General features: G+C 46.6%; 68 protein-coding genes. 59 read left to right on the forward strand and 9 right to left on the reverse strand.

Annotation, left to right across the window (positions count from 1 at the left end):
* The 29 genes from BS617_RS16610 to rplQ form a co-directional block, all read left to right on the forward strand.
* The coding region (locus BS617_RS16610) for an EF-Tu C-terminal domain-related protein (protein ID WP_249263639.1) at positions 1-533 on the forward strand (533 nt) is incomplete at its 5' end.
* 174 nt (positions 534-707) lie between these two features.
* Positions 708-1019: a 30S ribosomal protein S10 gene (rpsJ, locus tag BS617_RS16615; RefSeq protein ID WP_075174125.1), complete on the forward strand. Its 312-nt coding sequence runs from the start codon at positions 708-710 to the stop codon at positions 1017-1019.
* Positions 1020-1133: 114 nt separating this feature from the next.
* Positions 1134-1781 carry a 50S ribosomal protein L3 gene (gene rplC / locus BS617_RS16620; protein ID WP_075174126.1) on the forward strand — a complete coding sequence of 216 codons (648 nt, stop codon included), beginning with the start codon at positions 1134-1136 and terminating at the stop codon, positions 1779-1781.
* A 1-nt stretch (position 1782) separates the two neighbouring features.
* Complete coding sequence (rplD, locus tag BS617_RS16625) at positions 1783-2391, forward strand: 50S ribosomal protein L4 (RefSeq protein ID WP_075174127.1); 609 nt, start codon at positions 1783-1785, stop codon at positions 2389-2391.
* A complete protein-coding gene (gene rplW / locus BS617_RS16630) occupies positions 2388-2684 on the forward strand; it encodes a 50S ribosomal protein L23 (RefSeq protein WP_075174128.1) in 297 nt (98 codons plus the stop codon). Before rplD ends, rplW begins: the two co-directional genes overlap by 4 nt.
* A gap of 13 nt (positions 2685-2697) precedes the next feature.
* The gene (gene rplB / locus BS617_RS16635) at positions 2698-3522 is read left to right on the forward strand and encodes a 50S ribosomal protein L2 (protein WP_075174129.1); all 825 of its coding nucleotides are present in this window, start codon (positions 2698-2700) and stop codon (positions 3520-3522) included.
* Positions 3523-3541: 19 nt separating this feature from the next.
* Positions 3542-3820 carry a 30S ribosomal protein S19 gene (gene rpsS / locus BS617_RS16640; protein WP_075174130.1) on the forward strand — a complete coding sequence of 93 codons (279 nt, stop codon included), beginning with the start codon at positions 3542-3544 and terminating at the stop codon, positions 3818-3820.
* An 8-nt stretch (positions 3821-3828) separates the two neighbouring features.
* Positions 3829-4167: a 50S ribosomal protein L22 gene (rplV, locus tag BS617_RS16645; RefSeq protein ID WP_425488321.1), complete on the forward strand. Its 339-nt coding sequence runs from the start codon at positions 3829-3831 to the stop codon at positions 4165-4167.
* 17 nt (positions 4168-4184) lie between these two features.
* Positions 4185-4871, forward strand: a complete 687-nt coding sequence (gene rpsC, locus BS617_RS16650; protein WP_075174132.1) for a 30S ribosomal protein S3 — start codon at positions 4185-4187, stop codon at positions 4869-4871.
* 11 nt (positions 4872-4882) lie between these two features.
* Positions 4883-5296, forward strand: coding sequence for a 50S ribosomal protein L16 (gene rplP, locus BS617_RS16655; RefSeq protein ID WP_075174133.1), 414 nt, complete (start codon positions 4883-4885; stop codon positions 5294-5296).
* Positions 5296-5490, forward strand: a complete 195-nt coding sequence (gene rpmC, locus BS617_RS16660) for a 50S ribosomal protein L29 (RefSeq protein ID WP_075174134.1) — start codon at positions 5296-5298, stop codon at positions 5488-5490. The genes rplP and rpmC overlap by 1 nt, the downstream gene beginning before the upstream one ends.
* Positions 5487-5750: a 30S ribosomal protein S17 gene (gene rpsQ, locus BS617_RS16665; RefSeq protein WP_075174135.1), complete on the forward strand. Its 264-nt coding sequence runs from the start codon at positions 5487-5489 to the stop codon at positions 5748-5750. Before rpmC ends, rpsQ begins: the two co-directional genes overlap by 4 nt.
* Before the next feature lie 76 nt (positions 5751-5826).
* Positions 5827-6195, forward strand: a complete 369-nt coding sequence (gene rplN / locus BS617_RS16670; protein ID WP_075174136.1) for a 50S ribosomal protein L14 — start codon at positions 5827-5829, stop codon at positions 6193-6195.
* A gap of 100 nt (positions 6196-6295) precedes the next feature.
* Positions 6296-6613, forward strand: a complete 318-nt coding sequence (gene rplX / locus BS617_RS16675; RefSeq protein WP_075174137.1) for a 50S ribosomal protein L24 — start codon at positions 6296-6298, stop codon at positions 6611-6613.
* 12 nt (positions 6614-6625) lie between these two features.
* A complete protein-coding gene (gene rplE, locus BS617_RS16680; protein ID WP_075174138.1) occupies positions 6626-7165 on the forward strand; it encodes a 50S ribosomal protein L5 in 540 nt (179 codons plus the stop codon).
* A gap of 15 nt (positions 7166-7180) precedes the next feature.
* Positions 7181-7486 (forward strand): 30S ribosomal protein S14, encoded by a 306-nt coding sequence (rpsN, locus tag BS617_RS16685; protein WP_075174139.1) that lies wholly within the window; start codon positions 7181-7183, stop codon positions 7484-7486.
* A gap of 83 nt (positions 7487-7569) precedes the next feature.
* On the forward strand, positions 7570-7962 hold the full coding sequence (rpsH, locus tag BS617_RS16690; RefSeq protein WP_075174140.1) for a 30S ribosomal protein S8: 393 nt from the start codon (positions 7570-7572) through the stop codon (positions 7960-7962).
* A gap of 9 nt (positions 7963-7971) precedes the next feature.
* Positions 7972-8505 carry a 50S ribosomal protein L6 gene (rplF, locus tag BS617_RS16695; protein ID WP_075174141.1) on the forward strand — a complete coding sequence of 178 codons (534 nt, stop codon included), beginning with the start codon at positions 7972-7974 and terminating at the stop codon, positions 8503-8505.
* Between the two features lie 9 nt (positions 8506-8514).
* The gene (gene rplR, locus BS617_RS16700) at positions 8515-8865 is read left to right on the forward strand and encodes a 50S ribosomal protein L18 (protein WP_075174142.1); all 351 of its coding nucleotides are present in this window, start codon (positions 8515-8517) and stop codon (positions 8863-8865) included.
* 11 nt (positions 8866-8876) lie between these two features.
* Complete coding sequence (gene rpsE / locus BS617_RS16705; protein WP_075174143.1) at positions 8877-9377, forward strand: 30S ribosomal protein S5; 501 nt, start codon at positions 8877-8879, stop codon at positions 9375-9377.
* A gap of 6 nt (positions 9378-9383) precedes the next feature.
* Positions 9384-9566, forward strand: a complete 183-nt coding sequence (rpmD, locus tag BS617_RS16710; RefSeq protein WP_075174144.1) for a 50S ribosomal protein L30 — start codon at positions 9384-9386, stop codon at positions 9564-9566.
* Between the two features lie 14 nt (positions 9567-9580).
* Positions 9581-10015 carry a 50S ribosomal protein L15 gene (rplO, locus tag BS617_RS16715; protein ID WP_075174145.1) on the forward strand — a complete coding sequence of 145 codons (435 nt, stop codon included), beginning with the start codon at positions 9581-9583 and terminating at the stop codon, positions 10013-10015.
* Positions 10016-11344, forward strand: coding sequence for a preprotein translocase subunit SecY (gene secY / locus BS617_RS16720; protein WP_075174146.1), 1329 nt, complete (start codon positions 10016-10018; stop codon positions 11342-11344).
* Positions 11345-11362: 18 nt separating this feature from the next.
* The gene (gene rpmJ, locus BS617_RS16725) at positions 11363-11479 is read left to right on the forward strand and encodes a 50S ribosomal protein L36 (RefSeq protein WP_075174147.1); all 117 of its coding nucleotides are present in this window, start codon (positions 11363-11365) and stop codon (positions 11477-11479) included.
* Positions 11480-11611: 132 nt separating this feature from the next.
* Positions 11612-11968, forward strand: coding sequence for a 30S ribosomal protein S13 (gene rpsM, locus BS617_RS16730; protein WP_075174148.1), 357 nt, complete (start codon positions 11612-11614; stop codon positions 11966-11968).
* Between the two features lie 25 nt (positions 11969-11993).
* Positions 11994-12383 (forward strand): 30S ribosomal protein S11, encoded by a 390-nt coding sequence (rpsK, locus tag BS617_RS16735; protein ID WP_075174149.1) that lies wholly within the window; start codon positions 11994-11996, stop codon positions 12381-12383.
* Between the two features lie 15 nt (positions 12384-12398).
* A complete protein-coding gene (gene rpsD, locus BS617_RS16740; RefSeq protein WP_075174150.1) occupies positions 12399-13019 on the forward strand; it encodes a 30S ribosomal protein S4 in 621 nt (206 codons plus the stop codon).
* Positions 13020-13045: 26 nt separating this feature from the next.
* Positions 13046-14050 (forward strand): DNA-directed RNA polymerase subunit alpha, encoded by a 1005-nt coding sequence (locus BS617_RS16745; protein WP_075174151.1) that lies wholly within the window; start codon positions 13046-13048, stop codon positions 14048-14050.
* Positions 14051-14090: 40 nt separating this feature from the next.
* Positions 14091-14471: a 50S ribosomal protein L17 gene (gene rplQ, locus BS617_RS16750; protein ID WP_075174152.1), complete on the forward strand. Its 381-nt coding sequence runs from the start codon at positions 14091-14093 to the stop codon at positions 14469-14471.
* A gap of 116 nt (positions 14472-14587) precedes the next feature.
* On the opposite strand, the gene uvrA is transcribed toward rplQ, so the two are convergent.
* Positions 14588-17413: an excinuclease ABC subunit UvrA gene (uvrA, locus tag BS617_RS16755; protein ID WP_075174153.1), complete on the reverse strand. Its 2826-nt coding sequence runs from the start codon at positions 17411-17413 to the stop codon at positions 14588-14590.
* A 212-nt stretch (positions 17414-17625) separates the two neighbouring features.
* Between uvrA and ssb the strand changes: the two genes are divergently transcribed.
* Positions 17626-18153, forward strand: coding sequence for a single-stranded DNA-binding protein (gene ssb / locus BS617_RS16760; protein WP_075174154.1), 528 nt, complete (start codon positions 17626-17628; stop codon positions 18151-18153).
* A 214-nt stretch (positions 18154-18367) separates the two neighbouring features.
* Positions 18368-19285: a dTDP-4-dehydrorhamnose reductase gene (rfbD, locus tag BS617_RS16765; RefSeq protein ID WP_075174155.1), complete on the forward strand. Its 918-nt coding sequence runs from the start codon at positions 18368-18370 to the stop codon at positions 19283-19285.
* Positions 19286-19344: 59 nt separating this feature from the next.
* Here rfbD and BS617_RS16770 read toward each other — a convergent pair whose 3' ends face one another.
* Positions 19345-19728 (reverse strand): SirB2 family protein, encoded by a 384-nt coding sequence (locus BS617_RS16770; protein WP_212667479.1) that lies wholly within the window; start codon positions 19726-19728, stop codon positions 19345-19347.
* Positions 19729-19827: 99 nt separating this feature from the next.
* Here BS617_RS16770 and BS617_RS16775 point away from each other — a divergent pair, with 99 nt between their 5' ends.
* The 5 genes from BS617_RS16775 (at position 19828) to BS617_RS16795 (ending at position 23699) form a co-directional block, all read left to right on the forward strand.
* Entirely contained in the window at positions 19828-21036 is a 1209-nt protein-coding gene (locus BS617_RS16775; RefSeq protein WP_075174156.1) for a molybdopterin molybdotransferase MoeA, read from the forward strand.
* Between the two features lie 66 nt (positions 21037-21102).
* Entirely contained in the window at positions 21103-22233 is a 1131-nt protein-coding gene (locus BS617_RS16780; RefSeq protein WP_075174157.1) for a 1-acyl-sn-glycerol-3-phosphate acyltransferase, read from the forward strand.
* Positions 22230-22709, forward strand: coding sequence for a cyclic pyranopterin monophosphate synthase MoaC (gene moaC, locus BS617_RS16785; protein WP_075174158.1), 480 nt, complete (start codon positions 22230-22232; stop codon positions 22707-22709). The genes BS617_RS16780 and moaC overlap by 4 nt, the downstream gene beginning before the upstream one ends.
* Positions 22706-22957 (forward strand): MoaD/ThiS family protein, encoded by a 252-nt coding sequence (locus BS617_RS16790; protein WP_075174159.1) that lies wholly within the window; start codon positions 22706-22708, stop codon positions 22955-22957. The genes moaC and BS617_RS16790 overlap by 4 nt, the downstream gene beginning before the upstream one ends.
* 1 nt (position 22958) lies before the next feature.
* A complete protein-coding gene (locus BS617_RS16795) occupies positions 22959-23699 on the forward strand; it encodes a lysophospholipid acyltransferase family protein (protein WP_075174160.1) in 741 nt (246 codons plus the stop codon).
* Positions 23700-23769: 70 nt separating this feature from the next.
* On the opposite strand, the gene fabB is transcribed toward BS617_RS16795, so the two are convergent.
* From fabB to BS617_RS16810, 3 genes are all read right to left on the reverse strand, one after another.
* Positions 23770-24987, reverse strand: a complete 1218-nt coding sequence (gene fabB, locus BS617_RS16800; RefSeq protein WP_075174161.1) for a beta-ketoacyl-ACP synthase I — start codon at positions 24985-24987, stop codon at positions 23770-23772.
* 101 nt (positions 24988-25088) lie between these two features.
* Positions 25089-25604: a 3-hydroxyacyl-[acyl-carrier-protein] dehydratase FabA gene (gene fabA / locus BS617_RS16805; protein WP_075174162.1), complete on the reverse strand. Its 516-nt coding sequence runs from the start codon at positions 25602-25604 to the stop codon at positions 25089-25091.
* Between the two features lie 153 nt (positions 25605-25757).
* A complete protein-coding gene (locus BS617_RS16810) occupies positions 25758-26726 on the reverse strand; it encodes a polyprenyl synthetase family protein (RefSeq protein WP_075174163.1) in 969 nt (322 codons plus the stop codon).
* A 226-nt stretch (positions 26727-26952) separates the two neighbouring features.
* Here BS617_RS16810 and rplU point away from each other — a divergent pair, with 226 nt between their 5' ends.
* From rplU to proB, 4 genes are all read left to right on the forward strand, one after another.
* The gene (rplU, locus tag BS617_RS16815) at positions 26953-27264 is read left to right on the forward strand and encodes a 50S ribosomal protein L21 (RefSeq protein ID WP_075174164.1); all 312 of its coding nucleotides are present in this window, start codon (positions 26953-26955) and stop codon (positions 27262-27264) included.
* 24 nt (positions 27265-27288) lie between these two features.
* Positions 27289-27540 (forward strand): 50S ribosomal protein L27, encoded by a 252-nt coding sequence (rpmA, locus tag BS617_RS16820; protein ID WP_075174165.1) that lies wholly within the window; start codon positions 27289-27291, stop codon positions 27538-27540.
* Positions 27541-27650: 110 nt separating this feature from the next.
* Positions 27651-28847 carry an Obg family GTPase CgtA gene (cgtA, locus tag BS617_RS16825; protein ID WP_075174166.1) on the forward strand — a complete coding sequence of 399 codons (1197 nt, stop codon included), beginning with the start codon at positions 27651-27653 and terminating at the stop codon, positions 28845-28847.
* A gap of 43 nt (positions 28848-28890) precedes the next feature.
* On the forward strand, positions 28891-30015 hold the full coding sequence (proB, locus tag BS617_RS16830; protein WP_075174167.1) for a glutamate 5-kinase: 1125 nt from the start codon (positions 28891-28893) through the stop codon (positions 30013-30015).
* Positions 30016-30078: 63 nt separating this feature from the next.
* Here the strand turns inward: proB and rpsT are convergent, their stop codons facing one another.
* Positions 30079-30342: a 30S ribosomal protein S20 gene (gene rpsT / locus BS617_RS16835; protein ID WP_075174168.1), complete on the reverse strand. Its 264-nt coding sequence runs from the start codon at positions 30340-30342 to the stop codon at positions 30079-30081.
* Positions 30343-30585: 243 nt separating this feature from the next.
* Here rpsT and murJ point away from each other — a divergent pair, with 243 nt between their 5' ends.
* The 14 genes from murJ (at position 30586) to thiO (ending at position 45333) form a co-directional block, all read left to right on the forward strand.
* A complete protein-coding gene (gene murJ, locus BS617_RS16840; protein WP_170870377.1) occupies positions 30586-32079 on the forward strand; it encodes a murein biosynthesis integral membrane protein MurJ in 1494 nt (497 codons plus the stop codon).
* 73 nt (positions 32080-32152) lie between these two features.
* On the forward strand, positions 32153-33106 hold the full coding sequence (gene ribF / locus BS617_RS16845) for a bifunctional riboflavin kinase/FAD synthetase (RefSeq protein WP_423804080.1): 954 nt from the start codon (positions 32153-32155) through the stop codon (positions 33104-33106).
* Entirely contained in the window at positions 33103-35934 is a 2832-nt protein-coding gene (ileS, locus tag BS617_RS16850; protein ID WP_075174170.1) for an isoleucine--tRNA ligase, read from the forward strand. Before ribF ends, ileS begins: the two co-directional genes overlap by 4 nt.
* A gap of 6 nt (positions 35935-35940) precedes the next feature.
* On the forward strand, positions 35941-36465 hold the full coding sequence (lspA, locus tag BS617_RS16855; protein WP_075174171.1) for a signal peptidase II: 525 nt from the start codon (positions 35941-35943) through the stop codon (positions 36463-36465).
* 13 nt (positions 36466-36478) lie between these two features.
* Complete coding sequence (locus BS617_RS16860) at positions 36479-36910, forward strand: FKBP-type peptidyl-prolyl cis-trans isomerase (protein ID WP_075174172.1); 432 nt, start codon at positions 36479-36481, stop codon at positions 36908-36910.
* A gap of 233 nt (positions 36911-37143) precedes the next feature.
* The gene (locus BS617_RS16865; RefSeq protein WP_075174173.1) at positions 37144-37644 is read left to right on the forward strand and encodes a GspH/FimT family pseudopilin; all 501 of its coding nucleotides are present in this window, start codon (positions 37144-37146) and stop codon (positions 37642-37644) included.
* Between the two features lie 29 nt (positions 37645-37673).
* Positions 37674-38168 (forward strand): type IV pilus modification protein PilV, encoded by a 495-nt coding sequence (pilV, locus tag BS617_RS16870; protein ID WP_075174174.1) that lies wholly within the window; start codon positions 37674-37676, stop codon positions 38166-38168.
* On the forward strand, positions 38168-38872 hold the full coding sequence (locus BS617_RS16875; RefSeq protein WP_075174175.1) for a PilW family protein: 705 nt from the start codon (positions 38168-38170) through the stop codon (positions 38870-38872). The genes pilV and BS617_RS16875 overlap by 1 nt, the downstream gene beginning before the upstream one ends.
* Before the next feature lie 17 nt (positions 38873-38889).
* Positions 38890-39549: a pilus assembly PilX family protein gene (locus BS617_RS18295; protein WP_075174176.1), complete on the forward strand. Its 660-nt coding sequence runs from the start codon at positions 38890-38892 to the stop codon at positions 39547-39549.
* A 9-nt stretch (positions 39550-39558) separates the two neighbouring features.
* On the forward strand, positions 39559-42822 hold the full coding sequence (locus BS617_RS16885; RefSeq protein ID WP_075174177.1) for a pilus assembly protein: 3264 nt from the start codon (positions 39559-39561) through the stop codon (positions 42820-42822).
* Positions 42819-43118 (forward strand): hypothetical protein, encoded by a 300-nt coding sequence (locus BS617_RS16890; protein WP_075174178.1) that lies wholly within the window; start codon positions 42819-42821, stop codon positions 43116-43118. Before BS617_RS16885 ends, BS617_RS16890 begins: the two co-directional genes overlap by 4 nt.
* Complete coding sequence (locus BS617_RS18520; RefSeq protein ID WP_075174179.1) at positions 43118-43516, forward strand: type IV pilin protein; 399 nt, start codon at positions 43118-43120, stop codon at positions 43514-43516. The genes BS617_RS16890 and BS617_RS18520 overlap by 1 nt, the downstream gene beginning before the upstream one ends.
* Before the next feature lie 70 nt (positions 43517-43586).
* Entirely contained in the window at positions 43587-44162 is a 576-nt protein-coding gene (locus BS617_RS16900) for a GspH/FimT family pseudopilin (RefSeq protein WP_075174180.1), read from the forward strand.
* Between the two features lie 70 nt (positions 44163-44232).
* Entirely contained in the window at positions 44233-45333 is a 1101-nt protein-coding gene (gene thiO, locus BS617_RS16905) for a glycine oxidase ThiO (RefSeq protein ID WP_075174181.1), read from the forward strand.
* Positions 45334-45402: 69 nt separating this feature from the next.
* On the opposite strand, the gene nadE is transcribed toward thiO, so the two are convergent.
* Together nadE and BS617_RS16915 are read right to left on the reverse strand one after the other, a co-directional pair.
* Positions 45403-46245 carry an NAD(+) synthase gene (gene nadE / locus BS617_RS16910; protein ID WP_075174182.1) on the reverse strand — a complete coding sequence of 281 codons (843 nt, stop codon included), beginning with the start codon at positions 46243-46245 and terminating at the stop codon, positions 45403-45405.
* Between the two features lie 32 nt (positions 46246-46277).
* Positions 46278-47180, reverse strand: coding sequence for an outer membrane protein assembly factor BamD (locus BS617_RS16915; protein ID WP_075174183.1), 903 nt, complete (start codon positions 47178-47180; stop codon positions 46278-46280).
* A gap of 143 nt (positions 47181-47323) precedes the next feature.
* On the opposite strand from BS617_RS16915, the gene rluD reads away from it, so the two are divergent.
* From rluD to BS617_RS16935, 4 genes are all read left to right on the forward strand, one after another.
* The gene (gene rluD / locus BS617_RS16920; RefSeq protein WP_075174184.1) at positions 47324-48292 is read left to right on the forward strand and encodes a 23S rRNA pseudouridine(1911/1915/1917) synthase RluD; all 969 of its coding nucleotides are present in this window, start codon (positions 47324-47326) and stop codon (positions 48290-48292) included.
* A 47-nt stretch (positions 48293-48339) separates the two neighbouring features.
* Positions 48340-49065 (forward strand): peptidoglycan editing factor PgeF, encoded by a 726-nt coding sequence (gene pgeF, locus BS617_RS16925; protein ID WP_075174185.1) that lies wholly within the window; start codon positions 48340-48342, stop codon positions 49063-49065.
* A 197-nt stretch (positions 49066-49262) separates the two neighbouring features.
* Positions 49263-51845, forward strand: coding sequence for an ATP-dependent chaperone ClpB (clpB, locus tag BS617_RS16930; RefSeq protein WP_075174186.1), 2583 nt, complete (start codon positions 49263-49265; stop codon positions 51843-51845).
* Between the two features lie 169 nt (positions 51846-52014).
* A complete protein-coding gene (locus BS617_RS16935) occupies positions 52015-52797 on the forward strand; it encodes a response regulator (protein ID WP_075174187.1) in 783 nt (260 codons plus the stop codon).
* 20 nt (positions 52798-52817) lie between these two features.
* On the opposite strand, the gene BS617_RS16940 is transcribed toward BS617_RS16935, so the two are convergent.
* Complete coding sequence (locus BS617_RS16940) at positions 52818-53633, reverse strand: phosphatase PAP2 family protein (RefSeq protein WP_075174188.1); 816 nt, start codon at positions 53631-53633, stop codon at positions 52818-52820.
* 186 nt (positions 53634-53819) lie between these two features.
* On the opposite strand from BS617_RS16940, the gene BS617_RS16945 reads away from it, so the two are divergent.
* Complete coding sequence (locus BS617_RS16945) at positions 53820-54659, forward strand: 23S rRNA (adenine(2030)-N(6))-methyltransferase RlmJ (protein WP_075174189.1); 840 nt, start codon at positions 53820-53822, stop codon at positions 54657-54659.
* Positions 54660-54664 lie beyond the last annotated feature (5 nt).

Below are 54664 nucleotides of genomic sequence, written 5' to 3' on the forward strand. Positions count from 1 at the left end.
TATTCTCTATCTCTGGTCGTGGTACAGTAGTAACAGGCCGTGTAGAGCGTGGTATCGTTAAAGTCGGCGAAGAGATTGAAATCGTTGGTATCCGCGAAACTACTAAGACAACATGTACTGGTGTTGAAATGTTCCGTAAGTTGCTTGACGAAGGTCGTGCAGGTGAGAACGTTGGTGCATTGTTGCGTGGTACTAAGCGTGATGACGTTGAGCGTGGTCAAGTATTGGCTAAGCCAGGTACAATCAACCCGCACACGAACTTCGAATGTGAAGTATACGTACTGAGCAAAGATGAAGGTGGTCGTCATACTCCATTCTTCAAAGGCTACCGTCCACAGTTCTACTTCCGTACTACTGACGTGACAGGTAACTGTGAATTGCCAGAAGGCGTAGAAATGGTGATGCCAGGTGACAACGTTAAAATGGTTGTTACTCTGATTGCGCCGATCGCGATGGATGAAGGTCTGCGTTTTGCGATCCGTGAAGGCGGTCGTACAGTAGGTGCAGGCGTTGTATCTAAAATCTTCGCTTAATATTGAGTGAAAGATATTTAAAAGCCCTCCAATGGAGGGCTTTTTTGTGTGTGGTTAAAAAATAGCCGCTTTAGCTTGACTGTTAATACGCGCATGAGTAGAATTTGCGTCCCCTTGATCCTGAGGGGAGGTCGGCTATTGCCGTAATCAAACTTTTGAAAAAGTGTGATCAAAATGCAAAACCAGAAAATCAGAATTCGTCTGAAAGCGTTTGATCATCGCTTGATCGACTCGTCCGCGCAGGAAATCGTAGATACTGCTAAGCGTACGGGTGCTCAAGTGCGTGGTCCGATCCCGCTTCCAACTCGCAAAGAGCGTTACACCGTTCTGATCTCTCCGCACGTCAATAAAGACGCGCGCGATCAGTACGAGATTCGTACGCACAAGCGTGTTCTGGACATCGTTGAGCCAACTGAAAAAACAGTTGACGCATTGATGAAGCTGGATCTAGCTGCAGGTGTAGAAGTGCAAATTAGCTTAGGCTAATAAGCAACGCGCAATATCATTTTTACATAATGAAGCGCTGATTGTGGAATGTCCCTGAAATGGGCAGCCGTAGTGGGTAACAGCCCCGTACACAACTGGCAAGAGGTAATTGAAATGTCTGTAGGTTTAATCGGACGCAAAGCGGGTATGACTCGCATCTTCACTGAAGATGGCGTATCCGTGCCAGTCACGGTCATCGAGGTGGATCCGAACCGTGTGACGCAGGTTAAAACTGCTGATCAGGATGGCTATGCAGCTATCCAAGTGACCACTGGTACAGTTAAGGCTAACCGTCTTAACAAGCCAGAAGCTGGACACTTTGCGAAAGCAAATGTTGAAGCAGGTCGCGGTTTATGGGAGTTCCGTCTGTCGGGTGATGAAGAAATCAACGTTGGCGCATTGCTAACAGTTGAGCGCTTCGAAGCAGGTCAGAAAGTGGATGTTAGCGGTCAGTCTAAAGGTAAAGGCTTCCAAGGCGGTATCAAGCGTTGGAATTTCTCTATGCAAGACGCGACTCACGGTAACTCACTATCTCACCGTGCTCCGGGTTCTATCGGTCAGTGTCAAACTCCTGGTCGTGTATGGAAAGGCAAAAAAATGGCAGGTCACATGGGTGCTGAACGCGTTACTGTTCAGACTCTAGAAGTTGTGCGTGTAGACGCAGAACGTAACTTGTTGTTGATTAAAGGTGCTGTTCCAGGCGCAACCGGCGGTGACGTCATCGTTAAACCAGCTGTTAAAGCTGGCGCCAAGGAGGTTTGAAATGAATCTGAATCTCGCTGGAACCAATAATGGGTCGGTCGAAGTATCCGATCTAGCTTTTGGTAAAGATTTCAACGAAGCACTTGTACACCAAGTAGTTACAGCTTACTTGGCTGGTGCTCGTCAAGGTACTAAAGCACAGAAGTCACGTTCTGATGTTGCTGGCGGTGGTGCTAAGCCATTCCGTCAAAAAGGAACGGGTCGTGCTCGTGCTGGTACTGTAAGTTCGCCAATCTGGCGCAGTGGTGGTGTTACATTCGCAGCTCAGCCGCGTAACCACTCGCAGAAAGTGAACAAGAAAATGTATCGTGCAGCTATGCGTTGCATCTTCTCTGAATTGGTTCGTCAAGAGCGTTTAGTTGTTGTTGAGCAGTTCGCGATGGAAGCACCGAAGACTAAGCAGTTTGTCGCTAAGATGAAAGAGCTTGATTTGTCTAATGTGTTGATCGTTACAGAAGACGTAGAAGCTAACCTGTACCTGGCGGCGCGTAACGTGCCACACGTCGATGTGCGTGATGTTGCAGGTGTTGACCCGGTTAGTCTTGTTGGTTTCGACAAGGTTGTAGTTACAGTCCCTGCTCTTAAGAAAATTGAGGAGGCGCTAGCATGAACCAGGAACGTCTGTACAAAGTTCTCTTAGGTCCTCATATCTCTGAGAAAGCAACTATCGTCGCTGACAGTTCGCAGCAGGTAGTTTTCCGTGTGGCAAAAGATGCTACCAAACAAGAAATCAAGGCAGCGGTTGAAGAATTGTTTAACGTCAAAGTTGATGGCGTAAACGTTCTTAACGCAAAAGGTAAGACCAAACGTACTGCGCGTGGCTTAGGCAAGCGTAGTGACGTTCGTAAGGCGTATGTTCGTCTTAGCGAAGGCTCTGAAATTGATTTCCTTGGTGGCGAATAAGAGGGGTTAAATCATGGCAGTTACTAAAACAAAGCCAACCTCTGCTGGCCGTCGTCATGTCGTTAAGGTTTCTGGTGCTGAACTGCACAAAGGTAAGCCGTTAGCTGCACTAGTTGAGAAGAAAAGCAAAACTGGTGGACGTAACAACAATGGTCGCATTACTACGCGTCACATTGGTGGTGGTCATAAGCAGCATTATCGACTCGTCGATTTCCGTCGTAACAAAGACGGAATTCCTGCAGTTGTAGAGCGTTTGGAATATGATCCAAACCGTTCAGCTCACATCGCATTGCTTAAATATGCTGATGGCGAGCGTACTTACATCATTGCGCCTAAAGGTGTTGTTGCTGGTGATAAACTAGTATCAGGTGCTGATGCAGATATTAAAGTTGGTAACACGCTTCCAATCCGTAATGTACCGGTTGGTAGTGTTATCCACTGTATCGAATTGAAGCCTGGCAAGGGTGCGCAAATTGCTCGTTCTGCTGGTACTTCAGCTCAGCTAGTTGCTCGTGAAGGTGCGTACGCTACATTGCGTTTGCGTTCTGGCGAGATGCGTAAAGTCTTGGTTGACTGTCGCGCAACACTGGGTGAAGTAAGCAACAGCGAACATAGCCTACGTCAGCTCGGTAAAGCCGGTGCTAAACGTTGGAAAGGTGTTCGTCCTACCGTTCGCGGTGTTGCTATGAACCCAGTTGATCACCCGCACGGTGGTGGTGAAGGTCGTACTTCGGGCGGTCGTCATCCTGTTACACCATGGGGTGTTCCAACTAAAGGTTATAAAACTCGTAAGAACAAGCGCACGAACAAACTAATCGTTCGTCGCCGTTCCAAGTAACTAGATTGAGGATACAGCTGTGCCACGTTCACTGAAGAAAGGTCCATTTATCGACCTTCACCTGTTGAAGAAGGTAGAAGCTGCAATTGAAAAGAGCGATCGTAAGCCAATTAAAACTTGGTCACGTCGTTCTACAATCTTCCCGCATTTTGTTGGGATGACGATTGCAGTTCATAACGGCCGCCAGCACGTTCCAGTTTTCATTACTGAAGACATGGTTGGCCACAAATTGGGCGAATTTTCTGCTACGCGTACCTATCGTGGTCACGCAGCGGATAAGAAAGCCAAGAAGCGCTAAGGGGATAAATGATGGAAGTCGCTGCTAAACTTATAGGCGCCCGCATTTCTGCTCAGAAGGCGCGCTTGGTTGCTGATCAAATTCGCGGCAAGTCGGTAGGTGAAGCCCTTGAGATCTTATCATTCAGCCCTAAAAAAGGTGCTGATTTGGTTAAGAAGGTGCTTGAGTCTGCAATTGCAAACGCTGAGCACAATGACGGTGCCGATGTTGATGAGTTACGTGTGTCAACTATCTTCGTAGATGAAGCTATGACCATGAAACGCATTAAGCCTCGTGCGAAGGGTCGCGCTGACCGCATCCTGAAGCGCAACTCCCACATCACCGTTAAGGTGTCCGACAAAGGCTGAGGCTAGGAGAGTTCGTTATGGGTCAGAAAATACATCCGACCGGTATTCGACTGGGTATCGTTAAAGATCACACATCTGTGTGGTATGCGGACAAGTCTGAATACGCTGCAAAATTGTTAAATGACTTGCAAGTACGTAGTTACTTGGAAGGTCAGTTGAAAAGTGCTTCTGTAAGCCGCATCGAAATCGAGCGTCCTGCACAGAATGCTAAAATCACCATTTTTACTGCACGTCCAGGTATTGTGATCGGTAAAAAAGGTGAAGATGTTGAAAAACTGCGTAATGCTGTATCAGAAATGATGGGCGTTCCTGTTCATATCAACATTGAAGAAGTTCGTAAGCCTGAATTAGATGCTCAGCTAGTAGCTCAAAGCGTAGCTAGCCAGTTAGAGCGTCGTGTTATGTTCCGTCGTGCTATGAAGCGTGCGGTACAAAACGCTATGCGTCTTGGTGCTAAAGGTATCAAGATTCAGGTAAGCGGTCGTTTGGGTGGCGCTGAGATCGCGCGCTCTGAGTGGTATCGTGAAGGCCGCGTGCCTCTGCACACTCTGCGTGCTGATATCGATTATGCTGCTTATGAAGCGCACACTACTTATGGTGTGATTGGCGTTAAAGTCTGGATCTTCAAAGGTGAAGTTCTTGGTGGTATCGAACAGGTACGTGCTGAGAAGAAAAACCCACCTAAGAAGAAAGGTTCTAAGTGAGGTAAACGTCAATGTTACAACCTAAACGTACGAAATTTCGTAAAATGATGAAAGGCCGTAACCGCGGTCTTGCGCAGCGCGGTAGCGCAGTTAGCTTTGGCGAGTATGGCCTTAAAGCAACTGGACGTGGCCGTATTACTGCTCGTCAAATCGAAGCTGCACGTCGTACCATGACTCGTCACGTTAAGCGTGGTGGTAAAATCTGGATTCGTATTTTTCCAGACAAGCCGATTACCAATAAGCCGCTTGAAGTGCGTATGGGTAAAGGTAAAGGTAACGTGGAGTATTGGGTAGCGCAGATCCAGCCGGGTCGTGTGTTATTTGAGATGGGCGGTGTGCCTGAAGAGCTGGCGACTGAGGCGTTTAACCTAGCCGCTGCTAAGCTGCCGATCGCTACAACCATTGTCAAACGGACGGTGATGTAATGAAAGCTACTGAACTGCGTGAAAAGTCATCTGAAGAACTGCAACAAGAGTTGTTGGGTCTTCTGAAAGATCAGTTCAATCTGCGTATGCAGAAATCAACTGGTCAGTTGGCGCAGACTCACCTACTGAGCCAAGTTCGCCGCGACATCGCTCGCGTTAAGACTGTACTGAATAACAAGGTAGGTGAAAAATGAGCGCTGAAAAACGTACTCGAACTGTTACTGGTCGTGTAATTAGCGACAAGATGGATAAAACCATCACGGTTCTGGTTGAGCGTAAAGAGAAGCATCCGATTTACGGAAAGTTCATTAAGCGCTCCTCCAAGCTGCATGCTCATGATGAGAAAAACGAGTGTAATACTGGTGACTTGGTAACTGTCCAAGAAACGCGTCCAGTATCCAAGAGTAAAACTTGGGCACTAGTTTCTATTGATGAACGTGCTGCGAAGGTGTAATATACGCGCCTTCGCTCCATTTGACGGTTTGCCCGTCATGGTTTGACGGGCAGCTTAATTAGTTTTGGAGTAGACCATGATTCAAACTGAATCTATGCTTGATGTTGCTGATAACAGCGGCGCTAAGCGTGTACAGTGTATTAAGGTCCTAGGTGGTTCCCACCGTCGTTACGCTTGTATCGGCGACATTATTAAGGTGACTGTGAAGGAAGCAATTCCTCGCGGCCGCGTTAAGAAAGGTCAGGTCTTAAACGCTGTTGTTGTACGTACTCGTAAAGGTGTACGTCGCCCAGACGGTTCTATAATCCGCTTTGATACAAACTCAGCGGTATTATTGAATGCCAACGATGCCCCAATGGGTACTCGTATTTTTGGCCCAGTAACGCGTGAACTTCGCTCAGAGAAGTTCATGAAAATCATTTCCCTGGCGCCTGAAGTGCTGTAAGACCTTATTCTTATTGAATTTTGTCTTCGAAAACGCCACTCCCGAAAGGGTTTGGCGTTTTTCAGCATGAGAAGGTAGTAGGAAGCGATATAGGTATAACATGCGTAAAATTAAACGTGACGACGAAGTAATCGTCATCGCAGGCAAAGATAAAGGTAAGCGCGGTACTGTTCTGCGTGTGCTAAAAGATGATCGTTTGATTGTCTCTGGCATCAATATGGTGAAAAAGCACACCAAACCTAACCCAATGTTAGGTAAGCCGGGTGGTATCGTTGAGAAGGAAGCGGGTATTGCTACTTCTAATATTGCGATCTTCAATCCTGCTACCGGAAAGGGTGATCGTGTTGGCTTCAAAATTCTTGAAGATGGCACAAAAGTTCGCTTCTTCAAATCTAACGGCGAAGTCGTCGGTAAATAAGGAGCGGATACCATGTCAAGATTAAAAGCGTTATACGCAAATGAAGTTAAGCTAAAGCTTAAAGAAGAGTTGAATAGCCCGAACATTATGGCTGTTCCTCGCGTTTCTAAAATCACTCTAAATATGGGTGTTGGTGAAGCGTTAGGCGATAAAAAGCAACTTGAAAACGCAGTAGCTGATTTAACAGCTATCGCTGGTCAAAAACCTGTTGTTACTTTGGCTCGCAAATCTATTGCTGGCTTTAAAGTTCGTGAAGGCTGGCCGATCGGTTGTAAAGTAACATTGCGCGGTGAGCGTATGTGGGAATTCTTAGATCGTTTAGTTGACGTTTCTATCCCACGTATTCGTGACTTCCGTGGTTTGAATCCTAAGTCTTTTGACGGTCGTGGTAACTACAGCATGGGTGTTAAAGAGCAGATTATCTTCCCTGAAATCGAATACGATAAGGTTGATAAGTTGCGTGGTCTTGATATTACTGTCACGACTACCGCTCAAACAAACGACGAGGGTCGTGCCTTGCTGGCTGCCCTGGGTTTCCCGTTCAAGAAATAAGACAGGGGTTGGATAATGGCTAAAACTTCAATGAAAGCGCGTGAAGATAAGCGTGCTAAATTGGTTGCTAAGTTCGCTGCAAAACGCGCTGAACTTAAAGCAAAAATTAAGAACCCTGCGACTTCTGATGAAGATCGTTGGGACGCACAAGTTGCGCTGCAAAAATTGCCGCGTGACGCAAACCCGGTTCGTCAACAACGTCGTTGTCAGATCACAGGTCGTCCACATGCGGTTTACCGTAAGTTCGGTCTGAGCCGTATCAAGCTGCGTGAAGCTGCGATGCGTGGTGATGTTCCAGGTTTGAAGAAGGCAAGCTGGTAATACAGTTTGTTAAACGGTAAGCGTGGGGGTCTGGGCATTTTAATGCTACCGCTCCACGCTGCACATATAGGAAGCTTAATAGCATGAGCATGCAAGATACTCTTGCGGATATGTTTACTCGTATTCGTAACGGTCACATGGCTGGTAAAACAGCTGTATCTATGCCGTCTTCCAAAATGAAAGTTTCAGTTGCTGAAGTATTGAAAAGCGAAGGTTACATTGCAGATGTTTCTGTAGAAGGTGACGCTAAGCCAGTACTTACGATTGCGCTGAAGTATTTCGAAGGTAAGCCGGTTATTGAACAGATTAAACGTGTAAGTCGTCCAGGTCTTCGTATCTACAAAGGCTCTAACGATATTCCTTCGGTTTCTGCTGGTTTAGGTGTAGCAATTGTTTCTACATCTAAAGGCGTGATGACTGATCGAGCTGCACGCGCTGCCGGTATCGGTGGTGAAGTCATCTGTACGGTATTCTAAGGGGGTTATATGTCTCGTATTGCGAAAAGTCCCGTAGTTGTACCGGCAGGTGTTGAGGTTAAGTTAGACGGCAATCTTGTTTCTGTTAAAGGCAAGAATGGCCAGCTATCAATGGATATTCATACATCTGTTGAGATCACTCAAGAAGGTAGCGAAGTAAATTTTGCTGCTCGTGATGGCTCTAAAATCGCACGTGCAATGTCTGGTACAGCACGTTCATTGGTTAACAACATGGTCTTTGGTGTGAGCCAAGGTTTTGAAAAAACATTACAGTTGCAAGGTGTTGGTTATCGTGCAGCAGCTAAAGGTAGTGTTTTGAACCTGACTCTAGGTTTCTCACATCCGATCGACTATGCATTGCCTGAAGGCGTAACAGCTGAAACTCCTAACCAAACCACAGTCGTTATTCGTGGTGCTGATAAGCAGCGTGTTGGTCAGGTAGCAGCAGAGATTCGCGCGTTCCGTCCGCCAGAGCCTTATAAAGGTAAAGGTGTACGTTATGCTGACGAATATGTTCGTCGTAAAGAGGCTAAGAAGAAGTAAGGCAGGGTTATGAACGCTAAGAAACAAGCACGTATTCGTCGCTCACGCCGTGCTCGCCTGAAAATGCGCGAACTAGGTGAAGTGCGTCTGTGCGTTAATCGCACACCTCGTCACATCTACGCTCAGCTAATTTCTGCTGATGGTGGTACGGTTCTGGCTTCTGCATCTACTGTAGAACAAGCGCTTCGCGCTGACGCAACAGGTAACGTAGATGCAGCAGGAAAAGTAGGTGTCCTGATCGCTGAACGTGGCAAAGAAGCAGGAATCACAAAAGTCGCTTTTGACCGCTCTGGTTTTAAATACCATGGCCGAGTTAAAGCACTCGCTGATGCAGCCCGTGAAGGCGGCCTAGAATTCTAAAGGGGTCGATGATGTCAAATCACGAACAAAAAGATGGTGAACTGCAAGAGAAGCTAGTTCAAGTAAATCGTGTCGCTAAAGTTGTTAAAGGCGGCCGTATTTTTGCTTTTACTGCGCTAACTGTTGTTGGTGACGGAAATGGCCGTGTAGGCTTTGGCCGTGGTAAAGCGCGTGAAGTGCCTGTAGCTATTCAAAAAGCTATGGAGCAAGCACGCCGTAATATGATCCGTGTTGAGCTAAATGGTGGTACTTTGCAGTACCCAGTTACTGCTCGTCATGGTGCTTCACGTGTATACATGCAGCCTGCTTCTGAAGGTACAGGTGTAATCGCCGGTGGTGCGATGCGTTCTGTTCTTGAAATCGCAGGTGTACACAACGTACTGGCTAAGTGCTACGGCTCTACAAACCCAGTAAACGTTGTTCGCGCAACAGTTAAAGGTTTGCAGCACATGCGCTCACCTGAAGACGTTGCTGCTAAGCGTGGCAAAACTGTAGAAGAGATCCTGGGGTAGACGATTATGGCTAAGACTCTAAAAGTAACTTTAGTTCGCAGTCCAATCGCTACTCTGCCAAAGCATAAGCTTTGCGTAAAGGGTCTAGGTTTGCGCCGTATAGGCCATACTGTTGAGTTGGAAGATACCCCAGCTGTTCGCGGTATGATCAATAAAGTCCACTACATGGTTAATGTAGTAGGCGAGTAAGGGGAGTTCATCACATGCGTCTGAACACTCTCAGTCCAGCTGCTGGCTCTAAGCAAGCACCGAAACGCGTTGGTCGTGGTATCGGTTCTGGTTTAGGCAAGACTGGCGGTCGTGGTCACAAGGGTCAAAAGTCCCGCTCTGGCGGTTCTGTTAAACCGGGATTTGAAGGCGGTCAGATGCCGCTTCAACGTCGTCTGCCAAAATTTGGCTTCACGTCCCGTAAAGCACGTTATGCTACTGAAATTCGTTTAAACGAGTTGAATAGCATTAATGCTGAAGTAATCGATCTGGCAGCACTAAAAGCAGCGGATATCATTTCTGATGAAATCAAAACTGCAAAAGTTATCCTGTCAGGTGAGCTGAAAAAAGCGGTCAACATCAAAGGTCTTAAAGTGACTAAAGGTGCTTTGGCTGCGATTGAAGCTGCTGGCGGTAAAGTCGAGGCGTAAATGGCTAAGCAAGGATCAGTACCAGCAGGACTGCAAAATGGTTTGGGTGAGCTTTGGTCTCGCCTCCGTTTTGTGCTACTAGCGATTATTGTTTATCGTATCGGTGCTCATATACCAGTGCCGGGTATAAACCCAGACCGTCTAGCTGCTTTGTTCGATCAAAATCAGGGGACTATTCTCAGTCTCTTCAATATGTTTTCAGGTGGTGCATTGGAGCGAATGAGTATCCTTGCACTGGGTATCATGCCTTACATCTCTGCCTCTATCATTATGCAGTTGATGACCGTGGTGAGCCCGCATTTGGAACAGTTGAAGAAAGAAGGTGAGGCTGGTCGCCGTAAGATTAATCAGTACACGCGCTACGGCACTGTTGTACTTGCTACAGTTCAATCTTTCGGGATGGCTGTGGGTCTAGCTAATCAGGGGATTGCCTTCTCTGCCGGTTTCAACTTCTACTTTGTAGCTGTTGTTACTCTGGTAGCCGGTGCGGTTTTCTTGATGTGGTTAGGTGAGCAAGTTACTGAACGTGGTATCGGTAATGGTATTTCTATCCTGATTTTCGCTGGTATTGTTGCTGGTTTGCCAAGTGCTATAGGGCAGTCATTTGAGGCTGCTCGTCAGGGAGACCTGAATATATTAGCGCTATTAGCGATTGCGGTTTTAGCAGTTGCTACTGTTGGTTTTGTTGTGTTTATGGAGCGCGGTCAGCGTCGTATTACCATAAACTACGCGAAACGACAGCAAGGGCGACAAGTGTTTGCTGCGCAAACTAGTCACCTACCGCTTAAAGTCAATATGGCTGGTGTAATACCACCTATATTTGCGTCGAGTATTTTACTGTTTCCTGCATCTGTTGGTCAGTGGTTTGGGCAAACAGAAGGAATGGAATGGTTGCAAGACATCGCCTTGGCTTTAGGGCCAGGCCAGCCTTTGTATATCATTCTGTTTGCAGTTTGTATCGTGTTCTTCTGTTACTTCTACACCGCGATTATGTTTAATCCGCGTGAAGTAGCCGATAACCTCAAGAAGTCAGGTGCTTTTATTCCGGGTATACGCCCAGGTGAGCAGTCTGCCCGTTACATCGATACTGTATTAGGTCGCTTAACTTTGTTTGGTGCCTTATACATAACAGCTGTATCGCTGATGCCACAATTTCTTGTGGTAGCTTGGAACGTACCCTTCTATTTTGGTGGTACGTCCTTGCTGATCGTTGTAGTCGTGGTTATGGACTTTATGGCTCAGGTGCAGTCACATTTGATGTCGCATCAATACGAGTCCCTGATGAAAAAATCTAATCTCAAAGGTAGCGGCGCAGGTTTACTGCGCTGAGCACCCTAGGAGTGGATCATGAAAGTACGTGCATCTGTAAAAAAGATTTGCCGTAATTGCAAAATCGTACGTCGTAACGGTACCGTTCGCGTGATCTGCAAAGTGGAACCTCGCCACAAGCAGCGTCAGGGTTAATCGCCTGACTGGGGCATAGAAGGTGCGTTTACGCAGTTGATTTAATTTTAATCAGGGCGTATAATTGCGCGCCTTCTATGTACATATAATAGAATTTTTGTGTTTAGGCACACATTAGATGGAGTAAGTTGAATGGCCCGTATAGCTGGCGTCAATATTCCTGACAATAAGCATGCGGTTATTTCTCTGACTTACATTTATGGGATTGGCCGCACTACTGCTAAGAAACTCTGTGTTGCATCTGGCATCGCTGAATCTACCAAGATAGGCGATTTAACAGATGAGCAACTAGATGTAGTTCGTGGTGAAGTGGGTAAGTTTACTGTCGAAGGTGACCTGCGTAGAGAGCTCACATTGAGCATCAAGCGCCTAATGGACCTCGGATGTTTCCGTGGTATCCGTCATCGTCGCAACTTGCCTGTTCGTGGGCAGCGTAGTAAGACCAATGCGCGTACGCGTAAAGGTCCACGTAAGCCGATCCGTAAATAAGTGTTAAGCGATAGGAATTTCCAATATGGCTAAGCCAGGTAATCGCACACGTAAAAAGGTTAAAAAGCAGGTAGTGGATGGCTTTGCGCATATCCACGCTTCTTTTAACAATACAATTATCACCATTACCGATCGCCAAGGTAATGCTCTTTCTTGGGCAACCTCTGGAGGCTCTGGCTTCCGTGGTTCTCGTAAGAGCACTCCGTTCGCAGCTCAGGTTGCTGCAGAACGTGCCGGTCAGGCAGCTTTGGAATATGGTTTAAAAAATCTTGACGTTTTTGTTAAGGGTCCTGGTCCAGGTCGTGAGTCAGCAGTGCGTGCACTCAACGGTTGTGGATACAAGATCAGTAACATTACAGACGTAACGCCGATTCCACATAACGGCTGTCGTCCACCCAAAAAACGTCGCGTATAAACTGGAGTCGGTAAAATGGCAAGATATCTTGGACCGAAGTGCAAGCTGTCACGCCGTGAAGGTACAGACCTCTTTCTGAAGAGCGGTGTCCGTGCATTAGACAGTAAGTGTAAAGCTGAAACTGTTCCTGGTGTACATGGTGCTCGTCGTGGTCGTCTGTCTGATTACGGTTTGCAGCTCCGAGAAAAACAGAAAGTACGTCGTATTTACGGTGTATTGGAACGTCAGTTCCGCAACTACTACAAAGAAGCTGCTCGTCAAGCAGGTTCAACAGGTGAGAACTTGTTGCAATTGCTAGAAGGGCGTTTGGATAACGTGGTATATCGTATGGGATTTGGCTCTACACGTGCTGAATCTCGTCAGATCGTATCCCACCGTCAGATTACTGTTAATGGTCAAGTTGTGAATATCGCTTCTTACCAAGTTCAGGCGGGTGATGTGGTCGCAGTTCGTGAAAAAGCGAAAAACCAATTGCGTGTTAAAAACGCGTTGGATTTAGCTTCTCAGCGCGCTCCTATTGAGTGGGTTGCCGTTGACTCTAGCAAAATGGAAGGTACTTTTAAGTCTATTCCTGAGCGCAGTGAGTTGTCAGCAGACATCAATGAGCAGCTGATCGTAGAGCTGTACTCTAAGTAATTCATGAACTCTTGATTGGTGGAACTATGCAGCGTTCTGTAAACGAGTTTCTGAGCCCTCGTCATATTGACGTTCAGGAAATCAGTAACACACGTGCAAAAGTGACTTTAGAACCTCTAGAGCGTGGTTTTGGTCACACGTTGGGCAACGCTCTGCGTCGTATTCTTTTATCTTCAATGCCTGGCTGTGCCGTCACTGAAGTTGAAATTGACGGTGTATTGCACGAATACAGCACTTTAGAAGGTGTGCAGGAAGACGTTATCGAAATCCTGTTAAATCTTAAAGGTGTTGCTATCGCTCTGCACAATGGTGATGAAGCTACGTTAACTCTGACTAAGTCGGGATCTGGTGCAGTTACTGCCGGTGATATCCAGCTTAATCAAGATGTTGAAGTTGCGAATCCAGATCACGTGATTGCTCACCTGAATTCAGGTGCGACACTTAATATGCAGTTGAAGGTAACGCGTGGTCGTGGTTACGTACCGGCTGATAGTCGTATCAGTGACGAGGACGAAACTCGCGCTATTGGTCGCCTCCAGCTGGACGCAACTTTTAGCCCGGTTCGCCGTGTTTCTTATGTTGTCGAAAGTGCTCGTGTGGAACAGCGTACTGACTTAGATAAGCTTGTTATAGATATCGAGTCTAACGGTACGATTGATCCTGAAGAGTGCATCCGTCGCGCAGCAACTATCCTACAACATCAACTGTCTGTATTTGTTGATCTTGAAGATGCTGCTGACCAGGCGAAAGATGAGCCAGCAGAGCCGGAAGTAGATCCGATTCTGTTGCGCCCTGTCGATGATTTGGAATTGACGGTTCGTTCCGCCAACTGTCTGAAAGCAGAGCAGATTTACTATATTGGTGATCTGATTCAGCGTACAGAAGTTGAGCTACTGAAGACTCCAAATCTAGGCAAAAAGTCGCTGACAGAGATCAAAGACGTACTTGCATCTAAAGGTTTATCTTTAGGTATGCGTCTTGAGAACTGGCCTCCGGCTAGCCTGAAGAACGACGATAAAATCGCGTCATAAGACGCGGTTTTTATAAGACCAAGTTGGTAAGGAATTTACAATGCGTCATCGTAAATCTGGCCGCCATTTAAATCGTACCAGCTCACACCGCAAGGCGATGTTCAAGAGCATGGCTAACTCTCTGATTGAGCATGAATTAATCAGAACTACGTTGCCAAAAGCTAAAGAACTACGTCGTGTTGCTGAGCCACTGATTACACTGGCAAAAGAAGATTCGGTTGCTAATCGCCGTCTGGCATTCGACCGTACACGTAGTAAAGAAGCAGTTGGTAAACTGTTTAACGAGCTAGGTCCGCGTTATGCGAATCGTCCTGGTGGTTACATTCGCATTCTTAAATGCGGTAGCCGTCCTGGTGATAATGCACCTATGGCTTACGTTGAATTGGTTGATCGTAAACCAGCTTCAGCTTCAGAAGAGTAAGCTCTTCAATAAAAAAACCCGGTACGCCGGGTTTTTTTTCGTCTGTCGTTTAGCTTTGTCCAATTTTTTAGGTTGGTTAAGGGACAAATCTAACCAACCTAATTAATCGGGTATCCCTATCGCTTAAGCAAAGGCTTTAAGAAGCGTCCAGTATGAGACTCTGGAGAGTCCGCAACTGATTCAGGCGTACCTTGCGCGATAATATAGCCACCTTTACTGCCGCCTTCAGGCCCTAAGTCGATTAACCAATCAGCTGTTTTTATAACATCCAAGTTGTGCTCGATAATGACTACCGTATTGCCATGGTCTCTAAGACGGTTAAGTACGCCGAGTAGCTGTTCTATATCATAAAAATGTAGACCAGTTGTAGGTTCATCTAGGATGTATAGAGTCTTGCCTGTATCACGCTTGGAAAGTTCTTTCGCTAATTTAACGCGTTGAGCTTCCCCTCCAGAAAGTGTGGTTGCTGCTTGTCCAAGCTTGATGTAAGAAAGACCAACATCGATAAGCGTTTGTAGGCGTCTTGCTAATGCGGGTATAGCATCAAAGAAGACGCGAGCATCTTCGATAGTCAGCCCAAGAATTTCATCAATACTCTTACCTTTGTATTTGATTTCTAAGGTTTCGCGGTTGTAGCGTTTTCCTTTACAAATATCACAAGGCACATAAATATCAGCCAAAAAATGCATCTCTACTTTAATGACGCCATCACCTTGGCATGCTTCGCATCGTCCGCCTTTAACATTAAAGCTAAAACGGCCTGGTTTATAACCGCGTGAGCGTGATTCTTGAGTGCCTGCTAACAGTTCTCTTACCGGTGTGAATATGCCTGTATAGGTGGCCGGATTTGAACGAGGTGTTCGGCCGATAGGGCTTTGATCTATGTCGATAACTTTATCGAAGTGCTCAAGGCCTTCTATTTTCTCATAAGGTGCTGCTTCTAGTGTCGTTGCGTTATTAAGCGCGGTAGCAGCTAGCGGGTAGAGTGTATTGTTAATAAGCGTAGATTTACCCGAACCTGAGACTCCCGTCACGCAAGTCATCACACCCACTGGTATTTCAAGCGTTACATTGTCTAAGTTGTTACCACTGGCACCGGTTAAAACCAGCTTTTTGTTTGGGTCAATGGGGTTACGTGTTTTAGGGATCTGTATTGCTTTTTTGCCGCTGAGGTAGAGCCCCGTTAACGAGTTTGGGTTCTCCATGACTTCTTTAGGGGTGCCGGCCGCGACGACTTCACCGCCATGAACGCCTGCGCCTGGTCCTATATCGACGACATAATCAGCGAGTCTAATCGCGTCTTCGTCATGCTCTACCACAATGACAGTGTTACCTAAGCTTTTTAAATGCTCTAGTGTTTGAAGTAGTCGCTCGTTGTCGCGTTGATGCAGGCCTATTGAGGGCTCGTCAAGGATGTACATAACACCCACGAGGCCTGCACCAATTTGGCTGGCAAGCCGGATTCGTTGAGCTTCACCGCCAGACAAGGTATCAGCCTTACGGTCAAGGGATAGATAATCCAGGCCGACATTGACCAAGAAGGATAGACGAAGCCTAATTTCTTTTAAGATCTTATCGGCGATTTCACCTTGTTTGCCAGTAAGTTTTAGATTTTCGAAGTAGTCCATGCCTTCGCCGATAGGCATAATCACGATATCAGGTAGCGTCTTCTCTTCGATAAACACATGGCGGGCATCACGTCGTAAGCGTGTGCCATGGCATGACGGACAAGGCTGCATATTGAGATATTTAGCTAGGTCATCGCGTACCATCTCTGATTCAGTTTCTTTATATCGCCGCTCAAGGTTATTGAGTACGCCTTCGAAAGGATGCGATTTTACGATGCTGTCACCGCGGTCATTCAGGTATTTAAAAGGAACTGTGGTTTTACCTGACCCTTTTAGGATGGCATCCTGATGTTTTTTGTCGAGTTGGTTAAACGGCGTATCCATATCAAAGCCAAAGTGCTCCGCGACCGCTTTGAGTTGTTGGAAATAATACAGGGCCCTACGGTCCCAGCCTCTGATGGCGCCTTCTGATAAAGTTAAAGAATCGTCATGCACCACTTTTTTAGGGTCGAAGTATTGCTTTACACCTAAACCATCACAGCTAGGGCAAGCGCCATGTGGGTTGTTAAACGAAAATAAACGAGGTTCTAGTTCTTGAATGCTGTGTCCACACTCTGGGCATGCGAACCGCGAAGAGAAGACCATGTCATCTTGGTCGCCGTCCATATAAGCAACACGTGCAATACCGTCAGTGAGGTTTAGTGCGGTTTCAAAAGACTCGGCTAATCGAATTTGGAGATCGTCCCGTACCTTGAAGCGATCAACCACGACCTCGATCGAGTGTTTTTTGTTTTTGTCTAGCTCGGGTGCTGTATCTAGGTCGACAACGATTCCATTAATGCGCGCTCGAACAAAACCCTGTGCACGTAAGTCATGCAAAGTATGTAAGTGCTCACCTTTGCGCCCTTGTACAACAGGAGCAAGCAACATAAGTTTGGTGTCTTCTGGTAAGGCAATAACCTGGTCAACCATCTGGCTTACCGTTTGAGCCGCTAAGGGAAGGTTATGATCAGGACATCTAGGCTCCCCAGCTCGCGCAAAAAGTAGGCGAAGGTAATCATAGATTTCAGTAATAGTGCCTACTGTTGAGCGCGGGTTATGAGAGGTCGACTTCTGCTCAATGGAGATGGCCGGTGATAATCCCTCAATATGGTCAACATCAGGCTTTTCCATCATAGATAGAAATTGGCGCGCATAAGTCGATAGCGATTCAACATACCGCCTTTGTCCTTCAGCATAGAGAGTGTCAAAGGCTAAGGATGACTTTCCTGAGCCAGATAGCCCCGTTATTACGACTAATTTATCGCGAGGAATATCAAGGTCGATGTTTTTCAGGTTATGGGTGCGCGCACCGCGAACCAGAATGGTATCCATGTATGCTCCAGTCAGACTTCAGATCAGCAAAGGGGGATTATAGAGTACCGATGATAGGCAGCGCTATGATATGCTTATCTGAATAATTTTTAACCCGTTCTTAAGGAATGAGAATGAGGTTTTAAACGGTAATAGACAATGCACATCTTTAGATGTTCATCGTTATGATTTGTAATAAAAAGCGAAGGCTTTGACAGTAAACGAGGGTTCGTATGGCGCGCGGTATCAATAAGGTCATTCTAGTCGGTAATCTTGGAGGCGATCCTGAAGTTCGCTACATGCCATCTGGTAATGCAGTGACCAACATTACAATTGCTACCAGTGAAAGCTGGAAAGACAAGCAAACAGGGCAAAACCAAGAACGCACGGAATGGCATCGTATTGTCTTCTTCAATAAGCTAGCAGAGATCGCAGGTGAATACTTGCGTAAAGGCTCTCAGGTATACGTTGAAGGAGCACTACGTACGCGCAAGTGGCAAGATCAAAGTGGTCAAGATCGTTACACGACTGAGATTGTAGCGAGCGAACTGCAGATGCTAGGTGGTCGCGGAGGCGATAATAGTGGTGGTGGGTATAATCAAGACCCAGGGTACGGTTCTCAGCAGGCTCCTCAGCAAAATAGCCGCCCGGCTCCAAGTCAGCCAGCTCCACAGCAAAATCGCCCTGCCCCAGCGCCTCAGCAACAGACGCCTGCGCCAGCGCCAAACTTTGATGACTTTGACGACGATATTCCATTTTAGGCTCTGAATACAAACAAAGCCTATATTAAAATTCGTTTAGAAAAATATACTGTAAAGCCCAGCTAAGATGCTGGGCTTTTTTATGTGAGAATGAACAGTAGGCTTACATTAGTTATTATTTTGACTGAGTGAATTTAAACTGCTTATAAGGGTTTCCGTTCAGTTACTTTGCATTATACTGGCTTGATAAATTAGTAAATTTTTTTGAGGTTATATGGCAGGGTGGAGTCAGTCGGCGCCTATAAAAGTATTAGTGACAGGAGCGCAGGGCCAAGTTGGTTCTGAGCTGGTGAAGCTTGGGTTTAGTGATACGTACTTTGAGATGATAGCGCTGGATCGCCACGGCATGGATATCACTTCGGTTGAGTCTATTCGTCATGCGCTGGATCATTATATGCCCGATTATGTGGTGAATACCGCTGCCTATAACAAGGTGGACGCAGCCGAGCATGATAAGCAGCATTGTTTTAAGCTCAACCGTGATGGAATTGCTAACCTAGCTGAGGAGTGTGGCGCGCTTTCAATCCCTATTGTGCACTTATCCACCGATCACCTATTTGATGGCCATTATGCGAGTGGTTATAGCGAAGATGATGAAGTATCACCCTTGGGTGTGTTTGGGGAAAGCAAACGCCAGGGAGAGGAGTTGCTCCGTCAATACCAGCCAAAGCATATCATATTGCGTGTGAGTTGGATTTTTAGCACCCATGGTTATAACTATTTACTGCGCACATTAGAAAAAGCACGTGTGAGCCAAGCTATTGAAGCGGCTGATGATCGTCAAGGATGCCCTACGTCGGCAAGTGATGTTGCTCGGGTCATTGTCGCTATTATTAAGCAGTTGGATAATGGAGCAGAGGCTTGGGGAACGTATCACTATTGTGGCGCTGAGATAACGACTCGTTATCGCTTTACCGAGGCTATCTTGGCGGGAGCAGGGCAGTACGAGGCGCTCAAAACAGAAGTGCTCATACCTGTACCTAAAAAAGAGCTGCATGCCGAAGTCGAGCGGCCAGCTTCCTCTGTTTTAAAATGTCATAAACTGCTTAGCACTTTTGGTATCAAGCAGCGTCCTTGGCGCAGTGAGCTGGTGAGTGTGTTGCGGGATATTTACACGAATAAGCGCTACTGACCTTACCTTGTTATCTAAAGGTAAAGGCTAGCGCTTGGCTAGCCTTTACTGCTACTTGTTTACCATGGCATTGGATTGTGAGTAACGGCGACACTTGCGATATACCCTACGGTTATTAAACCTAATATAAAGGCCGTAGCGCGTACCTTCTTTGTTTTTCCTTTCTTTAAGGCGACTACGCCTAATGCAATATAAACAATCAAACCGATAATTTTTGCGTTAACCCAGCCGGACTGGAATGGATAGGCTTGTAAAATGATAACCAAGGCTATCGCGCTGAGTAGTAATACAGTGTCAATAATGTGCGGAAGCACACGCATGAGTTTATTACGAATCCACTGCGCATCAACTAGCATGCCTAGACCGCGGGCTATAAAAAGTAAGACACTCAGGCCTACACATGTCATATGCAGGTGTTTAAAAAGCGGGTACAGTTCAGTCATATTAGATTCCGATAAACAAAATGAATGTGTGCGTAGGCGATATTAAACGGGTTTGTAAAACACCAATCAAGCGATGACACAAAAAGAGGATGAGAAACGATGGCAAGTTGCGATCAACCAGGCTTGATTCCATACGACCAAGCGTTGGCTGAACTGCTAAAAGAGGCGCAGGCATCGGCAAAGACTGAGACTGTCAAGCTGGAGCACGCTGTGGGGCGGGTGTTAGCAGAGCAATCGGCGGCAACAGTTAATGTGCCGCCTGCTGATAACAGTAGTATGGATGGTTATGCCGTTGATGCCGCTTCTATTGTGCCGGGTGTTATATATCCCATATCACAGCGAGTAGTAGCGGGTCACGCACCGAGTGCTCTTGAGCCGGGTGCAGTTGCGCGTATTTTTACTGGGGCAGAAATTCCCGAAGGTGCTAATGCTGTTGTTATGCAAGAAGCGGTGGCGCTAGCGCCGGGTGGTGTTATTTTTGGCGAGCCTGTGCGTCCGGGGCAATATGTACGCAAGGCAGGGCAAGATATAAAACGGGGCGACATCGTTATTCCTGTAGGGACGCGCTTACAGCCGGCTGACATCGGCGTTCTAGCCTCCACGGGGAATGAGTGTTTAGACGTGTTCAAACCACTTAAAGTGGCGATTTTATCAACAGGGGATGAGCTAGTAGATCCGGGCCAGCCGCTTGAAAGCGGTCAAATATATAACTCGAATCGATATGTTTTGATGGCTCTGTTGAAGAAATTAGGGATGGAACCTGTCGTCATTGGGCGAGTGCAGGATTCGCTTGATGCCACAGTCGACGCTTTGCTGCAGGCTGCTGAACTTGCAGATTGTATTATTAGTACTGGTGGTGTTTCTGTTGGTGAAGAGGACCATGTGCGCCAAGCAGTAGAAATGGTTGGGCATATCAATATCTGGCGTTTAAAGATTAAGCCGGGTAAGCCGTTGGCGTTTGGTCGTATAAAAGGTATTCCCTTTTTCGGCTTACCGGGTAATCCCGCCTCCACGCTTGTGACGTTTTGTATCCTAGCTAGGCCTTTTTTATTATCAATGCAGGGGATAAAACATCAGCGTGATTTGTCATACCGATTGCCTGCTGGATTTTATCGGGCGGCTGGGTCACGGCAGGAGTATGTACGCGTTAGGTTGGATGGCGGCGAGTTAGTGGCTTTTGGTAATCAAAATTCAGGTGTGCTGAGTTCGGCAAGCTGGGCTGATGGGTTGGCGGTTATTCCATCGGAAATTGAGATTTCCAAAGGTGATATGTTGACCTTTTTGCCCTTTACGGAGCTACTTGGCTGATATGCTTGGGTTTACTGTGCTTAAACAGGTAAAATAGCGGCCTTTATTAGTTGGTTAGAGATCCTGATGGACGTTAACGCGCAACAAGATCCGTATAAAAATATTCGCCCTTATCATGACAACGAAGTTGAAGCGGTTTTGCAAAGCTTGTTGTACGATGATGAGTTGATAGGGGCTATTACTCATTATCAATTTCCACGCCTACCTCGTTGGATTTCTCGTTGGCTCAAGCCGGTGATTCGTATTGCCCTAGCCCGCGAGTTTGGCGAAATTCAGACCATTAAAGGGTTTCAGCTGACGGTGGCGCGCTATATGTCAAAAATGATAGCGCGCTCTACGACTAAGCTTTCCTGTTCCGGCATGGAAAATCTTGAGGCTGATGAGGCCTACTTGTTTATTTCTAATCATCGCGACATAGCAATGGACCCTGCCTTCGTAAATTGGGTGAGGCATCAAAATGGTATGGACACGGTTAGAATAGCGATAGGTGATAATTTATTACGTAAGCCCTATGTGTCCGACCTTATGCGGCTGAATAAAAGCTTCATTGTTAACCGGTCAGCTAAAGCGCCACGGGAAGTGATGGCTGCGGTTACTCAATTATCCTCATATATAAACTTTAGTATTCAAGAAGAAGAGTCCTCTATCTGGATTGCGCAGCGAGAAGGCCGAGCAAAAGATGGGAACGATTTCACTGACCCAGCCTTGTTAAAGATGTTGTATATCAGTCAGCGCAAGAAAGGGAGTTTTTCTGAGGTGATTAAACGCCTCAATGTCGTACCTGTCTCGATTTCGTATGAGTTCGATCCATGTGATAGAGCTAAAGCGCGAGAGCTCGCGGCAAAAGAATCCAGTGGCCAATATGAAAAAAGCCAGTACGAAGATATCGAGAGCATTGTAAAAGGTATCACAGGGCAGAAGGGGGCGGTGCATGTCCATTTTGGGGATGTGATAACGGGTGATTTCGACACTCCGGAAAGTTTGGCTGCTGAGTTAGATCGCCAAATTCATCTTAACTATCATCTGCATGCCTCTAACTATATAGCTGCTGGTCAATTGGATAATGTAACCGCAGAACAAATCGCTAGCTTTGAGACTCGTTTGGCAGGGCTTAGCGAGGCTGAGCAGGCAAAACTTAAACAGATGTATGCCAATCCGGTGGTAAATTGCCGCAAAGATCAGCAGGAGAGCGCATGAGTAAGTTGACGCACTTAGATGACCAAGGGCATGCGCATATGGTGGATGTTTCAGAAAAGGCATCCACATTTCGTGAGGCGCGCGCGTGTGCTGTCGTTTATATGTCGCAAGAAGTTTTGGATCTCATTATTTCTGGCGGGCATAAAAAAGGGGATGTGTTGGCCGTTGCGCGCATCGCTGGTATCCAGGCCGCTAAACGTACCAGTGATTTAATTCCTCTTTGTCATCCTCTTATGTTAAGTAAAGTGTCTGTTACTTTAGAGCCTAATGTAGAGCAAGGGTGTGTTGTGATTAACACGGTATGTCGTTTAACGGGGCAAACCGGGGTGGAGATGGAAGCGCTAACGGCAGCGTCTGTTGCTGCGCTTACCTTATATGATATGTGTAAAGCTGTGGATAAGTCGATTATCATCTCTGATATCAAATTATTAGAAAAAGTAGGCGGAAAAAGCGGACATTGGGAGAGGGCGTTATGATCCGGGTTGTTTTCTTTGCTGGCCTCCGTGAGGCGCTGGGGGATTCGGTCGAGGTTGTACATGATGAATCCATTAAAACAGTTGAGGATCTTATCGCCAGGCTTATAGAGCTTAACGGTGATGGTTGGGCAGCAGAGCTCAATGCCTCTCATGTTTTAATTGCTGTAAATCAAGAAATGACCACACGTTTAGCTCTGGTGGCTGATAGTGATGAGGTCGCATTTTTCCCTCCCGTTACAGGTGGATAGCATGACTGCACAGCCCAATAAAGCAATCGCGGCGATTCGTTCGTTAATTTATTATCTTGTTTTTTATCCCTTCACGATTGTTTACAGTACTTTTTGTTTGTTGATAGGGCGGTTTTTGTCGTTTGAGACGCGTTTTAAAGTGTTTACGGTCATTAATTACAGCTATATAGCCTGGTTGCGGCTTTGCTGTGGTGTCCGTCTCGACGTTAAGGGGTTGGAAAACTTACCTAAAGATCGAGCTTATGTATTGGTGGCTAACCATCAGAGTGAGTTTGAAACTATCTTTCTGTTAACGATGGTGCGGCCTCAGTGTATTGTGCTGAAAAAAGAGCTGCTAGGCATTCCGTTTTTTGGTTGGGCGTTAGCTATGTTAGAGCCTATTGCCTTAGACCGCAGTCAGCGGCGGGGAGCTCTCAAACAGCTTTTAACACAAGGTAAAGCGCGTTTAGAAGCGGGCAGGCCTGTTGTAATTTTCCCTCAGGGAACGCGTGTTCCTGTTGGTGAGCCCGGGCGTTTCAATAAAGGGGGAGCTATGTTGGCCGCTAGTGCTGGTGTACCTGTTGTTCCTCTTGCGCATAACGCTGGGACTTGCTGGCCTGGGAAAGGGTTTATTAAATACCCTGGTGTTGTCAGTGTGGAGATTGGGGAGCCTGTAGAAACGCAAGGGCAGTCTGTTGATCAGGTTCATGATGCCGCCATTGGCTGGTTATTGGCCAAAATGGATGAGCAATTAGAAAATTAGATAGTGCGATATGCCAACCAAAAAAACCGCCTATAGGCGGTTTTTTTATTGATGAATTCCAGTGAGTCGGTTAGTCGTCGAAACGCTGAAAAACTAAGGTTGAGTTGGTTCCGCCAAAGCCGAAGCTGTTAGACATGACGCGATTAAGCTTCACATTGTCCATGCGTTCGGTAACAACAGAGGCACCAGCTGCTTCTGGATCTAGCTCATCGATGTTGGCAGATGCGCAGATAAAATCATTTTCCATCATAAGCAAGCTGTAAATAGCTTCCTGTGCGCCGGTCGCGCCCAGTGAATGGCCGGTTAATGATTTAGTTGAGCTAACCGGTGGCATCTGGGTACCAAAAGCTTCTTTCATTGCTTTTAGTTCTTGGATGTCGCCAGCAGGAGTTGATGTGCCGTGCGAATTGATATAATCAATATCGCCGTCAACCGTGCTCATAGCTTGCTTCATGCAGCGAAGAGCGCCTTCGCCTGAGGGAGCAACCATATCATAGCCATCAGATGTGGCGCCGTAGCCAACGAGTTCACCATAGATTTTGGCGCCACGAGCTTTTGCGTGCTCAAGGTCTTCTAGTACTAGCATGCCTGCGCCGCCAGCAATAACAAACCCGTCACGATTAGCATCGTATGCACGAGATGCCTTTTCGGGGGTCTCGTTATATTTGCTAGAAAGAGCACCCATGGCATCAAACATCACAGTCAAAGACCAATGAAGCTCTTCGCCACCGCCAGCAAAGACGACGTCCTGTTTGCCTAGTTGGATTTGCTCCATTGCATTACCGATACAGTGTGCGCTGGTGGCGCATGCGGATGTAATGGAATAGTTAACACCTTTGATTTTGAAAGGAGTGGCTAAGCAAGCGGATACGGTGCTACCCATGGTGCGTGTTACGCGGTAAGGGCCTACGCGGCGAACACCTTTAGAGCGTAGAATGTCGGCGCTTTCTACTATATCGGCTGAAGAAGCGCCGCCGGAACCAGCGATTAAGCCAGTACGCTCGTTTGAAACTTGATCTTCAGTTAGACCAGAGTCTTCAATCGCTTGCTCCATTGCGAGGTAGGAATATGCGGCTGCATTGCCCATGAATCGACGAAGCTTGCGGTCAATCTTCGAATCCAAGTCGATATCAATGCTGCCAGCTACATGGCTGCGAAAGCCCATTTCTTTGTATTCTTCCTGGAATTTTATTCCAGAGCGCCCTTGTTTTAAGGCGTCAGTGACTGTTTCTTTGTCATTACCTAGGCAGGAAATAATGCCCATTCCCGTTACTACAACGCGTCGCATATGCTGTCTCTCCTATAAAAGGATCTTCTTATTATAATCTGTTATTCGGTTACTGATTATGGCTATTGGTGCTTAATAGTGGCCAATAGTAATGTCATAAATCAGAAAGAGTCGGTCGATGTAAATAAGCCAACACGCAGATCTTTGGCTACGTAAATTTCACGGCCATCTACCGATACAGTGCCATCAGCAATACCCATAACAAGCTTGCGCTCAATGACTCGCTTAAGCTGAATGTGGTAGGTGACTTTTTTGGCGGTCGGTAGAACTTGCCCTGTGAATTTTACTTCGCCAGAACCTAACGCGCGCCCGCGTCCTTTGTTGCCTCTCCAGCCAAGGTAAAAGCCTACAATTTGCCACATGGCGTCTAAACCAAGGCAGCCCGGCATAACAGGGTCTGTTGGAAAGTGGCAATCAAAAAACCAGAGGTCTGGATTGATATCAAGTTCAGCAATGATTTCGCCTTTGCCGAATTCACCACCATCATCATTGATATGGGTGATGCGATCCATCATCAACATGTTGCCTACCGGTAAGCGTGCGTTACCTGGTCCGAACATTTCACCGTGGCCGCATTTAAGGAGGTCTTCACGGTCGAAAGAAGAAGCTTTAGTCATATGAAAAACTGTCTATCCAAAGAAAATTTAGTCAAAATATCTGGCGATTATACCGTTTTGGAGTGCTGTAAGCACGATTTGTGTCACCTTAATTTGGTAACGGCGGGTTAATCAAGCCAGAAGGCGTATAAATAGAGGGGTGAAGTGCCTTATTTAGGCACTTCTGTTTGCTGCTATATTTGCAAGTTTAATCAGTGTTTGTTTGAAAGATGTGTTACTTAGAGGTTCTAATGCTTTGATGGCGAGGTCGGCTTGTTGCTGTGCCATCTCTTCGGTATATGTAATGGCACCCGAACGGCTTACAATATTCATAATGGGTTCTAGGTCTTCAAGGCCGCCTTCGCGAATGGCTTTGCGAATGAGTTTTTTGTCGGGCTCGCTAGCAACTTTCATTGCTTGAATTAATGGAAGCGTGGGTTTACCTTCCGCTAAATCATCACCTACATTTTTACCCATTTCTTCAGCGGTTGATTTGTAGTCCATTACATCATCGATCAACTGAAAAGCAATACCAATGTGACGACCGTAATCGCGCATGGCGACGCGTTCTTTGTCACTAGCGTCAGCTAGCAGCGCGCCAACTTCAGTAGCCGCCTCAAAGAGCATGGCCGTTTTGCCGAGAATGACCTGCATATAGGCTTCTTCAGTTGTGTCAGGGTTGCGACTGTTTAGTAGCTGCAGGACCTCGCCTTCAGCAATAACAGTCGTCGCATTTGATATGACACCCATGATAGGAAGGCTGCCGATATCAACCATTATCTGAAAGGCGCGAGAGTATAAAAAATCTCCCACAAGAACGCTTGGCGCATTGCCCCATTTCGCGTTAGCGGTATCTTTCCCGCGGCGTAATTCTGAATTATCGACAACATCATCATGCAATAGAGTGGCTGTATGAATAAATTCAATCACAGCGGCGAGCGATATATGGCGATCACCTTTGTACTGGCACGCATTAGCGGCTAACAATACAAGTAGCGGGCGTAATCGTTTTCCACCGCTCTCGACAATGTAGTGGCCAATTTTTTCAACCAACGGGACATTTGATCCTAAGTGGTTGATTATAAAGTCATTGACCATTTCGAATTGAGGAGCGACCTCTGGGTTAAGCTGGTATGGCTGCATGCGTCGGCTTAATAAGAAGATGAGAATGTTAGCGGCATGCTAGGGGGTGGAGGCGGTAGTGTCAAGAATAGGGTATTTTATAGTGTAAAGCTCTTGAGTTAATCAGTGATTTACTATAGAATTTCGCGCCCTGAGCTTGTCCAACGATTGCTCCCTACCATATGGGTTTTCCATTAGAAGTAGGTTTGTATTTCAGTAGCCGGATAAGCATAATTTGGAGAAAGACATGTTTGCAGTTATCGTAAGCGGTGGTAAGCAGTACCGTGTACAAGAAGGTCATACCCTTAAGCTAGAAAAATTGAATGCTGAAGCGGGTGCGACTATCGAATTTGACCGCGTTCTATTAGTAGGTACAGGTGACGATGTTAAAGTTGGCTTGCCAGTTGTAGAAGGCGCTAAAGTGACTGCTGAGGTGGTTGAGCATGGTCGTGGCGATAAAGTAACGATCATCAAATTCCGTCGCCGTAAGCATCACATGAAACGTCAGGGCCACCGTCAGTGGTTCACTGAAGTTAAAATCACTGGTATCAGCGCGTAAGCTGAGAACAACAGGAGATAATCCATGGCTCATAAGAAAGCTGGCGGTTCAACGCGTAACGGTCGCGACTCACAATCCAAGCGTTTGGGTGTGAAGCGTTTCGGTGGCGAAGCAGTAATCGCAGGTAATATTATCGTTCGTCAACGTGGTACTAAGTTTCACGCAGGTGTTAACGTAGGTGTTGGTAAAGACCACACGTTATTTGCTAAAGCGGATGGTGTTGTTAAGTTCGAAGTTAAAGGTCCTAACAACCGTAAGTACATCAGCATCGTTTAAGCTTAATTGCTAAACGTTTTGCTGAAAAAAAGCTCCGCAATAGCGGGGCTTTTTTTGTTTCTGAGCAGTGCTCGCGTTAATCTATATGGATTAGCCTTGGGAGAAGATAGATGAAATTTGTTGATGAAGCGACGATTACCGTAGAGGCGGGCAAAGGGGGCAATGGCTGTCTGAGCTTTCGTCGTGAAAAATATGTTCCCAGGGGCGGGCCTGACGGTGGTGATGGTGGTGACGGCGGTTCTGTTTATATGGAAGCCGACGCTGGGCTGAACACGTTGGTAGATTTCCGGTATACGCGCCAATATAAGGCGCAGACGGGGCAGGGTGGCAGCGGCAGAAACTGTACTGGGTCCAAAGGCGAAGATCTGGTGCTTATGGTTCCGGTGGGAACAACGGTTATTGATATAGATACGCAAGAGGTTTTGGCGGATCTCACTAAGGTTGGGCAGCGAGAAAAGATTGCTCAAGGTGGTTTCCATGGTCTTGGTAATACGCGATTTAAGAGCAGTGTAAACCGGACGCCACGGCAAACGACAAACGGGTCGTTAGGTGAGTTTCGTAATTTGAAGCTTGAGCTAAAAGTGCTGGCGGATGTGGGGCTGCTCGGTCTGCCAAACGCTGGTAAATCTACCTTTGTTCGTTCTGTGTCGGCTGCTACTCCGAAAGTGGCGGACTATCCTTTTACTACCTTGGTGCCGAGCCTGGGAGTGGTGAGAACTGAGCGTAACCGAAGCTTTGTTGTGGCTGATATTCCAGGGATTATTGAGGGTGCGGCTGAAGGTGCGGGCTTAGGTATTCGCTTTTTGCGTCATTTGGCGCGAAATCGTTTGTTGCTTCATGTTGTCGATTTGGCGCCATGGGATGAGCAAACGCCGGCGGAGTCGTCCGTTATTGTTAGGGATGAGCTGGGTAAGTTCAGTGCGACGTTGGCGGAACAGCCGCGTTGGTTGGTCTTGAATAAGATTGATATGGTTCCCGAAGAAGAGCGTGAAGAGCGATGCCAGTCAGTTATTGATGCGCTTGAGTGGGATGGTCCTGTGTATCGAATTTCGGCGCTAGCAAAAGAGGGTTTAGAGCCGTTATTGATGGATATTCAAAACTATCTTGATCAGCGTGCAGAGGCTATTGCTGCGGATCCTGAGTTGCTAGATGCTGAAAATGCGCAGCGTGATCAGATTAGTGCAGAGGCGCGAGATCATATTGAGCGGCTACGTGAGCAGGCTCGGGCGCGGCGATCTGGTGATGATCTGGATGACGATGATTTTGATGAAGATGATTATGACGTTGAGGTTGAATACGTTAAATAGTCGTTTTTGGTGATGATGTTTCGGTAGGTGTAAGGGGTGGTCTGTGGCCGCAGGTCGTGAGAAATTGCAGCATGCCCGTCGTTGGGTTGTTAAAATCGGTAGTGCCTTATTGACGAACGATGGGCAGGGGCTCGATGCAGCGGCGATTAGTCGTTGGGTTGATCAGCTGGCTGAGTTGCGGGATCAAGGGGTTGAGATTGTCTTGGTGTCGTCGGGAGCTGTGGCTGAGGGGATGACGCGTTTAGGATGGTCCGACAGGCCGGATGAGTTGTGTCGTCTGCAGGCAGCGGCGGCTGTGGGGCAAACAGGGCTTGTGCAGGCTTATGAGGCTAACTTTCAGCGCCACGGTACACATACAGCTCAGGTGCTATTGACGCATGATGATTTGACGCATCGTAATCGTTATCTGAATGCGCGGGCTACCATGAAGACCTTGCTGGAAATGGGGGTGGTGCCTGTAGTAAACGAGAATGATACCGTTGTTACGGATGAGTTTCGGTTTGGCGATAATGATACGTTGGCGGCTTTAGTTGCTAACTTGCTTGAGGCTGATGGTGTTATTTTGCTGACGGATCAGCTGGGCTTGTATACAGCCGATCCTCGTCGTGATCCTGAGGCGTATTTGTTACACGAGGTAAGGGCGGAGGATGATTCTCTAGCGGCGATGGCGGGCGGCGGCGGTAAGCTTGGTCGTGGTGGTATGGCGACTAAGGTGCGGGCTGCTCGATTGGCTGCGCGCTCAGGTGCGGTAACGGTTATTGCTAGCGGTCGAGAGGAGTCTGTTTTGTTGCGCCTGAGGGCGGGGGAGCGGCTTGGTACTTTGTTGGTGCCTGAGCGTAGCCCTATGGCGGCGCGTAAGCAGTGGATCGCAGGGCATTTGCAGGCTCGGGGTTCAATTGTGCTGGATTCGGGTGCTGTACAGGCGTTGGTCGAGCGAGGTAAGAGTTTGTTGCCTGCTGGGGTGCGTAGTATTACGGGACACTTTACGCGTGGTGAAATGGTGTTAATGCTCGATGAGGCGGGCCGGATTGTTGCGCGTGGTTTGGTGAATTACAGTGCGGCTGATGCGCTTAAAATTATGGGTAAGCCGAGTTCTGCTATTGTTGATACGTTGGGTTATATTAGCGAAGAAGAGTTGGTGCATCGGGATAATTTGGTGTTAGCGTAAGGTAAAGCCTGAACATAAGGTATAAAAAAACCGGCAGATGCCGGTTTTTTTATGTCTGTAATATTAAGCCAACGCTTTGATGCTAGCGTTCATGCGGCTTTTATTACGGGCGATTTTGTTTTTAGGAAAAACGCCTTTGTTTACAGATGCATCCATGATTGGTTGAGCAATCTTGAAGGCTTCTGTTGCAGCTGCTTTGTCGCCAGAAGCGATAGCGGCTGATACTTTTTTGATGTATGTGCGTACCATGGAGCGGAGGCTAGCATTATGCTGGCGACGAGTCTCCGCTTGGCGAGCGCGTTTACGGGATCCTGCGGAGTTGGCCACGATCCGGCTCCTTATAAGCTGAATTAGTTATCGGATTCTGACAAACGCCAGAATTTGAGACGCGAGATTATTCACATTTAAGAGGCTGATGTCAATAAAAAGGGGAAATTATATTCATAAAGGATTACCATTCGGGCTGATTGAAGGGGTATAAGGGATTAGGGCGTGGATGCACATCAAGAGCCGGTAACGGCTAAAAAACCTGTGAGTAGTTTGCTGCGTTCCAGTGGCGTGGTTGGTGTGATGACATTGTTGTCTCGTGTATTGGGGTTGGTGAGGGATGTGGTGATTGCCAATTTATTTGGAGCCACAGGTAGTGCGGATGCGTTTTTTGTTGCTTTTAAAATTCCTAATTTCTTAAGGCGTCTCTTTGCTGAAGGCGCTTTTTCACAGGCATTTGTTCCTGTTCTATCAGAGTACCGTACGCAGCGCACATTGGCTGATGTTCAGCTGTTAGTCAATCGAGTAGCGGGTACGCTAGGCGCAATCTTGTTGCTGGTAACCCTGATAGCGGTGGCGGCTTCGCCAATTGTTACTGCTGTCTTTGCGCCTGGCTTCTATATGCATGAGACCGTTAAGTTCGATCTGGCTTCTGACATGTTGCGAATAACCTTTCCTTACTTGCTGCTTATCTCGTTGACGGCTTTTGCGGGCGCTATTCTCAATAGTTATGAGCGCTTTGCTGTCCCAGCCTTTACGCCGGTGTTGCTGAATGTTTGTTTAATTGGTTGTGCACTATTTTTGACTCCCATAATGGATGAGCCGGTAATGGCGTTGGCTTGGGGTGTGTTGATGGCCGGTGCGGTGCAGCTGTGTTTCCAGTTGCCGTTCTTGTGGCACTTGCGCTTATTGCCTAAGCCAAGGTGGGGTTGGCAAGATGAAGGCGTTCAGCGGATTCTCATGTTGATGCTGCCAGCGTTATTTGGTGTGTCGGTGGCTCAGATTAATTTGTTGTTAGACACCGTGTTGGCTTCTTTTTTACAAACCGGGAGCGTGTCTTGGTTGTATTATTCAGATCGTTTGTCTGAGCTTCCTTTGGGAGTCTTTGGTATTGCTATCTCTACTGTGATTTTACCGAGTTTGTCCCGTAAGCACGCCAGTCAATCAACGGACTCTTTTGCTCATACGTTGGATTGGGCTGTCAGAATGATCTTGTTAATCGGGCTTCCGTCGGCGGTAGCGCTGGTTATGTTGGCTGAGCCTTTGATTATTACCTTATTTAAATACGGCGCCATGACTGAGCGCGATGTGGCGATGTCTGCAATGAGTTTGCGGGCCTATGGCGTGGGTTTGTTGGCCTTTATGTTGATTAAGGTCTTAGCGCCCGGGTATTTCTCGCGTCAAGACATGAAAACACCGGTCAAAATTGCGATTCAGGCCATGGTGGCCAATATGGTGTTTAATTTATTGTTAATTTTTCCATTTCAGCATGTGGGCCTTGCTGCGGCGACCTCGATGTCCGCGTTTCTTAATGCCGGTTTGCTTTTACGAGGCTTGCTCAAAGAAGGTGTGTTTGTTTGGCAGCCGGGGTGGGGATTGTATCTTGTTAGGTTGATAGTGGCGCTGTTAACCCTCGCAAGTGTGATTTATTGGTTGAGCCCTAGTGTGACGCAGTGGTTGGCTGCGGATATATGGTCACGTGCTGTCCTCATGGGGCGTGTTGTCGGTGTTGGAGTTGTGGCTTACTTTGCAGTGTTAGTTGGCTTGGGCATGCGATTGCGTGATATTCGGGCTTAAAGCTGCCTCGGAGGTACTCGTTGGTTAACAACTAGGCTATAATTCTGCGTTTGTTTGATTTGCTACTAGGGCGATGATGGAAGTTATTCGAGGTTTGCATAACCTGCGGGACAAGCACCGAGGCTGTGTGGCGACTATAGGCAATTTTGATGGCGTGCACCTTGGCCATCAAAAAGTGCTTGAGCAAGTCAAGAATAAAGCCCGCGATCTGGGTTTGCCGACTACTGTCATTATATTTGAGCCTCAACCGAGAGAGTTTTTTGGTGGGGATGCTGTGCCGGCTAGACTAACGCGCTTTGACGAAAAAGTGCGATTACTAGCGGATCAAGAAATCGACCGCGTGCTGTGTTTGCCCTTTAATGAGCAGCTCAGGCAGATGACTGCAGCCGAATTTGTGGAAAGCTTGTTGTTGAAAGGGCTTGCTGTTCAACATTTTGTTGTTGGTGATGACTTTCGTTTTGGTTGTGACCGTGCCGGCGATTACGCCATGCTGTGTGAAGTGGGGCATGAACAAGGCTTTTCGGTTGAACACACGCTGACTTACACGGTTGGTGAGGAAAGAGTAAGTAGCACTCGTATACGTAAGGCCTTGGCAGAACATGATTTTGTGCTGGCACAGGCCTTGTTAGGGCGGCCTTATCGTATAACTGGGCGTGTAATGCATGGTCAAAAGTTGGGACGGCAGTTAGGCGTGCCCACAGCAAACGTGAGAATGCATCGTTTTGCCGCACCGCTGCGTGGTGTCTATACCGTAAGCGTTCAGTTGGCGGGCCGGCCATTAGCCAATGGAGTATGTAACATTGGTTTGAGGCCTACCGTGGGCGGGACGCGCCCTGTGCTTGAGGTACATCTACTGGATTTTAGTGGTGACCTGTATGGCAAATTACTCAGTGTAGAATTTAAAACGTTTCTGCGAAGCGAGCAGAAATTCGATGGGCTAGAGCAGCTCAAATCCGCATTATTTACCGATATTCAAGCGGCAAAGGACTTTTTCTTGTCGCAAAACTCATCTGGAAGACAGGCATGACCGATTATAAAGCGACATTGAATTTACCGGATACAGCTTTCCCTATGCGTGGCAATCTTGCAAAACGCGAACCCGATATGCTTAAGGCATGGCAGGATAAGGGGCTTTATCAAAAAATTCGTGAAATTAGCGCCGGTCGTCCTGTGTTTATTTTGCATGATGGCCCTCCTTACGCTAATGGCAATATTCACTTGGGGCATGCTGTTAACAAAGTGCTAAAAGATATTATTGTTAAAGCGAAAACACTGGATGGTTACGATGCGCCTTATGTCCCAGGTTGGGACTGTCATGGCTTACCTATAGAACACAAGGTCGAGGTAACTTACGGTAAAAATATGGGCGCGGACAAAACGCGTGAGCTGTGCCGTGAATATGCGCAAACTCAGATTGAAGGCCAAAAAGAGGACTTCATTCGGTTGGGTGTTTTTGCTGATTGGGATAATCCGTATAAAACCATGGATTTTGCTAATGAGGCTGGAGAAATTCGCGCCTTAGCTAAAATGGTTGAGGGTGGTTATGTCTTCAAAGGGCTAAAGCCTGTTAACTGGTGCTTTGATTGCGGTTCGGCTTTGGCTGAGGCTGAAGTGGAATACCAAGATAAAAAATCACTGGCTATTGATGTTGCTTTCCACTGTGTTGAAGCGGATAAATTGGCGACTGCATTTGGCCTTAACGAGCTGACTAAGCCCGCCTTTGCTGTTATTTGGACGACAACCCCTTGGACGATTCCAGCCAACCAAGCGATGAATATTCACCCTGGGTTTGAGTATGCGTTAGTTGATACGGGTGATCGTCTATTGTTACTTGCGGCTGATTTGGTTGAAGAGTCATTAGCGCGCTATGAACTTGAAGGCACGGTTGTAGCTAAGGCTGCAGGGCAAACGTTAGAGCATATTAACTTCCAGCATCCACTCTATGATCGTTTGTCGCCTTTGTATTTGGCTGACTATGTTGGGATCGATGCGGGTACAGGTATTGTTCACTCCGCTCCTGCTTATGGTGAGGATGACTTCGCAACATGTCGCCACTATGGCATGGCTTTTGATCAAATACTCAATTTGGTCAAAGCTGATGGGGTTTACATCGAGGATCTTCCATTCTTTGGCGGTATGTCTATTTGGGATGCGAATCCAGAGATTGTCACTAAGCTAAGTGAATCGGATCGGTTGCTAAGCTGCAAAACGATTAAGCATAGTTATATGCACTGCTGGCGCCATAAAACGCCTCTTATTTATCGTGCTACGGCTCAGTGGTTTGTTGGCATGGATAAACAGGCTTCTAATGGTGATACGTTACGCGAGCAGGCGTTAAGTGCTATAGAGCAAACGAAATTTGTCCCTGCGTGGGGTAAGCCGCGTTTACACGGCATGATCGTCAACCGCCCTGATTGGTGTATTTCCCGACAGCGGAACTGGGGTGTGCCTATCCCGTTCTTCTTGCATAAGGAAAGCGGTGAGCTTCACCCGAACACTGTTGCGCTAATGGAGCAGGTCGCGCTGAAAGTCGAGCAAGAGGGGATCGAGGCGTGGTTTAAGCTGGATGCCGCTGAGTTGCTGGGGAATGAGGCTGATCAGTACGAAAAAGTTACCGATACGCTGGATGTGTGGTTTGACTCTGGGACAACGCATTGGCATGTATTACGTGGTTCGCACTCAATGGGGCATGAACAAGGCCCGCGTGCCGATTTGTACTTAGAAGGTTCTGATCAGCACCGAGGGTGGTTCCATTCGTCGTTGTTGACAGGCTGTGCAATTGACGGTCATGCGCCGTATCGTGAGTTGCTCACTCATGGTTTCACCGTCGATGAAAAAGGCTACAAAATGTCTAAGTCGCTAGGGAACGTCATTGTTCCTCAAGAAGTGACCGATACATTAGGCGCCGATATATTACGTTTGTGGATCGCCTCTACTGACTATTCAGGAGAGATGGCGGTATCTAAGCAGATTTTGCAACGTACGGCTGACTCTTATCGTCGAATCCGTAATACGTCGCGCTTTTTGTTGGCGAACCTAAATGGTTTTAATCCCGAAACAGATCTGGTTGCGCCTGATGATATGCTGGCTCTAGACCGTTGGGCGGTTGATGCGGCTGCACAGTTACAAGTAAAAGTAATTGAAGCTTACAATAGCTACCGTTTCCTGGATGTATATCAACAGGTTCATCATTTCTGTGTTCAAGAATTGGGTGGTTTCTATTTAGATATCATTAAAGACCGTCAATACACCACAAAAGCAGATAGTTTAGCGCGCCACTCCTGTCAGACGGCTTTGTTCCATATCGCGCAAGCGCTGACACGATGGATAGCGCCTATTCTTAGCTTTACGTCTGATGAGATTTACGAAGCGTTGCCTGGTGAAGGTAAAAAAGAAAGTATTTTCTTAGATGCATGGTATACCAACTTATTTGAGTTGAGCGCGGACGATAGCTTTGGGCGTGATTTTTGGGGTCGTATTTTAGCCGTAAAAGACGCAGTGAATAAATCACTTGAGCAGGCGCGGACAGAGAAACTGGTAAAAGCTTCTTTATCGACTGAGATTACCTTGTATGTCGACGATGAAATATATCAGGACTTGCAGCGCTTGAAAGATGAAGTGCGGTTTGTGCTTATTACATCGGAAGTCATTCTGAAGCCGATATCGGAAGCAGTGGACACGCGTGATACAGAGCTGCCGGGCTTGAAAGTGTCTTTGAAAACGTCCGAACATGCTAAATGTGAGCGTTGCTGGCATCACCGTGAGGACGTGGGGACGCATAACGACCACCCTGAGTTGTGCGGTCGTTGTATTGAAAACGTATATGGTGAAGGTGAAGCGCGACAGTTCGCATAATGAATTATGGATTTACCTACTTCTACTATGAATAAACGAACAGGGTCACTGTCGTGGTTGTGGCTAACGGCAGTGGTTATCGCATTAGATTTGGGCACCAAGTATATAGCTGATACGACGCTGAATTATGGTGACCCACACTCGATACTACCCGTGTTAGATATGACGTTGCTCTACAATACAGGAGCTGCGTTTAGCTTTTTGGCCCAAGCCGCAGGGTGGCAACGCTGGCTGTTTGTGCTCATTGCGATCGCTGTGAGTATTATGTTGACCGTATGGCTTAAGCGCACGGATAAAGCGCAATGGTGGCTTGGTATGGGGTTGGCTTTAATTCTTGGTGGTGCAATCGGTAACTTATATGACCGGATAGTCCAAGGTTATGTGGTGGATTTTATTTCAGTCCACTACAACGCTTACTATTTTCCTGCATTTAATCTGGCGGATACCGCTATTACGATTGGGGCTGCTTTGTTGATTATCGATATGATATTTTTAGAAAAGCAACGCGAGCCTGCATCAGATCAAACATAAAGTTGGAGTACAAATGAGTCAGTTAGTTATCGGCCCAGAAACTAAAGTGACACTGCACTTTGAGATACGTTTAGAAAATGGTGATGTTGTTGATAGTAACTTTGACAAACAACCTGCCAGCTTTTCGATCGGAGACGGTAGCATGTTGGCCGGTTTTGAGGCCGCTTTATTTGGTTTGAAAGTGGGTGAGCGAAAGGTATTAGCGATAACGCCAGAGCATGGCTTTGGGATGCCTAATCCTAGTAATCTGCATAAGATTGAGCGTGGCAACTTTGCCGATATTGATTTAGAACCAGGAGTGGTGGTGTCTTTTCAAGATCCAAGTGGTGAGCTGCCAGGTGTTATTCGCTCTTTTGATGATCAATTTGTTGAAGTGGATTTTAACCATCCACTTGCCGGTAAGCATCTTGAATTTGAAGTGGAAATAATCGATATAGCCGCTTAATGTAAGCATGGAATTCTTCGGGCCATGGATGGTCTTGTCTTTCTTGAGTGTTACTTTTTGACAACATATGTCTATTAAGTGGCAACCTCACTCATGTCAACATATACTTGATTTAATCTGTTTGGTTTTTATACAGTTTTCATCCGTACAATTCATCAAACGTCAAGGATGATGACAGCGGCAAGGAATACAATCGGCATGGTTCGTACACTAAGTTTTTGGCGGTTATTACTATGCGCTTGATGCGTGGATTTACATTAATTGAGCTGATGGTCACGATTGCTGTGCTGGCTATTATTGTGACGATAGGTATTCCTGGTTTTTCGAATCTTATCCGTAATACGACAGCATCGGGTTTGAGCAATGACATGGTAGGAACATTTCAGTTTGCGCGCAGCGAAGCTGTGAATCGTAACGAGCTCGTTGGGGTTTGCTCAGGTCAAACGGTAGCTGCTTGCGGTGCAGGTTGGACAAATGGCTGGATCGTCTTTGTTGTTAGTGATGGCGCTATCCTAAGGCGTTGGGAAGCGCCTGACTCAGACGCGATTATTAATCAAGATGCTGGCGCCAATAGCACTATTATATTTGGCGGTGATGGTAGAGCTGTAAGCGCAACTAATATTAATATGAATATCGATGGGTGCACGGATAATGAAGAGCGCGTATTAAGTATAAATACGTTAGGGCGTGTATCGATTCGTCGAGTTGCCTGTGCCACTTCTTCAAGTAGTTAATAAGTTAGTAAAAAACGCGGGGCGTAGAGTTGAGCGAAAAGTTACCTGAGTATGTGCGCCGTCAAGGTGGCGTAGGTTTGATTGAAGTGCTAGTGACATTAATCGTTTTGTCGATTGGGTTGTTAGGTTTTGCGTCATTACAAGTTCGCTCTGTTCAAATGAATCAAAGTGCAATGTCGCGAACCCAAGCGATTAATGCCGCTTATGATATTGTCGATCGAGTTATGGTTAACAAATCAGCAGCAGCGTTAAATACCTACGCTATCGCTATCGGCGCTGCGCCACCTAGCATGCCCACTACTATTGATTCACCAACGACAAGGGCTCAAGCTGATTTAAATGAATGGTTTCAGCAGGTCCAGCAGTTACCCTCAGGTGATGCCAGCTTAACTATAGTTGGCGCTAATGAGCAGCTAGAAGTCATAGTGTGCTGGGATGATGAACGTGGCCAAGGCGGAGCTTCAAGTGCTGGAAACTGTGGTGCTGATGGTTTGACTTTTTTTCGATTTCTGGCTGATATCTGATGAATAAAAAGTGCATTTGTAAGCAAAGCCAAGCGGGTTTTTCATTAATAGAGTTAATGGTCGCCTTGGTGCTTGGGTTAGTGCTGATGGGCGCTGTTGTTAATAGTTTTTTAAGCTCTAGCCAGACCTACCGTGTTCAAGAAGCTTTGTCTCGCTCGCAAGAGTCAGCTCGATTTGCGTTAGAAATTATAGGGCAAGAATTGAGGATGGCTGGGTTTGATAACCCTAGAGGAGCTGTTTTGCAGGGGTTTGTGGCAACGGAGGCTGATGCTAATTTGCCTTCTCCTGCTAGTGTGCTTGATACGAGAACCAGCGAAGTTATTTATATTGTGGCGCACGGAGATGGCGGCGATCTTTCCATTTATGTGGCTCCTGATGGTCAATCTGGGTTGCCAACACTGTATATAGATAACCAGCCTAGCGTTGAAGGTGTCGCGGATATTCAGTTTGAATACGGTATAAACAATGGTTCAGATTTGGACGAGGTCGATCAATTTCAAACAGCGGCCTTTGTTCCGGATTGGGAAGATGTGATCGCCGTAAGGGTTAACCTGCTCGTTTCTGCAGGGGATGCGGGTTTGGTTGATAATGCAATGACCTTTGCCGCAGGTACTCCTTTTAATGGATTTGATACCAGCGATCGTCGGATGTACCAAGTTTTTTCTACTACCGTTGCTTTACGTAATGCGATGTTAAATAAATAAACAGGGGTTTGGGTTTTATGGCACGGGATGACCGTCATTGTCGCTACATACAGAAAGAGTCAGGAGCCGCGTTGATTGTTGCTCTTGTGATGCTCTTGTTGATGGCTATTATCGGTGTTACTGCGATGCAAGGTGTCACATTGCAGGAAAAAATGACCGGCAATATGCGCGATAATCAAACGGCACTGTTTGCTGGTGAAATAGCATTAGACTACGCTGAAAGTTGGGTGGACTCTGAAGTAAATCCACCCGATAGCACAAGCTATGATGATTGTTCCGGTTGTGACGTGATAGGCACGGCGGTGTCAGATGATAACCCTACAGAGGTTGGGTTGCTTGGAAGTGATGCCGCTTATACCGCTTGGAAAAACCGAGCTAAAACGTTTGGTAATAACGTATTGGGCAATATAGCCGCTACTGATATTGATGGCCTTGCCGCGCAGCCTGAGTTCTTATTGGAATTCATGCTCCCTTCTAGCAGTGTTGATCCAGAAGATTACTTTGATGGGACCGGCATAGACACGTCTTCGGTCTCATGCACTAAGCCTGATACCTTCAATACAGGGGAAGGTGTCACTAAATACGATTATTGTTATCGCATTACAGCCGAAGCATTAGGGGCAAGTGATCAAGGTAAAGTGATTCTCCAAACCGAATATATCAAGCGTTATAACTGAGGAAGATATATGCGTTTTTTTGATGTTAAGTTATTGGTATCCAGCGTGTTGTGCTTCATGTCTCTCCATAGTGCAGCAGGCCAGTTAGGATTGGCAACCAGTCCTTTGACCGTGTCTACCAATGCACTGCCTAATATTATGTTGTTAATGGATACCTCAGGAAGCATGAATGCCATCATAGAAGATGATGGCTATACAGGTCCTAGTACAGCAGTGGACCAGTGGGACTATCGTGATACGAATAGCGGTAGTCTTTCAGATTGGTGGGCTTGGACTGAAATAGATTTGATCGCGGGTTATGTTAGCAGGGGGGCTTTACGTCAAGGGGAGTGTAGTTTTGGGTATTTTCAATTTAGAAAACAGTCAACTAATGAATCCAAATGCCTTGCAATCCCGGCTGCCTTGGATAGTGACAATAATAGTCTAGGCAACAGCACGCTCTACTCCGCTGGATATCTTACTTATTTGTTGAACACTTATGCTAACAATACTAATTTGTCGGGGGTTATACCGACAGAATATCGCATGGACGTTGCAAAAGAGGTAGCAAAAGAGCTTATCGAACAAACAAGCCCTGCTGGTAGCCCTAAAGCACGGTTTGGTTTAAGCCGCTTCAACGGCTCTACCAATAACGGTGCATTAATGTTAGCCGCCTGTAACCAAGATACATCAAACATTACGGGTAATAATATTATTAGCTCAATAGACAGCTTGTCCGCATTCGGTGCTACGCCACTCGCTGAGGCGTTGTATGACGTGACACGGTATTTTAGAGGACTGTCTAGTACATATGGTAACTTCTCCAATTTATTGTTTCCTAGCCCTATTCAATATAGGTGCCAGCAAAATTTCGCCATTGTATTAACTGATGGCTTTCCCACATTAGATAATAATTTTCCTAATAACGATTCCTATGGTGTGAGTTCTGAAAATTCAGGAAAAAATTTGCCTGATTGGGACGGCTTAAGTCCTACTACTCTGGAAGGCCAATATCCTAACTTCCCTCAGTATTCTGATGGATACGATGTGAATAGCACTTCTGGAAGTGCTGAGGGAACCACGCTGTATTTAGATGACATTGCATTATTTGCTCAAGAGTTAGACCTTAAACCAAATGGTAGTGAGTTAGATAATGACGGGAAAAGTTATAACGACCCTAACTTTCTGCAGCAAAACCTCAATACTTATACTGTGGGCTTTAGTATTGATAACCAGATGTTGAACGATGCTGCAGAATACGGTACGGGAGAGGCTTTTACAGCTAATAATAGGGAGCAGCTACTGGCAGCCTTAACCGCTGCAGTGGACTCAATCATCGCGCGCTCCGGCTCTGCTGCTTCTGCGGCGGCTAGTTCAGGTAGCGTGCAAGAAGGTACGAAGGTTTATCAGGCTCGTTTCAACAGTAGTGATTGGTCTGGTCAACTCTTAGCGTTTGAATTTGATGAAGATGGAAATTTAGATACGTCCAATACGGCGGTATCCGAAGGTGCGCTATGGGATGCCGGTTCGAATATTCCTGCTTGGAGCGAAAGAAATATTTTCAGCAATAACACTAGTGGCGGCATTCGTTTTCGTTGGGGGCAGTTCACTGCTTTAGAAAAACTAGACTACTTCAGTAACAATCAATCTTTACTGCAGTATATCCGAGGACGCCAAGGCTTTGATGAGTTCAGAGCAAGAACCTCTCTGTTAGGCGATATCGTGAACTCAACCCCTAAGTTCCAAGGTCCGCCCGATTCAGACTATTCTGAAAGTTTAGAGTCGGAAAGCTATGCCAGTTTCAAAACGACTTATGCCAATCGAGACCCATTAGTATATGTAGGTGCCAATGATGGCATGCTCCATGCCTTTGATGCTGAAACAGGTACCGAGCGTATGGCCTTCATCCCCAGTGCTGTGTTGCCTAACTTGGAGTCTTTATCAGATACCGGGTATTCACATCAATATTTCGTCGATGGTACCCCAACCATTCGGGATGCCTTTGTGGGGGGCGAATGGCGAACAATTCTAGTTGGGGGGCTTAACCTAGGTGGTAAGTCTATTTACGCATTAGATGTCACCGATCCTTCTCAATTTAGTGAATCGAATGATAACGCACAGCAGCTATTCAAATGGGAGTTCACTAATGAAGGTTTGGGCTTTACCTATAGCCAGCCTCTGATTGTGAAGCTGCATGATGGAAAATGGTATGCCGTTTTCGGTAGCGGGTACAACCCCGACATAGCAGACGGTGATGGACGTATTTTTATTGTCGATTTAGATACCGGGACGCTTACCAAAACGCTGACAACGAACGTCGGTATCGTTGAGGACTTGACGGGCTTAGCCCGTCCTAATGGTATTGGTAAAATAGCTCCGGTTGATTTAAATAACGATAATGTGGTCGATTATATTTATGCTGGTGACCTCTTTGGTAACTTGTGGAAGTTTGATCTGACAGGCTCAAGTCCAAGCGATTGGGCGTTAGATTATAAGTTATTTGAAGCATGCAGCGGTGTCTGTACTAATAGCGTTACGAGCCTTTTGAGCGATAATCACCAAGCTATTACAACCCAGCCTGTTGTCGGTAGTCATTCATCAGGAAAAGGGGTAATGGTGTATTTCGGGACGGGCAAATACTTAGAAACGACCGATAACAACGGTGCATCGGGCGGGGTTCAGAGTATTTATGGTATCTGGGATACAGGTGACCCGAACGGGGTCTCAGGTAGATCACAGCTGCAAGAGCAGAGTATTATGACAGAAGGTACCCATACCTTTACGGATGATAATGATACAGAAACTACCAGTGATGATACGTCTGTTTCTAACGAGTATCGAATTACTACCTCAATCCCATTAGAGGCGAATGATAAAGGGTGGTATCTAGATTTAGTCTCACCAACTAATGGTGAAGAAGGCGAGCGTCAAGTTACCGATATCGTCTTGCGGCGCGGAGTTTTGTATTTTAATACCAGTATCCCAGAAGCTGATACATGCAGCCCTACGGGTACATCATGGCTGATGGCCGTGAATGCTGAAAATGGCAATGCGACGCATAGTTCTACCTTCGATTATAACCAAGATGGTGTTTATGATGATGAAGATAAGGTCTCTGATGTTATTGCCTCTGGTATCAAATCTGACTCCAATGCGGCGCCGGTTATTCTTGCAGGCGATAATCAAGATGTTGTAATAGGTAACGATAGTTGCGACGGCACTGATTCATGTATAGAAGGAGTGAACAAAGGTACAGGTTTAGGGCGCCAGTATTGGAGGCAAATTTTTCAATGAAATATTTAAAAGACTTTCTTAAAGTGGGTGTTGTGAGTATCTCTTTACTTACATCAGGGCTATCTTTTGCATTGAATGGTCAAGGTAATATTGAAAGCATCAATAGGACAAAAGCCGTTATTATAACTATCGCGGGTGTTTCGTACCGTGTTCCGCGCAATTTGAAAATAAGCATTGGCCCTGAGAAAATTTATTCTGCTGATCTTAATGAAGGGGATTTGGTGGCCTTTGAAGCAACAGAACCAAAGAACAGCCAATTACCAAAAATTACATCAATGGAAGTGGTGCTTTATTAATGCCTCATAAATCAGAAGGTTTTACTCTAATAGAGCTGATGATTACCGTTGCTATTATTGGTATTTTGGCCGCTATTGCTTACCCTGCTTATCAAAATTTTGTTTTAAAGTCTTGGCGGGAGTCAGCTAAAGGGTGTTTGTTGGATTTGTCTCAAGCCATGGAACGAGGGTTCTCAACCAGCTCTCCAATGGCATATACGAACACGATACCTGGGTTGGCTTGTACTTCTGATTCAGGTATGGACAGCCGATATACTTTTGCTTTCAGTGTAAATACGACCACCACTTACACAATTACGGCGACTCCTTCTGGAGCTCAAGCTGGCGATGATTGCGGTACTTTAAGTATGGATCATACGGGCAGCAGAGGTGCTAGTTCTGGATCTAATTGTTGGTAAATTTAAGGGAGGTTTAAATTTGCCAAGCTAATTTACATTCTTAAATCATTGTTATTCAAGGAGGAAAACAATGGCTCGCTTATCGGACAAGGATTTATGTCAAGATGCGCTTAATCACAGTGATACTATTAAACAAAAAGGCTTCTCCCTCATTGAGCTGTTAGTCACGCTCGTTATTTCAGTTATTATTATCACTCTTGCCATCCCCGCCTTTACTCGTTGGATAAGTCAAAACGAGTTATCAAGCTCTGCCTTGTTATTTCGTCATGTAATGTCTGATGCTCGCTCGGAGGCTGTTAAACTAGGCCGTCCTGTTCGCTTGTGTAGCCGTGATGGTGCTTTGTTAGCTTGCGCAGGAACCTCGCTTACTGGAACCAGAGACTGGAGCCATGGCGCGATATTATTTTTAGATGTAGATGATAATCGCGCTTATGAGGCGAATACTGATTTGCTTTTACGTGCCTTTGAGTTACCTACAGCGCTATCGGCAACATGGAATCGAGGTCATAGTTTGTCATTCTTGCCGTCAGGGCGCATGAATTGGGGCTCTAATGGTACTTTTAAGCTTACGAGTAGTAACGAATTAATAAGCCCTGTTCATTTAGTTGTGGGCATACAGGGACGTATTCGTTCATTTGAACCATGAAATCCCCTACACTGTCGCTTATCGTTTCAAATAAGAAATACAGACGTCAAGATAGCGATTAGTGATAAATATGAGTGATTTTTTAGTAGTAGGCGGCGGTGTTATCGGTTTGATGCTTACACGAGAGCTAGCTTTAGCTGGCGCGAGCGTCACTTTGGTTGAGCGAGGGACGTGTGCAAAGGAGGCTTCTTGGGCAGGCGGAGGGATCGTTTCTCCTTTATACCCATGGCGCTATTCTTCAGCGGTAACTCAACTGGCAACTTGGTCTCAATCGTCTTATGTCCATTTAGCGGCAACCTTAACCGAAGAAACCGGCATTGATCCTGAGTTACGTCAAAAAGGCATGTACATGGTCGATGTTGAGGACCGTGACGCAGCGTTATCGTGGGCGGCAGCGTATCACCGCCCCTTGGTGGCAGTTGAAGCGAGTCACTTATATCACCATGAACCTGAGTTTGCTTCTGGTTATGAGTCGGCCTTATGGATGCCTGAGGTAAGCAGCATACGTAACCCTCGTTTGGGACAGGCTCTGCGCCGAAGTGTGATGGATTTAAAACAGGTTACATTACAAGAAAATACGGGTGTTGAGCGTTTTGTCGTTGAAGGGGAAACCGTCCTCGGCGTTCAAACATCTCAGGGAAATATTATGGCTGGGCATACAGTCGTTGCGTCAGGCTCTTGGACGGGGCATTTATTAGGTGGGCTATCAGTCTCTTTGCCGGTTGAGCCGGTTAAGGGGCAAATGATGGTCTTTAAAGCAGAGCCTAATATTGTTAATCGGGTTATTTTGATGGCCGGGCGTTATGTCATTCCACGAAGTGATGGGCGCATTTTAGTTGGTAGTACGCTTGAGCATGAGGGGTTTAATAAGCAAATCACTGAGAGTGCTCGGGAGTCTCTGTATCAAACAGCAGTGGGTATTATTCCGAGGTTAGCTGATTTTCCGGTAGAGCATCATTGGGCCGGGTTGAGGCCTGGGTCTCCTGAAGGAATCCCTTTTATAGGAGAGGTGCCGGGTTATCAAGGCATTTCTGTGAATGCAGGACAGTACCGAAACGGCTTGGTGTTAGCGCCTGCCTCTACTCGTTTGCAAGCTGATTTATTATTAGGACAAACACCGGTTATAGATCCACGTCCATACCAATTAGCTGGGCGGCTCGGTTCACTTTAATAAGCCGCTCAGTGATAGGTTATTAGCGCCGTATCAACCATGAAGATGGGGGCTATTGGTGTTGTCTAGCTATAAACCGTCATCGTAGATAGTTGGGATGGCTTCACGCTTGTGCTGTGTCTTGATGAAAATGCTAACAATACGGGCTTCTACTTCGCTGCTTACTGGCTTTCCTTCGAGGAAGTTGTCGATGTCATCATAGGAGAGCCCAAGTGCTTGTTCATCTGCTTTTTGAGGGGCAAGGCATTCTAAGTCAGCGGTTGGCGTTTTCTCAACAAGAATGTCTGGAGCACCGAGTGTTTTGGCGAGTAAGCGAACTTGGCGCTTGCTCAGGCCAAATAGAGGCACTAAATCGCAGGCACCGTCACCCCACTTGGTATAGAAGCCTGTGATATTTTCCGCTGAATGATCTGTACCCAATACTAAGCCGCCAAGAATACCGGCTATTTTATATTGCGCCACCATACGAGCGCGAGCTTTAACATTGCCTTTTGCAAAGTCGATAGCTTCTTCTGATGCTGATAAAAGCTGCTTTTCATGTAGTGCTTGAGTGACAGCGTCAACGATACCATCTGTGCCTGCTTTGACATTTACGGTGAGTGATTCAGATGGTTGAATAAAGCTAAGTGCGAGTTGTGCTTCATCTTCATCTTTTTGGATGCCGTATGGTAAACGCACAGCGACGAAACGATACGTTTGTGAGCCTGCTTCAAGATTTAGTTCGTCTACAGCAATTTGAGCTAAGCGCCCACACGTAGAAGAGTCAACACCGCCACTTATACCTAATACGAGAGTCTTAAGCCCAGAGCTTTGTAAGCGCTGTTTAATGAAAGCGACCCGTCTCGAAATTTCGTAACCGGGATCTATTTCGGGTAAAACTTTCATCTCGTCTCGGATAGCAGTGGCGTCCATTGGGTGCTCCTGAAATAGCTAATGGTCGTGTTTTATTCAAAAATGCCAAAGGTCGCACGGTGGTACCAAGGGCGCTCATTGGCTGAAGGTAGTGTATGCACGTCTTCGACTTCGATAACTTCCTCCTCAGACCCTAATAAACCAAATGTAGCTGTTTCCAACAAGGTTTTATGCTCTTGGCGGTAAGTTTTTACTGGGATGTCAGGATAATTGGTTGCCAACACTTCTTTTGATTTTGCCGCAAGGCGGTTCATACCGAGTTCGGTATAGGATTGGTACATGACAATCAACGCTTCAGGTACAGAAGGCGTTTCTTTAAGGTTTTCTACTACATAGCGGCCGCGGTTAGCTGCAGCAACAAATGCACCGCGTTTCATATAAAAACGGGCTACGTTAATTTCATGTTGGGCTAAGCGGTTTTTTAAGAAAATCATGCGTTTACGCGCATCTGGCGCATATTGGCTATCCGGGTATCGATTGAGCAATATTGAAAAGCTTTCGAAGGAATTCAGAGCCGCACCAGGGTCACGTTGAGTGATATCGATCGGTAAGTAGCGCTCTAAAAAAGTACGGTCTTGCTCAAAAGCCGTCAACCCTTTTAGATAATAGGCGTAGTCGATATTTTCGTGAGAAGGGTGCAGTCGAATAAATCGATCAGCGGCGGCACTGGCGGCGGCCGGTTCATAATTCTTATGATAGGCGTAGATTAGCTCTAATTGCGCCTGCTCGGAGTAGCGGCCAAATGGGTAGCGAGCCTCTAGAAGTTCAAGCTTTTTAACAGCATTACTATATTCGTCTTGCTCAAGGGCTTGGATTGCCTCTGAATATAGCTGTTCTTCAGGGATGTCAGGCGTTTCTTTTTCGCTTCCAAACCATGAACACGCAGACGCCATCACGGTGATGGCCACAATTCCTACTATTTTTGAAAAACGCATCTACTATTTATCCTGTTAACCAGCCTACGGAAATTCGGCGGCGTTCGTCGTATCGGTTATACTGACGTCAGTGCTTACCAGCCGCTTATTTAAACACAACCGGAAGCTAAGCAAAATCATCCGCGCAACAGATCGGTATATTGATGTCAGAAAAGATAGAATTAGAGGCAATAGTCTCTGGAGAGTTCAGTGGTAAGCGCTTAGATCAGGTAGTAGCGCAGCTGTTTTCGGACTATTCACGCTCGCGACTGCAAGAGTGGATAAAAGATGGTGCTATAACCGTAGATGGTAAGCCATCAAAGCCTCGTGAAAAGATGTTTGGTGGAGAGCGCATAGCCCTTAGTGCAGAGCTTGAAGCGATTGAGGGTCATGAGGGCGAAAATATACCGCTTGAGATCGTCTATGAAGACGATGATATTTTGGTCGTTAATAAACCGGCGGGCTTGGTTGTACATCCTGCCGTTGGGCATCGCACCGGCACGCTTATGAATGCTCTGTTATACCATATACCGGACATAGCTTTGGTGCCGAGGGCTGGCATTGTGCACCGGTTGGATATGGATACAACCGGTTTGATGGTTGTTGCCAAAACCGTGCAGGCGCAAACTGAGTTAGTAAAACAGTTACAAGAGCGCAGTATGGGGCGTGAGTATGAGGCGGTGAGTATTGGTGTTATGACCGGTGGAGGTTGCGTCGAAGAGCCTATAGCTCGTCATCCCCGAAACCGTCAGAAGATGGCCGTTGTACCGACAGGTAAAGAGGCGATAACGCACTACCGAGTCTTAGATAAGTATCGAGCGCACACTCATATACGTTTGAAACTAGAAACCGGCCGTACACATCAAATTCGTGTACACATGGCACACATTAACTATGCTCTGGTAGGAGATCCTTTTTACGGTGGTCGTTTTCGTCTACCAAAAGGTATTAGCACAGAGACTCAGGAATACTTGCGCAACTTTAAGCGCCAAGCTTTGCATGCAAAAAAACTAGAGTTATTTCATCCGGTCACCGGCGAGCTAATGTCATGGGAAGTCGACCTTCCTGAGGACTTTGCTCAACTTTTATCGGTTTTGCAGCGCGACAGAGATGAAAATGAGGCGCTTGGGTAACGAGTGCCTTGTCGCCTAAATCACACTAATCAACTGTGGGAGTAAAGATGGATTTTATACGACCTGATTGGAAAGCCCCTGCTCACATACAGGTGGCTTCGACCCTAAGGCTTGGTGGTGTGAGTAAGGCCCCGTTTGACGCTTTAAACCTAGGTGATCACGTGGATGATCACCCCGCTGCGGTCATTGAGAACCGTGAGCGACTTTTAAGCGCTTTAGACATCGAGCGTGCTCAATGGCTTACTCAGGTGCACGGTATCAAGTGTGTAGAGGCCAAAGGAGATGGGCGTGTTAGAGAAGCGGATGCATGTTGGACCGAAGACACTGGCTTAGCCTGCCTTGTTATGACTGCAGATTGTTTGCCGGTAGTTATGACTGATGGTCAGCGAGTATTAGCAGCGCATGCGGGTTGGAGAGGGTTGGCTAACGGAGTGTTAGAAGCTTCGCTGACTAACTTCGCAAGCCCTCATAACGTGCATGTCTGGCTTGGCCCCGCGATAGGTCCATTGGCGTTTGAAGTGGGGCCTGAAGTACGAGAGCGCTTCTGTGATCATAACTCCCAAGCATCCGAATGTTTTACTCCCTCTTTACGCGCAGGTAAGTGGTTGGCTGACCTTTATGAGCTTGCGCGCCTCCGTTTGTTTGAACAAGGTATTCAGCATGTCTCCGGTGGGGGCTTGTGTACATTTACTGATAAGCGTCGCTTCTTTTCGTATCGCCGCGATATTCAGACAGGCCGTATGGCAACGTTGATTTGGAAGACGGCGAGCTGACAATTTAATAAGCTACCAACACACTTGGCCAATACCTCCGCCCGTTTTCTTGATCTAGATTAATCTTTTAGGTTACATATGTCTGTTTTTTGAACAGTTGATGCTTGAATCTACGCGCTCTTATCCCCATATATATCGCAATGACAGGATGAATACGCCATGAAAACCATGTCGGTTCAAGAATTAGGAGAGTGTCGATGCGACCTGAAAAATTTACCTCTAAGTTACAAGAAGCGCTCGGCGAGGCGCAGTCGCTCGCCATCGGGAAAGATAACAACCAAATAGAGCCGATTCATTTGTTGGCTGCTTTCATAGAGCAGCGAGACGGTTCGGTTCGGCCATTGCTTGCCCAAGCGGGAGCTAACCCTCAACAGTTAACCCGTTTAATAGGTGAGGGGATTGATCGATTACCTACGATTAAAACCCCTGACGGTGAAATTCGGCTATCGCAAAACATGGCACGTATTTTTAACCTGACCGAAAAACTAGCACAACAGCGCGGAGATCAATTTATCGCAAGTGAGCTTGTTCTGCTGGCCATGCTTGATGACAAAAGTGATGCAGGTAAGGTTTTAAAAGAGGCAGGTGTTACAAAAGCCGCACTTGAAAAAGTTATTTCTGCTATGCGTGGTGGTGATAGCGTCAATGATGCGAATGCTGAGTCTAATAGGCAGGCGCTGGATAAATACTGCATAGACCTAACTGAACGAGCTGAATCCGGGAAGTTAGACCCCGTGATTGGACGAGATGATGAAATACGCCGCACCATTCAGGTTCTTCAGCGTCGTACCAAAAACAATCCGGTATTAATAGGTGAGCCTGGTGTAGGTAAAACGGCTATTGTTGAAGGCTTAGCGCAACGAATCGTAAACGGCGAAGTCCCTGAGGGCTTAAAAAACAAAAAAGTCTTGTCGCTGGATATGGGCTCCTTGATTGCTGGCGCTAAATTTAGGGGTGAGTTTGAAGAGCGTTTAAAAGCGGTGCTTAACGAGTTGTCTAAGCAAGAAGGCCAAGTGATCCTCTTTATTGATGAGCTGCACACTATGGTTGGGGCAGGTAAAGGCGAAGGCGCGATGGACGCTGGTAATATGCTTAAACCGGCTTTGGCGCGTGGTGAGCTTCACTGTGTTGGGGCAACGACATTAGATGAGTATCGTCAGTATGTAGAAAAAGACGCCGCCCTAGAGCGCCGTTTCCAGAAAGTGATAGTGGATGAGCCTAGCGAAGAAGATACCGTCGCTATTTTGCGTGGTCTAAAAGAGCGCTATGAGATCCATCACAGTGTCGATATTACGGACTCAGCTATTATTGCTGCCGCTAAATTGTCACAGCGTTATATCACTGACCGCCAGCTTCCTGATAAAGCGATTGATTTAATAGACGAGGCGGCCTCTCGTATCCGTATGGAAATGGACTCCAAGCCAGAAGATATGGATCGCCTTGAGCGTCGACTCATTCAATTGAAAATGGAGCGTGAAGCGCTTAAAAAAGAAAAGGATGAGGCCGCTCGTAAACGACTAGACGAACTGGAAAAAACGATAGCAACATTGGAACTTGAATTTGCAGATCTGGATGAAATCTGGAAAGCAGAAAAAGCTGCGCTGCAAGGCTCTCAAAAGGTTAAAGAAGAGCTTGATCAGGTGCGCACCGAGATGGAAAAAGCGCGCCGCGAAGGCGACTTGCAAAAGATGTCTGAGCTGCAGTATGGCCGGATTCCCGAGTTAGAAAAGCAGTTGGAGGCGGCTAATGAGGCAGAGCAAGCTGGCTTGCAACAAGGTAACAAGTTATTACGTAATAAAGTCACCGAAGAGGAAGTAGCGGAAGTCGTATCGCGCTGGACCGGTATTCCAATTAACAAAATGTTAGAGGGTGAGCGCGAAAAACTGCTACGTATGGAAGAAGAGCTTCATCATCGGGTCATTGGCCAGCGAGAGGCAGTAGAGGCCGTCGCTAACGCCGTGCGCCGATCCCGAGCAGGGCTGTCGGATCCTAACCGTCCAAATGGTAGTTTCCTTTTCTTGGGACCAACAGGGGTGGGTAAAACCGAGCTATGTAAAGCGTTGGCGAGTTACCTGTTTGATACCGAAGAAGCCATGGTGCGTATCGATATGTCCGAATTTATGGAGAAGCATTCCGTTGCACGTTTAATCGGAGCGCCTCCTGGGTATGTCGGTTATGAAGAGGGAGGGTATTTAACAGAGGCAGTGCGCCGTAAGCCGTATTCAGTGCTGTTGTTGGACGAGGTTGAAAAAGCGCACCCTGATGTCTTTAATATTTTGTTGCAAGTGCTAGAAGATGGTCGTTTAACCGATGGACAAGGTCGTACCGTTGATTTTAGAAACACTATTGTTGTGATGACATCAAACTTAGGCTCTCACCTGATCCAGAGCTTTAATGATGATGACGATTACGACTTAATGAAACGGGCCGTCATGGAAGAGGTGGGATCGCACTTCCGCCCTGAGGTGATTAACCGTATAGATGAAGTGGTTGTCTTCCATAGTTTGCGCAAAGATCAAGTGTCAGGTATTGCTAATATTCAGCTTGATCGCCTACGTGAACGCTTGGCAGAACGGGATCTTACCTTAACTCTTACCAGCTCGGCACTGGATAAGTTGGTTGATCTCGGCTTTGAGCCAGTTTATGGTGCGCGGCCGTTAAAACGCGCCATTCAGCAACATCTAGAGAACCCGTTGGCACAATCGCTTTTGGCTGGTCAGTACTTGCCGGGGCATGAGATTGTGGTAGATGTGGAGGCCGGCGAGTTTGTCTTTCGCTAAAGGTGCTGAATAGTCAAAACATTGTTAAGTACTAGCCCGCTACAGAGCGGGCTTTTTTTTTAGCGTTTTTTGAGGATATGAAGGGGCTATTTACTGGTGAAAAGTGGTTTTATAGCCTAGTTTTATATGAGTAGGGGCTAATAGATAAAATCAGTATAGAGAGAGCTGAATGAAGTGTCTGAATGTGTTGGTAGTGGATGATGCAAAGTTTATTTGCGAGCATGTAACTAAAATTGTTCACGAGTCCTTTCCCTCGTCTGTTGTTAAATCGGCTTTTAACGGCGAAGACGCCCAACAAATTATGTCGTCTATTACATTTGATCTGATTTTATGCGATTGGGAAATGCCGCATATGAATGGTCTAGAGCTGTTAAAGTGGACGCGCCAGCAAGACGCTTATAAAACGACGCCCTATGTCATGATTACAAGCCGTGGCGAGCGTGAATATGTCTTAAAAGCCATTCAGGCTGGTGTGAACGATTATCTAGGTAAACCGTTTACTAGTGAGCAGTTGATTCAAAAAATTAATAAGATGTTGGGCAAAAAGACCAGTGTCGAAGCTCGCATGGTCAAAGATGATGCGAAACCCGAGACGGGCACCATGACAGCAGGAAGCGAAGCGCAAGCTAAGCATATTCCAAAACCTAAAGGTATGGCACATTTAAGGGTTCGCAATGACATCTACAAATGTGCCATTAAGGACCTTAGCCTTAAGGAAGTGTTCGCTGTCGTAAAAAATGAGGGCAATTATCCCGTTGTTTTAGATCAAGCTGTCATTGATATTGAATCAATGGACGGCGGTAATGTTGCACGTTTGAATGGCTTTATCCGTATGGTTGAAGCGGCAGAAGCTCATATCGAAACGCCCTATATTAATATTCTAGTAGCGCTGGTGGATGATGACCCTGAAAAAATGGATCATTTGTCGCGATATATAGCCCAAGCTCGTTAGTGATTGATATACCAACCGGCTTAGTCGCGAGGCCTGACTAACTGAGTACGGCGTAAGTCGCTGTAAAACATACCGAGACAAGCCGCCGCAATTGAAACCGCAAACAAGTCAGTATGTGCAAAACCACCATTATAGGTAAGCAACCTAATCGTCGCCGCAAAGAGCAGTAAGACAATAATGATGAAAAGCCATGGCGTAAACCAAGCCTGCAATCGATGGGCAAGCGATACGCCGAGCCACGAGCAAAATAACCCAGCTGATGCGCCGGTTAATACATCAACAGGCCAGTGCACTCCCACAGCTATTCGTGAATAACCAATCAGAGCAGCTAGCAGTAAAGCGCAGACTTGTGCGACCCGAGATTGGCATAAGTGTGTCACTAGTCCAGCCGCTAAAAAAGCAGTCGCTGTATGCCCTGACGGGGTGCTATTGGCTGTTAACGCCGAACCTATTAAACGAAATGAGTCGTGGGCAAGGGTTGCGGGTGGTCTAGCCGTATGAAAGTACAGCTTTAACCCTTGAGTCATTAATATGCCAATGATGCCGGCGAATAGCATGGCGAGTGTAAAGCGAGGGTAGCGTAAGCTTAGGGCTAAACCCATGGCCAGTATTGGCCATTTATCGCCACTAAAAGTGATGTACTCCCACATCAAGGCAGGGAAGGGTAAGCTATAAGCTTGCAAGGTGTAGAACCCTGTTGTTAATCCACCCGGCAAAAACAATACCGACAAGCCTGTCAGCAGTAATATGCCGGCCAGCGGGATTTGCCAAAACTGCGCTGGTGGGATGGCGTCGCTGCTCTCAATATGTTCCTGTAAATGGTTAAGGTGGCGCATACATAATTGCTCTCTAATGATCGGTAAGCAGACACCCTGCGATGCTGGCTGACGCGCGAGTGAATATTGTCTTGGGTAACTTATTACACATTGACATAAAAATTGGGTTTATTAAAAGTAATAATACTTCTGTAACAGAGTGGCAGGGGCGATAATAGATTCCTATTTTCATTGAGGATTTAAAGCGTGCTTAGCTATAAACACGGGTTTCATGCGGGAAACTTTGCCGATGTACACAAGCATATGGTGCTAGTGCAATTGATTAACGCGCTGAATCAGAAGCCTAAGCCGTGGAGTTATTTGGAGACTCACGGCGGGAAAGCCCATTATGATTTAACAGACGAGCAAGCAGAAAAAACCGGTGAATATAAAAAGGGAATTGCACCTGTGTGGGCTGCTGCTCAGCCGCCTACATTGGTCGCCAATTATTTAGCTCAGGTGAGTGCTGAAAATACCGGCCGTCTATTGCGTTACTACCCTGGATCTCCCGCTATAGCGGCTAGCATGGCGAGAGAAGATGATCGTATCGCGATTATGGAACTTCACGCGAATGAATATGAACTAATTAATAAATACTTTAAGCGTAATACACAGGTTGCTATCCACCATCGCGATGGTTATGAAGGTGTGTTGTCAATGTTGCCGCCTAAACCCAATCGCGGCGTGGTATTGATTGACCCGTCTTACGAAGTAAAAAGTGAGTATCAAGAGGTCGCTCGATTTATCAAAAAGGCACACCAGCGCTGGCCTATTGGCGTGTACGCCGTGTGGTATCCTATTTTGAAAGCGGGCTTACATCGAGCGATGCTACAAAGTGTAGCGTCGTCAGGTATTCGCAAGGTATTTGTTTCCGAGTTTTACCAAAAGTCATCAAATAGTGGTCGTATGTTTGGTAGCGGTATGATGTTGATTAATCCACCTTGGCAGCTGGAAGAACAGCTGGGATCTGTCATGCCGTGGTTGGAGCGGACTCTAGCAGAAAGTGATGCTGATTCATCATCAGGGCGATGGTTGGTGCCGGAATAGTACGG

The organism is Neptunomonas phycophila (assembly GCF_001922575.1).
Classification (GTDB): domain Bacteria; phylum Pseudomonadota; class Gammaproteobacteria; order Pseudomonadales; family Balneatricaceae; genus Neptunomonas; species Neptunomonas phycophila.

What these genes read in the sequence shown, in the direction of transcription:
- rpsJ (WP_075174125.1), top strand. Translation starts at nt 708, where the DNA reads ATGCAAAACCAGAAAATCAGAATTCGTCTGAAAGCGTTTGATCATCGC.
- rplC (WP_075174126.1), top strand. Translation starts at nt 1,134, where the DNA reads ATGTCTGTAGGTTTAATCGGACGCAAAGCGGGTATGACTCGCATCTTC.
- rplD (WP_075174127.1), top strand. Translation starts at nt 1,783, where the DNA reads ATGAATCTGAATCTCGCTGGAACCAATAATGGGTCGGTCGAAGTATCC.
- rplW (WP_075174128.1), top strand. Translation starts at nt 2,388, where the DNA reads ATGAACCAGGAACGTCTGTACAAAGTTCTCTTAGGTCCTCATATCTCT.
- rplB (WP_075174129.1), top strand. Translation starts at nt 2,698, where the DNA reads ATGGCAGTTACTAAAACAAAGCCAACCTCTGCTGGCCGTCGTCATGTC.
- rplV (WP_425488321.1), top strand. Translation starts at nt 3,829, where the DNA reads ATGATGGAAGTCGCTGCTAAACTTATAGGCGCCCGCATTTCTGCTCAG.
- rpsC (WP_075174132.1), top strand. Translation starts at nt 4,185, where the DNA reads ATGGGTCAGAAAATACATCCGACCGGTATTCGACTGGGTATCGTTAAA.
- rplP (WP_075174133.1), top strand. Translation starts at nt 4,883, where the DNA reads ATGTTACAACCTAAACGTACGAAATTTCGTAAAATGATGAAAGGCCGT.
- rpmC (WP_075174134.1), top strand. Translation starts at nt 5,296, where the DNA reads ATGAAAGCTACTGAACTGCGTGAAAAGTCATCTGAAGAACTGCAACAA.
- rpsQ (WP_075174135.1), top strand. Translation starts at nt 5,487, where the DNA reads ATGAGCGCTGAAAAACGTACTCGAACTGTTACTGGTCGTGTAATTAGC.
- rplN (WP_075174136.1), top strand. Translation starts at nt 5,827, where the DNA reads ATGATTCAAACTGAATCTATGCTTGATGTTGCTGATAACAGCGGCGCT.
- rplX (WP_075174137.1), top strand. Translation starts at nt 6,296, where the DNA reads ATGCGTAAAATTAAACGTGACGACGAAGTAATCGTCATCGCAGGCAAA.
- rplE (WP_075174138.1), top strand. Translation starts at nt 6,626, where the DNA reads ATGTCAAGATTAAAAGCGTTATACGCAAATGAAGTTAAGCTAAAGCTT.
- rpsN (WP_075174139.1), top strand. Translation starts at nt 7,181, where the DNA reads ATGGCTAAAACTTCAATGAAAGCGCGTGAAGATAAGCGTGCTAAATTG.
- rpsH (WP_075174140.1), top strand. Translation starts at nt 7,570, where the DNA reads ATGAGCATGCAAGATACTCTTGCGGATATGTTTACTCGTATTCGTAAC.
- rplF (WP_075174141.1), top strand. Translation starts at nt 7,972, where the DNA reads ATGTCTCGTATTGCGAAAAGTCCCGTAGTTGTACCGGCAGGTGTTGAG.
- rplR (WP_075174142.1), top strand. Translation starts at nt 8,515, where the DNA reads ATGAACGCTAAGAAACAAGCACGTATTCGTCGCTCACGCCGTGCTCGC.
- rpsE (WP_075174143.1), top strand. Translation starts at nt 8,877, where the DNA reads ATGTCAAATCACGAACAAAAAGATGGTGAACTGCAAGAGAAGCTAGTT.
- rpmD (WP_075174144.1), top strand. Translation starts at nt 9,384, where the DNA reads ATGGCTAAGACTCTAAAAGTAACTTTAGTTCGCAGTCCAATCGCTACT.
- rplO (WP_075174145.1), top strand. Translation starts at nt 9,581, where the DNA reads ATGCGTCTGAACACTCTCAGTCCAGCTGCTGGCTCTAAGCAAGCACCG.
- secY (WP_075174146.1), top strand. Translation starts at nt 10,016, where the DNA reads ATGGCTAAGCAAGGATCAGTACCAGCAGGACTGCAAAATGGTTTGGGT.
- rpmJ (WP_075174147.1), top strand. Translation starts at nt 11,363, where the DNA reads ATGAAAGTACGTGCATCTGTAAAAAAGATTTGCCGTAATTGCAAAATC.
- rpsM (WP_075174148.1), top strand. Translation starts at nt 11,612, where the DNA reads ATGGCCCGTATAGCTGGCGTCAATATTCCTGACAATAAGCATGCGGTT.
- rpsK (WP_075174149.1), top strand. Translation starts at nt 11,994, where the DNA reads ATGGCTAAGCCAGGTAATCGCACACGTAAAAAGGTTAAAAAGCAGGTA.
- rpsD (WP_075174150.1), top strand. Translation starts at nt 12,399, where the DNA reads ATGGCAAGATATCTTGGACCGAAGTGCAAGCTGTCACGCCGTGAAGGT.
- BS617_RS16745 (WP_075174151.1), top strand. Translation starts at nt 13,046, where the DNA reads ATGCAGCGTTCTGTAAACGAGTTTCTGAGCCCTCGTCATATTGACGTT.
- rplQ (WP_075174152.1), top strand. Translation starts at nt 14,091, where the DNA reads ATGCGTCATCGTAAATCTGGCCGCCATTTAAATCGTACCAGCTCACAC.
- uvrA (WP_075174153.1), bottom strand. Translation starts at nt 17,413, where the DNA reads ATGGATACCATTCTGGTTCGCGGTGCGCGCACCCATAACCTGAAAAAC.
- ssb (WP_075174154.1), top strand. Translation starts at nt 17,626, where the DNA reads ATGGCGCGCGGTATCAATAAGGTCATTCTAGTCGGTAATCTTGGAGGC.
- rfbD (WP_075174155.1), top strand. Translation starts at nt 18,368, where the DNA reads ATGGCAGGGTGGAGTCAGTCGGCGCCTATAAAAGTATTAGTGACAGGA.
- BS617_RS16770 (WP_212667479.1), bottom strand. Translation starts at nt 19,728, where the DNA reads ATGACTGAACTGTACCCGCTTTTTAAACACCTGCATATGACATGTGTA.
- BS617_RS16775 (WP_075174156.1), top strand. Translation starts at nt 19,828, where the DNA reads ATGGCAAGTTGCGATCAACCAGGCTTGATTCCATACGACCAAGCGTTG.
- BS617_RS16780 (WP_075174157.1), top strand. Translation starts at nt 21,103, where the DNA reads ATGGACGTTAACGCGCAACAAGATCCGTATAAAAATATTCGCCCTTAT.
- moaC (WP_075174158.1), top strand. Translation starts at nt 22,230, where the DNA reads ATGAGTAAGTTGACGCACTTAGATGACCAAGGGCATGCGCATATGGTG.
- BS617_RS16790 (WP_075174159.1), top strand. Translation starts at nt 22,706, where the DNA reads ATGATCCGGGTTGTTTTCTTTGCTGGCCTCCGTGAGGCGCTGGGGGAT.
- BS617_RS16795 (WP_075174160.1), top strand. Translation starts at nt 22,959, where the DNA reads ATGACTGCACAGCCCAATAAAGCAATCGCGGCGATTCGTTCGTTAATT.
- fabB (WP_075174161.1), bottom strand. Translation starts at nt 24,987, where the DNA reads ATGCGACGCGTTGTAGTAACGGGAATGGGCATTATTTCCTGCCTAGGT.
- fabA (WP_075174162.1), bottom strand. Translation starts at nt 25,604, where the DNA reads ATGACTAAAGCTTCTTCTTTCGACCGTGAAGACCTCCTTAAATGCGGC.
- BS617_RS16810 (WP_075174163.1), bottom strand. Translation starts at nt 26,726, where the DNA reads ATGCAGCCATACCAGCTTAACCCAGAGGTCGCTCCTCAATTCGAAATG.
- rplU (WP_075174164.1), top strand. Translation starts at nt 26,953, where the DNA reads ATGTTTGCAGTTATCGTAAGCGGTGGTAAGCAGTACCGTGTACAAGAA.
- rpmA (WP_075174165.1), top strand. Translation starts at nt 27,289, where the DNA reads ATGGCTCATAAGAAAGCTGGCGGTTCAACGCGTAACGGTCGCGACTCA.
- cgtA (WP_075174166.1), top strand. Translation starts at nt 27,651, where the DNA reads ATGAAATTTGTTGATGAAGCGACGATTACCGTAGAGGCGGGCAAAGGG.
- murJ (WP_170870377.1), top strand. Translation starts at nt 30,586, where the DNA reads ATGACATTGTTGTCTCGTGTATTGGGGTTGGTGAGGGATGTGGTGATT.
- ribF (WP_423804080.1), top strand. Translation starts at nt 32,153, where the DNA reads ATGATGGAAGTTATTCGAGGTTTGCATAACCTGCGGGACAAGCACCGA.
- ileS (WP_075174170.1), top strand. Translation starts at nt 33,103, where the DNA reads ATGACCGATTATAAAGCGACATTGAATTTACCGGATACAGCTTTCCCT.
- lspA (WP_075174171.1), top strand. Translation starts at nt 35,941, where the DNA reads ATGGATTTACCTACTTCTACTATGAATAAACGAACAGGGTCACTGTCG.
- BS617_RS16860 (WP_075174172.1), top strand. Translation starts at nt 36,479, where the DNA reads ATGAGTCAGTTAGTTATCGGCCCAGAAACTAAAGTGACACTGCACTTT.
- BS617_RS16865 (WP_075174173.1), top strand. Translation starts at nt 37,144, where the DNA reads ATGCGCTTGATGCGTGGATTTACATTAATTGAGCTGATGGTCACGATT.
- BS617_RS16875 (WP_075174175.1), top strand. Translation starts at nt 38,168, where the DNA reads ATGAATAAAAAGTGCATTTGTAAGCAAAGCCAAGCGGGTTTTTCATTA.
- BS617_RS18295 (WP_075174176.1), top strand. Translation starts at nt 38,890, where the DNA reads ATGGCACGGGATGACCGTCATTGTCGCTACATACAGAAAGAGTCAGGA.
- BS617_RS16885 (WP_075174177.1), top strand. Translation starts at nt 39,559, where the DNA reads ATGCGTTTTTTTGATGTTAAGTTATTGGTATCCAGCGTGTTGTGCTTC.
- BS617_RS16890 (WP_075174178.1), top strand. Translation starts at nt 42,819, where the DNA reads ATGAAATATTTAAAAGACTTTCTTAAAGTGGGTGTTGTGAGTATCTCT.
- BS617_RS18520 (WP_075174179.1), top strand. Translation starts at nt 43,118, where the DNA reads ATGCCTCATAAATCAGAAGGTTTTACTCTAATAGAGCTGATGATTACC.
- BS617_RS16900 (WP_075174180.1), top strand. Translation starts at nt 43,587, where the DNA reads ATGGCTCGCTTATCGGACAAGGATTTATGTCAAGATGCGCTTAATCAC.
- thiO (WP_075174181.1), top strand. Translation starts at nt 44,233, where the DNA reads ATGAGTGATTTTTTAGTAGTAGGCGGCGGTGTTATCGGTTTGATGCTT.
- nadE (WP_075174182.1), bottom strand. Translation starts at nt 46,245, where the DNA reads ATGGACGCCACTGCTATCCGAGACGAGATGAAAGTTTTACCCGAAATA.
- BS617_RS16915 (WP_075174183.1), bottom strand. Translation starts at nt 47,180, where the DNA reads ATGCGTTTTTCAAAAATAGTAGGAATTGTGGCCATCACCGTGATGGCG.
- rluD (WP_075174184.1), top strand. Translation starts at nt 47,324, where the DNA reads ATGTCAGAAAAGATAGAATTAGAGGCAATAGTCTCTGGAGAGTTCAGT.
- pgeF (WP_075174185.1), top strand. Translation starts at nt 48,340, where the DNA reads ATGGATTTTATACGACCTGATTGGAAAGCCCCTGCTCACATACAGGTG.
- clpB (WP_075174186.1), top strand. Translation starts at nt 49,263, where the DNA reads ATGCGACCTGAAAAATTTACCTCTAAGTTACAAGAAGCGCTCGGCGAG.
- BS617_RS16935 (WP_075174187.1), top strand. Translation starts at nt 52,015, where the DNA reads ATGAAGTGTCTGAATGTGTTGGTAGTGGATGATGCAAAGTTTATTTGC.
- BS617_RS16940 (WP_075174188.1), bottom strand. Translation starts at nt 53,633, where the DNA reads ATGCGCCACCTTAACCATTTACAGGAACATATTGAGAGCAGCGACGCC.